The organism is uncultured Maribacter sp. (assembly GCF_947500405.1).
In the GTDB taxonomy this organism is placed as follows: Bacteria; Bacteroidota; Bacteroidia; order Flavobacteriales; family Flavobacteriaceae; genus Maribacter_B.
In genome coordinates, this window is the sequence record NZ_CANMRY010000001.1 from 461370 (window position 1) to 510477 (window position 49108).

The 49108-nt window shown below is 30.3% G+C and carries 39 protein-coding genes (1 of these 39 running past the window's edge); 15 read left to right on the plus strand and 24 right to left on the minus strand.

Annotated features, from left to right (window positions below):
- Positions 1 to 2988, minus strand: partial view of a TonB-dependent receptor gene (locus Q0945_RS01945; protein WP_299430229.1) — the 5' portion only. Its footprint begins 123 nt before the window's first position; only the first 2988 of its 3111 coding nucleotides appear in the window; its start codon is at positions 2986 to 2988; the stop codon falls past the left edge of the window.
- A 221-nt stretch (positions 2989 to 3209) separates the two neighbouring features.
- Here Q0945_RS01945 and Q0945_RS01950 point away from each other — a divergent pair, with 221 nt between their 5' ends.
- Positions 3210 to 3344, plus strand: coding sequence for a hypothetical protein (locus Q0945_RS01950; protein WP_299430231.1), 135 nt, complete (start codon positions 3210 to 3212; stop codon positions 3342 to 3344).
- Positions 3345 to 3373: 29 nt separating this feature from the next.
- Here Q0945_RS01950 and Q0945_RS01955 read toward each other — a convergent pair whose 3' ends face one another.
- The 4 genes from Q0945_RS01955 to Q0945_RS01970 all read right to left on the minus strand — a co-directional run bounded on the left by Q0945_RS01955 (position 3374) and on the right by Q0945_RS01970 (position 11713).
- Positions 3374 to 7429: a two-component regulator propeller domain-containing protein gene (locus Q0945_RS01955; protein WP_299430233.1), complete on the minus strand. Its 4056-nt coding sequence runs from the start codon at positions 7427 to 7429 to the stop codon at positions 3374 to 3376.
- A gap of 106 nt (positions 7430 to 7535) precedes the next feature.
- Positions 7536 to 8582, minus strand: a complete 1047-nt coding sequence (locus tag Q0945_RS01960) for a GntR family transcriptional regulator (RefSeq protein ID WP_299430235.1) — start codon at positions 8580 to 8582, stop codon at positions 7536 to 7538.
- 703 nt (positions 8583 to 9285) lie between these two features.
- Complete coding sequence (gene xylE, locus Q0945_RS01965; RefSeq protein WP_299430237.1) at positions 9286 to 10704, minus strand: D-xylose transporter XylE; 1419 nt, start codon at positions 10702 to 10704, stop codon at positions 9286 to 9288.
- Between the two features lie 493 nt (positions 10705 to 11197).
- Positions 11198 to 11713: an NUDIX hydrolase gene (locus Q0945_RS01970; protein WP_299430239.1), complete on the minus strand. Its 516-nt coding sequence runs from the start codon at positions 11711 to 11713 to the stop codon at positions 11198 to 11200.
- A 651-nt stretch (positions 11714 to 12364) separates the two neighbouring features.
- Here Q0945_RS01970 and Q0945_RS01975 point away from each other — a divergent pair.
- Together Q0945_RS01975 and Q0945_RS01980 are read left to right on the plus strand one after the other, a co-directional pair.
- Positions 12365 to 13105, plus strand: a complete 741-nt coding sequence (locus tag Q0945_RS01975; protein ID WP_299430241.1) for a LuxR C-terminal-related transcriptional regulator — start codon at positions 12365 to 12367, stop codon at positions 13103 to 13105.
- Between the two features lie 69 nt (positions 13106 to 13174).
- Positions 13175 to 14560, plus strand: coding sequence for an exonuclease domain-containing protein (locus Q0945_RS01980; RefSeq protein ID WP_299430243.1), 1386 nt, complete (start codon positions 13175 to 13177; stop codon positions 14558 to 14560).
- A gap of 365 nt (positions 14561 to 14925) precedes the next feature.
- Here the strand turns inward: Q0945_RS01980 and Q0945_RS01985 are convergent, their stop codons facing one another.
- The 7 genes from Q0945_RS01985 to Q0945_RS02010 all read right to left on the minus strand — a co-directional run bounded on the left by Q0945_RS01985 (position 14926) and on the right by Q0945_RS02010 (position 21795).
- On the minus strand, positions 14926 to 15048 hold the full coding sequence (locus Q0945_RS01985) for a hypothetical protein (RefSeq protein WP_299430245.1): 123 nt from the start codon (positions 15046 to 15048) through the stop codon (positions 14926 to 14928).
- Between the two features lie 96 nt (positions 15049 to 15144).
- Complete coding sequence (locus tag Q0945_RS01990; protein ID WP_299430247.1) at positions 15145 to 15351, minus strand: hypothetical protein; 207 nt, start codon at positions 15349 to 15351, stop codon at positions 15145 to 15147.
- 45 nt (positions 15352 to 15396) lie between these two features.
- Positions 15397 to 16806 carry an MBL fold metallo-hydrolase gene (locus Q0945_RS01995; protein ID WP_299430249.1) on the minus strand — a complete coding sequence of 470 codons (1410 nt, stop codon included), beginning with the start codon at positions 16804 to 16806 and terminating at the stop codon, positions 15397 to 15399.
- A 53-nt stretch (positions 16807 to 16859) separates the two neighbouring features.
- The gene (sulP, locus tag Q0945_RS02000; protein ID WP_299430251.1) at positions 16860 to 18590 is read right to left on the minus strand and encodes a sulfate permease; all 1731 of its coding nucleotides are present in this window, start codon (positions 18588 to 18590) and stop codon (positions 16860 to 16862) included.
- A 413-nt stretch (positions 18591 to 19003) separates the two neighbouring features.
- Positions 19004 to 19192 carry a cytochrome c peroxidase gene (locus Q0945_RS16105; RefSeq protein ID WP_366135648.1) on the minus strand — a complete coding sequence of 63 codons (189 nt, stop codon included), beginning with the start codon at positions 19190 to 19192 and terminating at the stop codon, positions 19004 to 19006.
- A gap of 122 nt (positions 19193 to 19314) precedes the next feature.
- Positions 19315 to 20091 carry an aldose 1-epimerase gene (locus Q0945_RS02005; protein ID WP_299430253.1) on the minus strand — a complete coding sequence of 259 codons (777 nt, stop codon included), beginning with the start codon at positions 20089 to 20091 and terminating at the stop codon, positions 19315 to 19317.
- Positions 20092 to 20553: 462 nt separating this feature from the next.
- Positions 20554 to 21795 (minus strand): FtsX-like permease family protein, encoded by a 1242-nt coding sequence (locus tag Q0945_RS02010; RefSeq protein ID WP_299430255.1) that lies wholly within the window; start codon positions 21793 to 21795, stop codon positions 20554 to 20556.
- Positions 21796 to 21798: 3 nt separating this feature from the next.
- Between Q0945_RS02010 and Q0945_RS02015 the strand changes: the two genes are divergently transcribed.
- Positions 21799 to 23037: a DUF1343 domain-containing protein gene (locus Q0945_RS02015; RefSeq protein ID WP_299430257.1), complete on the plus strand. Its 1239-nt coding sequence runs from the start codon at positions 21799 to 21801 to the stop codon at positions 23035 to 23037.
- Between the two features lie 2 nt (positions 23038 to 23039).
- Here the strand turns inward: Q0945_RS02015 and Q0945_RS02020 are convergent, their stop codons facing one another.
- Together Q0945_RS02020 and Q0945_RS02025 are read right to left on the minus strand one after the other, a co-directional pair.
- Positions 23040 to 23531 carry a YkgJ family cysteine cluster protein gene (locus Q0945_RS02020; RefSeq protein WP_299430259.1) on the minus strand — a complete coding sequence of 164 codons (492 nt, stop codon included), beginning with the start codon at positions 23529 to 23531 and terminating at the stop codon, positions 23040 to 23042.
- A complete protein-coding gene (locus tag Q0945_RS02025) occupies positions 23531 to 24046 on the minus strand; it encodes a DUF2059 domain-containing protein (RefSeq protein ID WP_299430261.1) in 516 nt (171 codons plus the stop codon). The genes Q0945_RS02020 and Q0945_RS02025 overlap by 1 nt, the downstream gene beginning before the upstream one ends.
- Before the next feature lie 56 nt (positions 24047 to 24102).
- Here Q0945_RS02025 and Q0945_RS02030 point away from each other — a divergent pair, with 56 nt between their 5' ends.
- Entirely contained in the window at positions 24103 to 24822 is a 720-nt protein-coding gene (locus tag Q0945_RS02030; RefSeq protein ID WP_299430310.1) for a methyltransferase domain-containing protein, read from the plus strand.
- Positions 24823 to 24872: 50 nt separating this feature from the next.
- Positions 24873 to 25766 carry a hypothetical protein gene (locus Q0945_RS02035; protein ID WP_299430263.1) on the plus strand — a complete coding sequence of 298 codons (894 nt, stop codon included), beginning with the start codon at positions 24873 to 24875 and terminating at the stop codon, positions 25764 to 25766.
- A 185-nt stretch (positions 25767 to 25951) separates the two neighbouring features.
- Here Q0945_RS02035 and Q0945_RS02040 read toward each other — a convergent pair whose 3' ends face one another.
- A complete protein-coding gene (locus Q0945_RS02040) occupies positions 25952 to 26584 on the minus strand; it encodes a 7-carboxy-7-deazaguanine synthase QueE (RefSeq protein WP_299430265.1) in 633 nt (210 codons plus the stop codon).
- Between the two features lie 196 nt (positions 26585 to 26780).
- On the opposite strand from Q0945_RS02040, the gene Q0945_RS02045 reads away from it, so the two are divergent.
- Together Q0945_RS02045 and Q0945_RS02050 are read left to right on the plus strand one after the other, a co-directional pair.
- A complete protein-coding gene (locus tag Q0945_RS02045) occupies positions 26781 to 28280 on the plus strand; it encodes a helicase HerA-like domain-containing protein (RefSeq protein ID WP_299430267.1) in 1500 nt (499 codons plus the stop codon).
- Positions 28281 to 28285: 5 nt separating this feature from the next.
- Positions 28286 to 28840, plus strand: coding sequence for a hypothetical protein (locus Q0945_RS02050; protein ID WP_299430269.1), 555 nt, complete (start codon positions 28286 to 28288; stop codon positions 28838 to 28840).
- Positions 28841 to 28843: 3 nt separating this feature from the next.
- Here the strand turns inward: Q0945_RS02050 and Q0945_RS02055 are convergent, their stop codons facing one another.
- Positions 28844 to 29272 carry a helix-turn-helix domain-containing protein gene (locus tag Q0945_RS02055; protein ID WP_299430271.1) on the minus strand — a complete coding sequence of 143 codons (429 nt, stop codon included), beginning with the start codon at positions 29270 to 29272 and terminating at the stop codon, positions 28844 to 28846.
- Positions 29273 to 29363: 91 nt separating this feature from the next.
- Here Q0945_RS02055 and Q0945_RS02060 point away from each other — a divergent pair, with 91 nt between their 5' ends.
- On the plus strand, positions 29364 to 30203 hold the full coding sequence (locus Q0945_RS02060) for an alpha/beta hydrolase (protein ID WP_299430273.1): 840 nt from the start codon (positions 29364 to 29366) through the stop codon (positions 30201 to 30203).
- Positions 30204 to 30373: 170 nt separating this feature from the next.
- Here the strand turns inward: Q0945_RS02060 and Q0945_RS02065 are convergent, their stop codons facing one another.
- The 5 genes from Q0945_RS02065 to Q0945_RS02085 all read right to left on the minus strand — a co-directional run bounded on the left by Q0945_RS02065 (position 30374) and on the right by Q0945_RS02085 (position 36498).
- A complete protein-coding gene (locus Q0945_RS02065; RefSeq protein ID WP_299430275.1) occupies positions 30374 to 31231 on the minus strand; it encodes an alpha/beta hydrolase-fold protein in 858 nt (285 codons plus the stop codon).
- A gap of 266 nt (positions 31232 to 31497) precedes the next feature.
- Positions 31498 to 32340 carry a hypothetical protein gene (locus tag Q0945_RS02070; RefSeq protein WP_299430277.1) on the minus strand — a complete coding sequence of 281 codons (843 nt, stop codon included), beginning with the start codon at positions 32338 to 32340 and terminating at the stop codon, positions 31498 to 31500.
- On the minus strand, positions 32306 to 33193 hold the full coding sequence (locus Q0945_RS02075; RefSeq protein ID WP_298487912.1) for a bifunctional 5,10-methylenetetrahydrofolate dehydrogenase/5,10-methenyltetrahydrofolate cyclohydrolase: 888 nt from the start codon (positions 33191 to 33193) through the stop codon (positions 32306 to 32308). Before Q0945_RS02075 ends, Q0945_RS02070 begins: the two co-directional genes overlap by 35 nt.
- A 67-nt stretch (positions 33194 to 33260) precedes the next feature.
- A complete protein-coding gene (ffh, locus tag Q0945_RS02080) occupies positions 33261 to 34601 on the minus strand; it encodes a signal recognition particle protein (protein WP_299430279.1) in 1341 nt (446 codons plus the stop codon).
- Between the two features lie 139 nt (positions 34602 to 34740).
- Complete coding sequence (locus Q0945_RS02085) at positions 34741 to 36498, minus strand: hypothetical protein (RefSeq protein ID WP_299430281.1); 1758 nt, start codon at positions 36496 to 36498, stop codon at positions 34741 to 34743.
- Positions 36499 to 36607: 109 nt separating this feature from the next.
- On the opposite strand from Q0945_RS02085, the gene Q0945_RS02090 reads away from it, so the two are divergent.
- The 3 genes from Q0945_RS02090 (at position 36608) to Q0945_RS02100 (ending at position 40884) form a co-directional block, all read left to right on the plus strand.
- Complete coding sequence (locus Q0945_RS02090) at positions 36608 to 37120, plus strand: sigma-70 family RNA polymerase sigma factor (protein WP_299430283.1); 513 nt, start codon at positions 36608 to 36610, stop codon at positions 37118 to 37120.
- 313 nt (positions 37121 to 37433) lie between these two features.
- Complete coding sequence (locus Q0945_RS02095) at positions 37434 to 38348, plus strand: FecR family protein (protein WP_366135655.1); 915 nt, start codon at positions 37434 to 37436, stop codon at positions 38346 to 38348.
- On the plus strand, positions 38329 to 40884 hold the full coding sequence (locus tag Q0945_RS02100; RefSeq protein ID WP_299430285.1) for a TonB-dependent receptor: 2556 nt from the start codon (positions 38329 to 38331) through the stop codon (positions 40882 to 40884). Before Q0945_RS02095 ends, Q0945_RS02100 begins: the two co-directional genes overlap by 20 nt.
- Here Q0945_RS02100 and Q0945_RS02105 read toward each other — a convergent pair.
- From Q0945_RS02105 to argS, 3 genes are all read right to left on the minus strand, one after another.
- Complete coding sequence (locus tag Q0945_RS02105) at positions 40881 to 43349, minus strand: TonB-dependent receptor (RefSeq protein WP_299430288.1); 2469 nt, start codon at positions 43347 to 43349, stop codon at positions 40881 to 40883. The genes Q0945_RS02100 and Q0945_RS02105 overlap by 4 nt on opposite strands.
- Before the next feature lie 553 nt (positions 43350 to 43902).
- Positions 43903 to 44679 (minus strand): zinc-dependent peptidase, encoded by a 777-nt coding sequence (locus Q0945_RS02110; protein WP_299430290.1) that lies wholly within the window; start codon positions 44677 to 44679, stop codon positions 43903 to 43905.
- Between the two features lie 32 nt (positions 44680 to 44711).
- Positions 44712 to 46499 carry an arginine--tRNA ligase gene (gene argS, locus Q0945_RS02115; protein ID WP_299430292.1) on the minus strand — a complete coding sequence of 596 codons (1788 nt, stop codon included), beginning with the start codon at positions 46497 to 46499 and terminating at the stop codon, positions 44712 to 44714.
- Between the two features lie 839 nt (positions 46500 to 47338).
- On the opposite strand from argS, the gene Q0945_RS02120 reads away from it, so the two are divergent.
- Genes Q0945_RS02120 through Q0945_RS02130 form a run of 3 tightly spaced genes read left to right on the plus strand, consistent with a single transcriptional unit; the run spans position 47339 to position 48688 of the window.
- Positions 47339 to 47548, plus strand: coding sequence for a helix-turn-helix transcriptional regulator (locus Q0945_RS02120; RefSeq protein WP_299430294.1), 210 nt, complete (start codon positions 47339 to 47341; stop codon positions 47546 to 47548).
- Positions 47538 to 48230 (plus strand): DUF3800 domain-containing protein, encoded by a 693-nt coding sequence (locus Q0945_RS02125; RefSeq protein WP_299430296.1) that lies wholly within the window; start codon positions 47538 to 47540, stop codon positions 48228 to 48230. Before Q0945_RS02120 ends, Q0945_RS02125 begins: the two co-directional genes overlap by 11 nt.
- Positions 48230 to 48688: a hypothetical protein gene (locus tag Q0945_RS02130; protein ID WP_299430298.1), complete on the plus strand. Its 459-nt coding sequence runs from the start codon at positions 48230 to 48232 to the stop codon at positions 48686 to 48688. Before Q0945_RS02125 ends, Q0945_RS02130 begins: the two co-directional genes overlap by 1 nt.
- The last annotated feature ends 420 nt before the right edge of the window (positions 48689 to 49108 follow it).

The following is a 49108-nucleotide window of genomic DNA, read 5'->3' on the forward strand; positions in this document are numbered from 1 at the left end:
CCAAGTCATCAAATTATTTACTGCTAAATTCATAGAAGCTCCCTTTATAACAGGTATTTTTTTAATAAGTTTTTCATTAAAAATGTAATTAAGACGAACATATCTCCATTTAATAAAGCTACCATCTGACACAAAATAGCTGTTAGGTTTTAAACGATTTTGCGGTACTCTGTCAAGCCTTGGATAAATGGTTTGATCACCTTCTTCAAACCAGGCTCCATAAACACGTTGCGGCCCTGGGCTTTCTGCTCCAGCTGCAAGATCATTTCTATCTTCGTCCCACCTACTATATATATCTTGATTTAAAGTAAAATCAAACAAAGTACTTAAACTTAAGTTCTTATATCTAAAATCATGAGAAAAACCACCATAAGTAGTTGCCAAACCATTACCTAATATTTGCCTATCATCAGCGGTTATATTAAAGTTACCATCTAAATCTTCCCAAATAATATCCCCGCCTTGCGGTGTTCTACCATTTACTCTTAATCTATTAACTGCATCTGTATATTCAGCTCCATTTAATGTGTAATTTGTAAAATTACCATCTCCATCAAAGTTTGGTGTTAAACGCGTACCATCGTCCGTATAAGCATTAGACTCTGCATATTGATATACTCCTAAGTTTTTGTAACCAAAAATATTACCAATTGGCTCTCCTTCTCGAATCAAATATCTACCCGCAGGATAAAATTCTGTTCCACCATCTAACTTAGTAACTTCATTTTCAAGATAACTAATATTAAAGCTACTATTCCAAGTGAAGTTCTTAGAATCTACTATTGTACCAGATATATTAAAATCAACACCTCTATTATCAACTGCTCCAACATTTCTAATAATGCCAGTAAACCCAGACTCTTCCGGTAATGGCGTGGTTGCCAAAAGACCAGTAGTTTTCTTTTCCCAAAAATCTACATTTATGTCTATTCTGTTTTTTAATAAAGATAAATCAAAACCTAAGTTAATAGATTCTGTTTCTTCCCAAGAAAGTTCAGGATTTCCTATACGAGTGGCTGCAATACCAGAGATACCATCATAAGAGAAACCTGGCTCTAATGCACCAGTAAATAAATAGTTACCTATACGTTCGTTACCTATAATACCCCAACTAGCTTTTATTAAAAAGTTATTTATAAAATCACTTCCTTTTAAGAAATTTTCATTACTAACTCTCCAACCTAAGGTTGCTGAAGGAAACAAACCATATTCATTTTCATCACCAAATCTTGAAGAACCATCACGACGAATGGTACCTCCTAATAAGTATTTATCAGCAAAATCATAATTAAATCCAGCAAATAAAGAAAATAAATTATGTCTTTCATTGGAATTATTATCACCCGTTATTGAACCTGGTGATGCATTATTCAAGGTCTGTACATACGAGTTATTTAGTATTCTTGATCTAAAATCGGTATTTTCTATAAAGTATTTTTGTATTTGCATACCTCCAAATGCTCCTAAATCATGATTTCCCCATTTATTTTTATAATTAAGAAAGTTTTCTTGCTGAATATCATAGGTCATATCTTGAAGTACCCTTGCTTGATCATTACCTGTTTGGATTCTATTAGCAATAAGTCTCGTATCAAACTGATCACGTTTTCTATACCTCCAATTTAATCCCAATGTAGACTTAACTGTTAGTTTTGGTAAAATTTGCAATTCCGCATAGTTAAAAAGTTGAATTCGATAATCACGATCGTCCCTTACCTGCAAATTAGCAAAAGCTAATGGGTTTTTACGCCCTCCAATTGTTGGTGTAAACGAACCATCTGGCTGAAACAAAGGTAAATAAGGTAATCTTTCTACTAAATGAGTAAAAACACCCCCCTCTGTTAATCCTGATTTATCTTGATGAGTTAAAGTCATCCTTGTTCCCAATTTTAAATTCTTAGACAAATTGGCATCAATCTTTAATTGCGTATTTATTCTTTTGTAATCACTATTAATAACTACACCTTCTTCAAATAAATAACCGGTGTTCCATAAAAATCTAACTTTTTCACTACCGCCACTCATCGAAAAATTTGTTTGTGTTCTTACTGCTGGTCTTGTAAGTAATGATTGTAAATCGTAGTCATTTCTTCTAAGTAAACTTAAAGAATCTCTTTCAAAACGTGGCAAACTTTCTAAATTACCAGATCTCTTTTTTTCAAGTAAAAATCGTTCTTCAGTATTTACCACAGGTAAATCCCCAACTAAAGAATTCATACCTGTAGTTTGAGTTAATTCTATCTTTAAATCTCCTGCTTTACCTGATTTGGTTGTAATAATTACAACACCATTGGCTGCCTTAGAACCATAAATAGCCGCAGTAGCACCATCCTTTAACACTTCTAATGATTCTATATCATTTGGGTCAATGTTATCAATATTATCTAATTGCTGACCATCTACAACATATAAAGGAGATGTTCCACTACCAAAAGTAGAAACACCACGTATACGTATATCAAAGCCCTGACCTGGACCATTATTACTTAAAATCTGCACCCCTGCCAACTTCCCTTGAACGGCATCAAATGCTTGAACAGGCGTAGCCTTTACAATTGATTCTGCTTTAACGGAAGCAATTGACCCAAGTACTTTTTTACGCTCTATAGCCGCATAACCTATAACAACAACTTCTTCTAAGTTTTCAACATCTTCTTCTAGGGTCACATTAAGACTAGTCTTATTGTCTATAGAAACTTCCTTTGTTTTATAGCCTATGTATGAGAAAACTAAAGTTTTACTTTTTTCGGATACATTAATTGCAAAAATTCCATCAAAATCTGCGACTGCACCGTTCGTTGTTCCTTTTTCCAGAACAGTAACCCCTGGCAACGGACCACCGTCTTCATCAGTCACTACACCAGAAATACTTTGTTGGGCATATAAACCCCCATCTAAAAAGCTGGAAAATAACACCACCAGCATTAGCGTCATTAGAGAAATAGTTCTCCGTCTTTTAATTTTTTGTTTTGGTTTGAGTTTAAACATATAATTGATTTTAAATTAGTTATTAAATTAGCTACACTATATAGTTTAAGAATTCATTTAACTTTAAGGACAATCATACTGCTCCGATACATTTTGATTTGTCCTATTTATTATACTTCTTACTTTCCTTGAAAACTTATAAAAAATAAATAATCATTAAGAGTATTATAACAACAGCAAAAATTAAGATTAACTCCAAATAATTTACTTTTTTGTTATTCATGAATTCTAAAACGTTTTTAGCGCTACCAAATTTAGCTATAGAAAAACCAATAAATAGTACGCAGAAGTACTCAATTAGGTATTTAAAAATACCAAATACCCGTATTACAGATGTTAGAAAAGGAGGTTTTTAAGTGCTTAACGTGTTATAATGCTTTGATAATTAGTTATCTGTAAACATTTTAGCATAGTCTCTTGGAGTTTTCCCAAATTTTTCGCGAAAGCATTTGCTAAAATACTTAGGATTCTTAAAGCCAACCTCATAGCTTATTTGAGAAATATTCATTTTTCCTTGTTCCAAGAATTGCGCTGCCCTTTGTAATCGTATATATTGTACAAATTCATTTGGAGTAAAATCAGTCCAAGCTTTAACTTTTTTAAATAATACTGTTCTACTAACACCCAATTGATCACAGAAAGTAAGAACATCAAACTGTTCATTACCTATATTTTCATCAACAACATCTAATGCTTTTCTATAAAGAACCTCATCTAAAGATGATAATACAACACTCTCTGGTGGCATTACATCTATAGAATTCATTTTTTGCTTTAAACGAGATACCGACTCTAATATATTTCTTACCCTAAGCTGAAACTCACTTACATTAAATGGTTTACTAATATAATCATCTGCTCCGCTCTCTAGGCCATCTAATTTGTATATTAAAGCAGAACGAGAGGTTAATAGTATAACAGGTATATGACTGGTTCTTATATCCTGTTTTATCAAAGCACATAATTCCGTGCCAGTCATTACAGGCATAACCACATCACTAATAATAACATCTACCTGCTCATGTTGTGCCTTTTTATATGCCACTTTACCATTTTCAGCTTCTAAAATATTATACTTATCAACTAATAAATCGTACATGAATTTGCGCAGTTGTTTATTATCTTCAACCAGCAGTACAGTTTGTTTCTCTTTTAATAAATTGTCATCAACGACAACTGTTTCCAAAACGCCGGGAATATTTTCTAATTGATTTACATATTGAGACAAATCTTCACTAAACTTAAAATCCTTTATAATTTGATCATTAGAAAGATGTGCTCTTCCTAAAAGGAGTTCTACAGAAAAAACAGAGCCTTTTCCTTCCTCATTATCTCTAACATGAATTTTCCCATTATGTAAATCAACAATATTTTTTACTATCGACAACCCTATACCGGTACCTTTGTTATAATCGGTATCTGGTTTATTATTTGAAGACAACTCAAAGAAACGTTCAAAAATTTTATCTTGAAACTCTTTTGCTACCCCAACACCCGAATCCTCTACTTGAATACGTATTTTATCCTCTTCTTTAAGAATTCTTAAAACTATTTTCCCATTTTTAGGGGTATAGCGAAAGGCATTAGAGATTAGGTTATAAAAAACCCTTTCTAGTTTATGTCTATCATAATACACAAGTATTTCGTCTGATGGTGTATTAAAACTATAATCGTAATTCCCATTTTTAGCGTATTCTGAAAAAGATAAATAAATTTCTCGTAAAAATTTAACAATATTTCCTTCCGCAGATTCTAGTTTAATAAGATTGTTCTCTAGTTTTCTAAAATCCATTAACCTATTTATTAGTTGTAATAAATAGTTAGCGCTACTTTCTACAACTTTTAACTTTTTATACATGGTACTACTGCCCCTGTAGTTTTCTAAAATTTGATGTAACGGACCAAGAATTAATGTTAGTGGTGTTCTAAATTCATGAGAAACATTAGTAAAAAATTCTAACTTAGCTTTATTTGTCTTTTTAATTTGCTCTGCTTCCATTTGCTCTAAATCTAACTGATGCTTAAGTTTAGATTTAGATTTTAATACAAATAACAAATAATACAATGCGGCAAAGATAGATAAACCATATAACAAGAAAGCCCACCAAGTTCTCCAAGGAGCAGGATTTACAGTTATTTTTAATGTTGTAGCAATATTGTTTGAAACTCCATCACTGTTTACCCCTTTAACTTCAAAAGTATAGTCACCAGGATTCTGAATTGTATAAGATGCTGTGTTTTTCCTAGTTTCGACCCAGTCTTCATCTAATCCTTTCAAACGATATTTATATCTATTACTACTAGAGTTTATAAAATTTGGAATAGAAAAAGAAATACTAAAATTACCTTGTTCATAGGATAGGTTTATATCCTCTGTAAACATTAAGGTATTAGAAAGCACTTTATTACCCTCATTTACAGAAACCGACTTATTTCTTATTTTTAAATCTGTTAAGATTACTTGAGGAACATAGGCGTTTTTTACTAAATTACTAGCATCAAAATAAGTGGCCCCAGCTGGTCCTCCAAAAAATATTTGCGATTTTTTTAAACACAAGCTTGTGTTATTAAACTGGTTACTAGCCAAGCCTTCCTTAAGTGTATAATGTGCTAGTATACTACCTTTTGAAGGGTTATAATTTATTATTCCTTGATTAACACTACTTATCCAGAAATTACTATCAGGACCTTCAACAATACTACTTATACCAGTTATTATGGCATTGTCAATGCTTAAATCAACAAAAACAAAATTATTATTAACAAATTTAAAAAGTCCATTTGTCTTTGTACCTACCCATACATTTCCTTTAGAATCTTCAAAAATAGAAGTTATTTCATAGCCAGTTTTTACACCATCTTTACCTAAATAATTTTTAATTACCCCAGCATCATTAATAACACTTAATCCTTTAAGAGTACCTACCCAAATATTATTTTTAGAGTCTACTTTTATAGCTTTTACAATATTATGTAATAGACCATTAGGTTTGGTTTTTCTTTCTATAATTGTAAATGATTTATCGGCAAGATTGTATTTAATTAAGCCATTTCCAAAAGTTCCGAAAAGCATATTTCCATGCGCATCCTTCTGTATATCATAAACCCCAACTTCTTTAATATAAGATAATAAATTATCTGGTATAGGTTTTTTTATGATTCTTTTAGTATTAAGGTTATAGACAACAAGGCCATTATTAAATAAACCTATCCAAAGATTATTGTCTTCAGATAAGTATAGAGATTTAATATTATTATTCTTAAGTTCTGGGGTATTTTCAAGATTAATATATTCTATATCTTTAGTTCTATTATTTAAAACTGAAATCCCACCACCCTCGGTACCAAAAAAAATAAAATCCTTATAATGCACGATAGAGCTTACCACTTTAAAACCCAAACCAATGTTACCTGGTTTTTGAGTTATATTGATAAAATTAACATTAGATTCATCCCAAACATTAATACCTCCATGGTAAGTTCCTACCCAGATGGTACCTTTTTTATCTTTAAAAAGGGCTTTAATAAAATTATCACTAAGCGATTCACTATCATTAATATTGCTCCTTAAAACTTTTATTTTCCTATTTTTATTGGCTATTTGAATACCGTTATAGGTACCAATCCATAGTTGATTTTCATCATCAAAAAGTAATTGCCTTGCATTTCTATTTTTATCTATTAACTCCTTCTCGTCAAAATATGAGTTTAGTACTCCTTCACTAATATCATACTCTAAAACACTATTCTTTCTAGAGCCAATAAGTAAATTGCCATATTCATGTACATCTTCTATTATATCTTGAATAATATAATCTTTAGTTTCTTCAATTGTATTAAACTCAAAAGTGTTACCTTCATGTTTAGTTATACGTTTTACACCTTCATGAGTCCCAACAAAAACAGAACCATCCTTAGATTCAAAAATAGATGTTACCCTACATCCTTTAAAATAACGTTTAAATGAATCGGTAGACTTATTATATACCCATAATCCAGCGGGCGTTCCCATCCATATTTCTTTGTTAGACATTTCTTTAATTTCCCAAACCGCAACATTCATTCTTGGGCCTCTTTCTTTATTTCCAAAGTAGGTTTTAAAAGTATCTTTTTTAGGATTGTATTTATTTAAACCAATAGATGTACCAATCCACATAAAGCCATCACTATCTTTTTCTATAGCAAGTACATCATTATTACTTAAGGAAGAATTATTATCTTTTTCTGGTTTGTATATTTTAAAATCTGCTCCATTATAACGATTTAAACCATCACTAGTACCAATCCAAATTTGGCCAAAATCATCTTGATTTATAGCTATTACGGAACTTTGTGACAAACCATCATTGGTGGCTATATGAAAAAATTCGTAGGTCTTAGTTTGAGAAAACACACCTAACGAACAAAATAAAACAAAGTATATGACTATTAATCTTAGCATTAAGCTTGCAAGGATTTAGTAAGTAAAGATACTGAAAGAATATAAACAAAATGCACTACTCGTTGTAGGAGTATAATTACATCTTTAAATTTTTCAAAAAAAATAACTAAATAGATTCCCTATTGATGAAATTAAAGGGTACCTTAAAACGTCTATTTTCATTATTTAAAATCATTTCGGCTGCAGTTTCTCCCATGACTCTAAAATCTGTTGATACTACCGAAATACCTAGCAGTTCTTTAAGAGGAGTATCATTATATGAAATAACCCCTACATCCTCCCCTAATTTTAATTCATCCTCTCTCACTTGATTAATTAAATTAACTAAATGAGACTCTTCTATTGTAATGAATAAATCCCCTTTTTTTAGTATCATATCATTATAAACTTCGTTTAGAATTTCAAAATCAATTTCATATTCCAAACAAAACTTTTTAAACCCAAACAAAATTCTTTTTGGGTATGGATAAATTCCTTTTTCAGGATATATTAATATTATTTTTTTATAGTTAGATACTTTAGTAAATCCCATTTTTAAAGCTTCGTAAATATCATTATCAAATTCTTGATAAACGCAAGCAACATCTTCTGCTAAAGGCTGTATTAAATTATCTAGGATCACCAATTTATTCTTAGGTATATTATTTATTTTTTTTAATACCTCTTCCGTATAACTAACATGCTTAAGGTTTTCTGTTTTAAAATGAGGCATGATTACAAAATAGTCATAAATTTTGTGCTTATTTTGTAACGCGTTTAAAAACAAAAGTTCGTCGCAATGATAAATTTGCAAATCTATATTTGAATTAAGTCCAATTTTATCTAAGAAAGAGTTATATATTCTCATTTTATATGAACTCAACTTATTAATTAAAAATAAAATATTAAATTTATTACCTTCTTCAGTTTTTGCAACGTAGTTTCCTCTTCTTGGAATTGAAATAATAATATTCTTTTCCTTTAGAATATTATATGCCTTCTCTACAGTATCTCTAGATAAATAAAAATCTTCACTTACTGTATTTATAGATGGTAATTTTTGATCTAATTTAATATTTCCATTTGCAATATTATTAATAATGCAATCAACAACTTGCTGATACTTTGGTACTCTTGAATTTTCATCAATACTTAAGTAATCTATTACCTTCATAAGGTTTTCCTTATTTATATAATTAGCTAAAGACATTATAAACTAGGCAAAGTATTTAAATTTACCCTACTTAAAACTCCAAAATACTATTTTATTTTTTTAAACAACTTGAATTTAACTAATTAAAGATAACTTTTAGCAAAAAATAGTATCGTTATTTTTTAGAAGAGAAAAACAAAATGTTAATCCCTCTCTATAAACAGGAATTTAATTATATTGTTTTCTTGCTAAAAATTGCAATGTCTAACAAATAACACAAGGACAAAGATATGAAATTGAAGAATTCTATAGCCTTATAAATACAAGAGAATGTATAACTGAAGTAATAGGCAAGCATTAGTCTGGCATAAGAAGACAACTAATAACAGATTAGGCGCGGCAAGAAAAAAAACTCCTTAAGGAGTTTAGATGCACTTAAAATAATAAAAACCACATGGAATCTATTTTAATACTAAACAACAGGGAACCTAATATTTTTAAAAAAGGGTACCACTCTTGAAACTATCAAATTAGAGAACACAACTAATGAAATTAGCAACTTACTATTGTAGCATTTTTCAAAGAAAGCAGACATTTTAATCATTATAAGACAAAAATCTGTATAAACTTTATACAACCATGAAGTTGCAATTATAACCTATAGTCTAGCTTCTTAAAATTATACTAGATAAATATCCCTAAGAAAAAGATAAGTTATTATATTCTATTTTTTCCAAAGGGTCTCCATTTCTTCTAAAGCTTTTCCTTTTGTTTCTGGAACAAATTTCCATACAAAATACATTGCAAGCAATGACATTGCTCCATAAATCCAGTACGCAAAACCATGATTAAATTGCTCAGTTAAATAGGTATTATCATCCATCATAGGAAATGTTAAAGATACCAAGTAATTAGAAATCCACTGTGCAGCTACCGCAATTGCCATAGCGCGTCCTCGTATTTTATTTGGGAAAATCTCCGACAAAAGTACCCATGTAACTGGACCCCAACTTAAAGCAAAACTAGCAACATAAACTATCATACACACTAAAGCCAAATAACTTGTTACTCCTCCAAAAAAAACAAACCCTAATGAAAACATTGCTATTGCCATTCCTAAGGCTCCAATTATCATTAGTGGTTTTCTACCATATTTATCTACTGTTCTAATAGCGATAATGGTAAAAAGGAAATTTACAATACCAACAATGATTGTTAGTAATAAAGCTCCGTCTGTATTGGGGTCTATTTTTTTAAATATTTCTGGTGCATAATATAACACAACATTTATCCCTACAAACTGCTGAAAAACTGAAAGTAAAATACCCACCGTAATAACCAATGACCCAAAAGATAATAATTTTCCAGAGTGCTCAACTAAAGTCCCTTTTATTTCTTCTAAAATTCTATTTCCTTCTTTTTCTCCGTTTACTTTAATAAGTACATCTAAAGCCTCTGTTGGTTTATTTTTTAGCATTAATGAACGAGGGGTATCTGGAACAAAAAATAATAATATTAAAAATAAACCTGCTGGTATAACTTCTGATGCAAACATCCACCTCCAACCAACATCGTTTAACCATGCGTCTGACCCTCCACTTCTAGAAATAAAATAATTTACAAAATAAACTACCATAAAGCCCCCAACAATAGCTAGTTGATTAAACGAAACCAACTTACCTCTACTACCCGCAGGTGCAATCTCCGCAATATACAATGGAGACAACATAGATGCCAAACCAACTCCTATACCGCCAATAATCCTATAAATAATAAAAATTGTTGAAAACGTATGATCTAGATTACCAATGGGGTTTATAAACATTTCTGGCATTGATGATCCTAATGCAGAAATTAAAAATAATATAGCTGCTAAAATTAAACCTTTTTTTCTACCCAACTTTTTACTAACAAACCCTCCCAAGATACCTCCAATTACACAACCAATTAATGCACTAGAAACTAAAAATCCTTTAAAAGAATTTGCAGCAGTTTCTGATAGATTCTTAGGAGCTACAAAAAAGCTATCTAAAGAACCTACTGTCCCTGAAATAACGCCCGTATCATAGCCAAATAACAAACCTCCCAAAGTTGCTACTAATGTTAATTTAATTAAGTAAGATGATTTTTCTGATGCTTCCATATATAACATTAGTGTTTATAATTATTTTATTTATTTTTGTTGATACATTCTTTACTTATCTCTATTTCAGTATACTATCTTCTATTTTTAAATAAAAAACACTATGTTACTATAGCAATAAAAAAGTGTTCTATTATAAATTATCAAGTAATCGTATTTATATATCAATAAATTCTTAGTGAATTGAAAAATTAGTTGCTTAGCTGAAATACAAAATCAAGAGTTAACTTAATAAAACAATAATAACAAGTCTTTTAAAAAAAAGTGTCCTGTTCTATACTGTACTTGTGAAAAATCAATTCTTTTTTTAACCTTCGTTGGGATATAATTTAACTTGAATTCCTAATAAAAAGTGACCGTATTATTTCTAATACTAAAAAGCCTTATATAAAGGTAGTTTGAATAATAAATTTGAATCCCTCCAGCTCCACATAAAACACTAAACTTGGAGGTTTTATATTTTTAAGGCATCTCTAGAAATAAGCAATCAACTTTAAATATACTCTGCAATACGTTTTAATAAAAAAGTTTCGCGCTCTATAGACATCCCTTTTTTTTCACTTGCGGCTATAGTTTTTTCATTATGCCTTATGGCTTCATGAATATTAACCCACACAGCTCTCATTCCATTTTTTGTTTCGTATTCTTCCATTTTTGATGCTCCAAGCTTCTTATTAATAGTACAGGTATAGCAATAAGAAATCATATGTTGCACATCATAATCTGGTTTATACCATGGCCTGTATTCTTCGTAAATTCCAAAAGGTTTTATATTCTTAATATTTTTTGCGCCAGTTTCTTCAATAAGTTCCCGCACCATGCCATCTACTTTATCCTCGCTTGCATTTAACCCTCCACCTGGAAGGCTATAATCTTCATATCTTTCCGTATAAAGTAGTAAAATAGTATTCCCCTCTATTGCTATACTACGAGTGGCTAATCTTGTAAAAACCGATTTATTATCTAACGTTTTTACTTCAGGGTGGTAATGGATTTTTAAAATTCGCATTGCGGATATGAATCTTTTTTCGCAAATATATAGTAACTATATTATTAGATTGCATATAATAACTTTATTTATACTTCTCTCCCCTATCTCATAAAAAAAGCTTTGTTTCTTTTAACTTTTATTATAGTTTTTAAAAAAATTACAAACTAATTAAGTAATCTATTACATAGGTTTTTCTTTATTAAAATATACATAAAAACTGTACCTTAATAAATACCCTCCAATAGGTATTGTGATATTTAATTAACTATTATAGTTTTGTTATTAATTTTTCTTGAATATTACACAATTTTATATATAGTATTATTAATTATAAAGTATATAAACTAACAACCCTTTGCAAAAACTTAGTTAATACTCGGGGGAACTATTGCTAGGAAAGTATGCGAAGGGTTTATTTACATTCTCTTATTCCAAAAGAGTAATACCTACATTAAAACTCACTTAGACAATCATTTATATACTTATTAAACCAAATAAAAACAGTACTTTTACAATAACGTTTTAGAATATGGCTGTTTTTTGAAGAATATACAAATGTTAATTTTTCATAACCAAAACTAAATTACATTATCCTTACGTTCCCCAAATTTCTAATAAACAAAGCATTTAACCTATAAATGTATTACCCATAATAACAGTTTATAACGAATGAGAGAAAATGAGGAAATAAAAAACTTGCGTAAAAATATACAAGAAAACTTAGGGACATCTCACAAAAAATCTGAAGACTACGATTATTTTAATAATTTCCCTTTAAATAGTAAACAATGTTTATACGTTGCAAATTGGAGATCTAGAGGTATTGTTTATGAAAAAGGTCTTGAAAATTTAACTGGATACAAACTAGAAGAATTTAATACCGAGGATATTATTTCTTACACCCACCCAGAAGATAGGGAACTTGTAAAAAACATTACAAAAGGGGTTGTAACGCATGTTGTTAATACTCCAATACAAGATGGAGAAGCTAATTTGTTACTTTCTTTTAGGTTTTTAAAAAAAGATAGTACATATTGCAAACTTTTAGTACAATCTTCTGTACTAGAAAGAGATGAAGAAGGTAAAATGATAAGTAATTTTTCTTTACTTACAGATATTTCTTTTCTAGAAACTCATGATCGAGTAGAGTGGAATTTTCAAGCAAATGAATTAGACTTAATTGAGTTTAAGAAAGTAATTTATAATTTGTATTCTAACTTTTATACTAAAAGAGAAAAAGAGATTATACATTTAATTGAACAAAAAAAAACATCAAGAGAAATTGCAGACCAATTATCTCTTAGTAAATTAACGGTACAAACACACCGAAAAAACATTCTAAGAAAAGCTAAATCACATTCTATAGATGATGTTTTGTCTTTTTGTAAAAAGAATGGGATTATAGATTAAGTCTAGTTTTTTTATAGAGTTTTGCTAGAAAACACATATATTTCTTAACTTTCCAATTAAGAATATTAGATGTATACCATAATTGATATAGAAACTACGGGAAATGGAATTAAAGGAAATAAAATTACCGAAATTTCTATTTTTAAGTATGATGGTAATGATCTTGTTGAAGAGTATACAAGTTTAGTTAATCCTGAGTGTGAAATTTCTTATTTTATTACTAGCCTAACTGGTATAGATAATACTATGGTTCGTAATGCCCCTACCATAAAAGAAATTGCTTCAAAAATAATAGAGATTACAAAGGACACCATATTTGTAGCACATAGTGTTGGATTTGACTACAATGTAATTAAAAATGAATTAGAGAATATTGGAATACCCTTTAGCAGAAAAAAATTGTGTACCGTTAGGTTATCCAGAAAACTAATTCCTGGCTTAAAATCTTATAGTTTAGGAAAATTATGCACTGCTTTAGAAATACCTCTAAATAATAGACACAGAGCTAGAGGAGATGCCCAAGCTACTTTACTCCTTTTTAAAAAGCTTTTAAATGCTAAAAATGCAACGCACGTTTTTAACTCTTTTTTAAACTCTAGGTCTCAAGAAAACACATTACCACCTGCCCTACCTAAAGAAGAGTTTAATAAACTACCCAATAAAGCGGGGATTTATTATTTTAAAAATGAAAAAAACATAAGTATATACATTGGAAAAGCTATTAATATAAAAAAAAGAGTTCTAAGTCATTTTTATAATAAAACAACAAAAGAAATTGAAATGTGTTCCAAAACTGCACATTTAGATTTTAAGCCTTCTGGTAATGAACTTATAGCATTATTAATGGAATCTGCTGCTATAAAAAAAGAAATGCCAAACTATAATAGAGCGCAAAAAAGAACTGCATTACAATATGGTATTTTTAGTTATGAAGACCGTAACGGTATTTTACATATTGCTTATAATAAAATAAAATCTGCTCCAAATGCCGTGCAACATTTTTTTAGTGTTACAGACTGTAGGCTAGCATTAGAGAAAATATGTGAAGGGTATAATTTATGTCCTAAATATTGTCATTTACAAGAGAATATTACACACTGCTCCCATTATAAAATTAAAAAATGTAACGGTATTTGTAAACAACAAGAAACAACAGTACAATATAATGAAAGAGTAAAATTAGCTCTAAGGGATTTAAAAACATCTAATGATAGTTATTTTATAAAAGAACAAGGAAGAACTAAAGACGAAATAGGAATAGTAGCTGTTTTGGAAGGCCAGTATAAAGGTTATGCTTTTATTCCAATAGAAGAACAAATAAATAATATTGAGGAGTTAGAGTCTTTTATTATTCCGCAAAAGAATAATCTAGATGCACTTAAAATTATAGAAAGTTATACGTACAAAAAACCGCATAATGTAATTTATCTATCTCCTAAAGAAGAGCATATTTAATTTCGTTGTCTTTTAAATTTTTTAATCATTTGGTAAGCAAACAAAAGCCATAAAACAAAAATGATAGATATAAGAACTATATATAGTAAAATAAAATTCATATCTATTTTTAATTTAAAAGAGTTGATGCCTATAATTAGCTATATATAAATACAGACATCAACTAACCACTAACCATTAATTTTTCTTCAATACTATAACTTACAAATATACTTTTTAGTATACAATATGTAGTTTTATTCCTACATGAATATAGATAAAATATTTATAACAAACTAAAAAAGGTGATAAATTAATACATGACGCATTAATTTATCACCCTTTTATATTTAAAATATTATATACGATAGCTAAAGAGCTACTCCTTACTTTTTACCACTATTCATAAAAACTACTAACACTCCTATTAAAATTAAGACTACTACTCCAAAAACACCAATCATTACAATACCATTGGACCAATCTACTAAAGGAAAAACATGTGCCATTTTTTAAAGTTTTATTATTTACATAAAATTACACAAGCAAAGCCTTTAAAAATATGATATATGTCAGTTCATATTTTTTATGATTTTAGGATACACTTATTTAAAAAAGTACATTATTAAAAATGTTCCTGCAGAACTAACAAATATAGAACTTTGCCAGAAATAAACTTTATTTCCCCAAATGGTTAACCATTTTTTTCCAAATTCTTTTTTAACATATACTCTAAGAACTTTAGAATACAAAAAATTTATAACTAAAAAAGTTACTAATGCTATTGCTATTACACCACTCATTTTTTCCATAAACTAAATTTTTAAAAGTTGTATTATTTTATAAATCGTTAGTAACTATAAAGTAGTTGGGCAAACAAATTCTGATACTTCGATATTAGATTTTTTAATTGCGGCAAACCCACCAGCAACATCAACCAAATTATGTATACCTCTACTTTTTAAAATAGATGCGGCTATAACAGAACGATAGCCTCCTGCACAATGTACATAAAAAATTTCCTTTTCTGGAAATTCTCTTAAATAATTATTTAAATCGTTCAATGGCGTGTGCTTTGCATTTTTAACATGCTCTGATTGGTATTCTCCAATTTTACGAACATCAAAAACCAGTGTATTAGAGGTGTTTAAAACATCTTCTAAATCTGCTGCTGCAACAGAGGATATAGTATCAAAATCTTTTCCAGAATCTTTCCAGCTTTTTAAACCTCCTTTTAGATACCCAATAGTGCCATCAAAACCAACTCTAGATAAACGTATTACTGCTTCTTCTTCTTTTCCTTCTGGTATAACAAGTAATATTGGCTGTTTTACATCTGCAATTAAAGCGCCAACCCAAGGAGCAAAATCTCCATTTAAACCAATAAATATGGAACGCGGAATATGCTCTTTTACAAACTCTGTCTGGGTTCTTACATCTAAAACAATAGCTCCTGTAGTATTCGCCAAATTTTCGAACGCATCTGGTGATAATGGTGTTTTTCCTCTATCTAAAACAACATCTATATCTTCATAACCTTCTTTATTCATCTTTACATTTAAAGGAAAATATTTTGGTGGAGGCATTAATCCATCAGTCACCTCTTTTACAAATTCTTCTTTAGTCATATCTGCCCTTAATGCATAATTCATTTTTTTCTGATTCCCCAATGTATCCACTGTTTCTTTCATCATGTTTTTACCACACGCAGAACCAGCTCCATGTGCTGGGTATACTATAACATCATCTGCTAAAGGCATAATTTTATTTCGCAAACTATTAAATAGGGTTTCTGCTAATTGTTCTTGTGTTAAATCTGCTGCTTTTTGTGCTAAATCTGGTCTCCCAACATCTCCTAGAAACAAAGTATCTCCAGAGAAAATAGCATAGTCTTTACCATTTTTATCTTTTATTAAATAGGTTGTACTCTCCATAGTATGTCCAGGAGTGTGTAAAACTTTAATAATTAATTCCCCTAATTTAAACTCCTGATTGTCTTCTGCAATTACGGCATCAAAAGAAGGGTTTGCAGTTGGTCCATAAATTATTGGTGCGCCAGTTTCTTTAGATAAGGTTATATGACCGCTAACAAAATCTGCATGAAAATGGGTTTCAAAAATATATTTTATAGTAGCATTAGCTTCTTTTGCCTTTTTTAAATAAGGCGCAACCTCTCTTAGAGGATCTATAATTGCAACTTCTCCTTTACTTTCTATATAATAAGCACCTTGCGCTAAACAACCTGTATAAATTTGCTCTATTCTCATAACTGTGAATTAGTATACAAAACTATAAATTAATTTAATATTCTTTTGTAACATTAGTCACTGTTCATCCTATTCTGATGAGCTATTTTAAAACCCAATCCTGTCTGTCTTTTTGGATTATTGAATTGCATTACTGCTTCATTTGTTTTTACAAATAAATTATCTTTTTTTAAAACTTCTATAATTCCGCTAGAATATAATATATCTCTAGTAGGCCCTATAGCACCTGCTATATAAAAGTTTATATGTTTACTTTTTAATTCTTTTATTAACTTTTTTAGCATACTAGCTGCTGTAGAATCTATATAATTAATTGCTTCTGCATTTAAAACAATACCTCTTAAATTTGTGCCTTTTTTTTCGATACATCTATCTATTTCTTTTTTAAAATAGGATGCATTTGCAAAATATAATTGTGCATCAAAACGAACTATTAATAAATTATCTTGTATAAAAACATCCTCTCCAAATCTATTAATGTTTTTATAGTATTCTGTTCCTTTTATATTTCCTAGAACGGCAAAATGCGGATTAGAGGTACGGTATACCATTAATAAAAGTGAAATTAAGACTCCAACTAATATTCCCTCTTTAATGCCTATAAAGAGTGTTATTAAAAAAGTAATTAACAGAACAAAAAACTCATCTTTTCTATGTTTTAATAACCTTTTAGCATATTCTAAATCTATTAATCCAAAAACCGAAACCATTATTATACTTGCCAAAACCGCTTTGGGTAAATAATAAAATATTGGTGTTAAATAAAGTAACGTTATTACCACCATTATTACAGAAAATAAGGCCGCTAAATTGGTTTTTGCTCCAGCTTCACTATTTATGGCCGACCTAGAAAAACTTGCAGTCACCGGGTATGCCTGAAAAAAAGAACCCATTACATTAGAAGAGCCTATCGCTATTAATTCTTTATTAGCATCTATAGTTTCTTCGCCTGTTTTTTCTTCCATAGCCTTACCTATAGAAATAGCCTCTAAATAACCCACCATTGCTAAAGCTATTGCCATTACCCATAAATCTTTTACCACTACTAAACTAATATTTGGTAGTTTAAAAGAAGGTAAACCACTTGGTACTTTACCAACCAAACTAACTCCAAAATTTTCTAATTCAAAAAAGTAAACGATTGTAATTCCTATAATTACTACGATGAGTATAGATGGTATTTTTTTATTTACTTTTTTAAGCAAAATAATTAATAGTATTCCTATAGCTCCTATTAGCAAATCATATTTATTTGTTTCTGTAATTTTTAAAAAAACATTAACTAACAATTCATGAAAATAGGCTGCTCTTTCTACTTTTATTCCTAGTAAGTGTTTAATTTGACTAAAAATGATAATTAATGCTGCTGCAGAAGTAAAACCACTTATTACAGGTCTTGATAAATAGTTTACTAAAAAACCCATTTTTAAAACACCTAATAGTATTTGTGTTGCTCCTACTAAAAATGCAAGAACAATTACCATGGCAATATAGTTTTCTACACTAGTAATAGCCAAAGTTCCTAAGCTGGCGGCTACCAAAAGGGAATCCATAGCAACAGGCCCTACAGCTACCTGCCTTGATGTTCCTAAAAAAACGTATGTAAGTATTGGTAGTAAAGATGCATACAAACCGTATACAGGTGGTAAACCAGCAATCATAGCATACGCCATTCCTTGCGGAATAAGAATAATACCTACGGTAAGCCCAGCTATTATATCTTTAGATAAGTATGCTTTTTTGTAGGTTCCTAACCATTGTAGAAATGGAAAAAATTTTAACATTTTACAAATTTAAGCTATTCTACGAAAACGACTACTTAATGTCCCCTCCTACTGGTAAACCACTAAGTACTTTTTTCTAGAAAAACATTTTTATTCATTGTTTTCTTACTAGAAATATCTTCATAAAATTCTAAAACTTTCTGAAGGCTTAAAAAAGATCCATTATGCATATAAGGAGCAATAAATATTAAATTACGCTATGTTATGTTATGTTGGCGTTTTAAAAGCATAGCTCCTATTTAATCCGCTATCTATCTCTTTAATTTTTATATTTTCTAGTACTCCCACTTAATGATAGACTAAATCTTGTCCTAGCTCATTAAAAGCAGTATTTAAAACGGTATGGGTATTTCTCTTAGTAATAGTATAATATTAGAAGAATTAAAGGTTCTTTAGTGCCAAATATTTTAGCATTAATTCCTATGGACACATCTAAAAAAATCTGCGTACCCTGTACTAGGATGATAGCAAGTTACACAAGCAATAACTTTACAACTCGATAAAATTGGGTTATACAATAGCAACTTCCCTAAAGCTACTTCGTCTTTGGTATTTTCATTATTTATTGGATTTTTTACCCTTATACTGTGCCGCAAATACAATAATATTGCCTCTTTAGATAAGAAAACTGTTTTCTCCTAAACTTTATCTCTACAGTTCCAAAAAAACAACTATTAAAAAGAAGAAATTAAATGTTTTTTGGTAACGAATAAATTTATATAATTTAGAATACTTTTATTGTAATTTTAAAAGTATCTTCCTTTGCCTCTTGTATTTTAAATCCGTTGTGTAAATCATCTTGCGACACAGCATAAGGGTAAAAAGATATAGGTTCCACACAAAGCATATTAGATACTTCTGTCCAAAGCATGAAATTACTAAACCCCTGTGTCTTTATCTCTACTTTCTTTTCATCAACTAAAGTTATTGTATCGCAATCTAATACAGGCAATGCTCTACTACCAGCTTTTAATACTTCTGGCAACGTAACTTTTGTATTATTTGCATTAATTTCTGGCGTATTAGAATGAAGTTTAAAAGCAGGATGGTATCCTACCATATATGGCATTCCTTTATCGCCTCTAATTTTAAATTTTATTTCCAATCCCGCATCAGACAACTTAAAAACTTTAAAAAAACTAAAGTTATAAGGCCAAGACAAAAATTCTACGTTAGACTTACTAGGGTATTTTGAGTTTTTTACAACTTTACCCGGAAAATATTCTTTTTTGAATGTTGCTATAGTAGAGGTTACCTCCATACGGCCATAAACCATTTCTCGTAATAGACCATGCTGATCCTGGGTTGCAGGTCCTTTTGGTGTTTCTACTTTAAAACAAGCTTCATTTGTTGGCCCTATAATTGGAAACATTTCTGTATCTGAATTTCGCCATCCTGGACTTCCTTTTTGGTGTATTACCTCATAACCATCAACTTGGTAACTAACCAACTCTCCTGCATCAATTTTCACAATCTGATTTCCTAAAATAAGTTCTACCATATTACAAATTTAAAGTCCATATTTGAGTGTTAATTAGATATAATTTATAAGAATTTTCCTTCAAAAATACCTACAGTTTTTTAAACTGAGAAAATAATTACTAATTAATTTTTCCTTTATAATCTTTGAAATCATAAGCCTCTATTTAACAACTATTTAGAATTATAACTCTATGAGGTTTCTAAAAATAAATCAAAATTATTATACGCTAAAAATTACTGTTATTTTCTGAAATTTTTAATACTAAACTTGTAGGGTAGTAATTATTTAATATAGTATTTACAATTCCGCTAAAACACCTATGTTTTTAATTAAGACAACATCTAATTGTAATAAAATTTACGATTATTATTCTATTTTTACAAATCTTCTGTATTTTTAATTATAGAATAGATGAAATTTAATGTATTTCGTAATTTTTTAAATTCTAAAATATATACTTTCAAGAAATTTATAAATGGTCTACTCGTATTTTATTGCTTTTACAGGAGAAATCTTTGTAATAATATAAGAAGGTAGCAACAACATAAGTAAACACAATAAGAGTACTCCTAAGTTTAATAAAAAGACACTAAAAAAATCTAAGTGTACAGGTATATATTCTATATAATATTCCTCAGGATTTGGGAATTTAAAAAGATGGTATTTTTCTTGCGCCCACAAAAAACTTAACGCAATTAAATTTCCCCAAAACAATCCTACTGCAATTAAGTAAGTAGCGTTGTATAAAAATATTTTACGAATACTCCAATTACTAGAACCAAGTGCTTTCAAAACACCTATCATTTGGGTACGTTCTAATATTAAAACTAATAATGCAGTTATCATATTAATACCGCCAACCAGTATCATAATACCAATAATTATAGCAATATTAAAATCGAATAAACCTATCCATTCAAAAATCTTATAGTACTTATCTGTAATGTTTTGGGTATCTAAATTGGAAAGGGTTTGCCCATAAATTTCATTACTTTTTTCTTTTATAGTATCAAAATCATCAAGAAAAACCTCAAAATTACCAATTTCGTTAGCTTCCCATTTATTCATTCGTTGAATATGGCGTATGTCTACAAAAATATACGTGCCATCAAACTCTTCAAAACCACTATCATAAATACCGGCAACTTTAAATTTTCTTTGATTTGGAATTTTAGAAGGATCATCATCTTTTAAAAAAATTGCAGGAAAAGTATCTCCAATTTTTAGTTGCAGTCTATTAGCCATTATTTTAGAAATAAGAGCATCACTATTTAAATTTCCGTTATAATTAGGCATAGCCCCTTCTATAATGTATTCTTTAAATACGTTTCTATTAAAATCTGTTCCTATACCTTTAGCTATAATTCCTTCAAAAGTATCTTCTAAACGAATAATACCTCCTTTAGTTGCTACGGCTTGCACATGAGAAATTCCTGAAATATTTTTAAATTCTGGGTAAAATTCTTGTTCTAAAGAAACAGGAATTACAGAAACTTCGGAAGCATTATTGTCGTAATTATAAATTTGAATATGACCATTAAAAACTGTAATTTTTTCTCTTATTTTATGTTTAAGCCCTACCCCTGTTGCAATAGCAATCAACATCATAATAAGCCCTAAAGCAATTGCTGCAATTGCAATTTTTATTATTGGCGCAGATATACTAATTTTATGCTCTTTACCTTTAATAAGTCGTTTAGCTATAAAGTATTCTAAATTCAAATTATGATGTTTTTACCAAGTATCAAAAGTACATTTTTATTATGGTTTTTTGTATTTACAGCATGCGGAAACCAAGGAAAAACATCCGATTCTAACAAAAAGAATAAAGATATAGCCGTTACAAACACCCAAAAAGACTCTATCTTAGTTGCAGCAAATCGTACAACAGATTACCTTCCTTTGCTAAAAGACAGGAAAGTAGGCGTAGTTGCTAACCAAACTAGCGTTATATTTAAAGAAAACGGTTATACCCATTTAGTAGATTCTCTTATAAAGCATTCTATCACAATTAAAACCGTTTTTTCTCCGGAACATGGTTTTCGTGGTAAGGCCGATGCTGGTGAGAAAGTAAAAAATGGGGTAGATACAAAAACAGGCTTACCAATAATATCTCTCTACGGAAAAAATAGAAAACCCACCAAAGAACAAGTAAAAGGGCTAGATATTATTCTTTTTGACATTCAAGATGTTGGTGTTCGCTTTTTCACATACATTGCCACACTACAATTAGTTATGGAAGCTTGTGCAGAAAATAATATTCCTATTATAGTTTTAGACCGTCCTAATCCAAACGCACATTACATAGATGGTCCTACTATGGAAGCAGAGCATACTAACTTTTTAGGAATGACAGAAATTCCGTTAGTTTATGGGATGACAATTGGTGAATATGCTCAAATGATAAATAAAGAAGGTTGGCTTACCAATGGTGTAAAAGCTAATTTAAAGGTAATTCCACTTAAAAACTGGACACATAAAACTCCTTATAATTTACCTATACGCCCTTCTCCAAATTTACCCAATGCAACATCTATTGCTTTATATCCTAGCCTTGGGTTATTTGAAGGAACAAATATAAATGCAGGAAGAGGAACTGAATTTCAATTTCAACGCTATGGCGCTTCTTTTTTAGATAGTACACAGTATAGCTTTAAATTTTGGCCAAGACCTAATTTTGGTTCTAAAAGCCCAAAAGAAAACGGAACAAAGTGTTACGGAAAAGACCTTTCTGATATTACCACTATGAACGAGGTTACTTTAAAGTGGCTTATTGATGCATATAATAATACACATACCGAAAAAGGAATTTTTATAAAAAGTGGATTTACAAAACACGCCGGAACCAAAAAGTTACAACAGCAAATTGAAGCCAAAAAAACAGAAGAAGAAATTAAAGAAACTTGGAAACCAGCCATTGAAAAATTTAAAAAAATTAGAAAAAAGTATCTTATTTATTCATAAACTTATTTTATTCGTTTCTTCATTTGTTCTACAATATTATATGCCGCTGGGCAAATAACAACATTTTTCATAGTTAAATTGCTTATTTGCTGAAACTTTTTACGATCCGTATGCGGGAACTCCCTGCATGCTTTGGGTCTTACATTATAAATGGAACAATAATTATCTGCTCCTAAAAAAGTACAAGGCACTTTTTGTAAAACATAGTCATTATCCTCATCTACACGTAAATAGTTCTCTATAAATTTTTGTGGTTTTTGCCTAAAATGTTTAGCAATACGTTCTACATCGGTATTTGTGAACAAAGGCCCCGTGGTTTTACAGCAGTTTGCACATTCTAAACAATCTGTTTTTTTAAATTCTTCCTCATGTAATTCTTGCATTACATAATCTAGATTCTTAGGCGGTTTCTTTTTTAGTTTAGTAAAAAACTTTTTATTTTCGTTTTGTTTCTCACTTGCCTTTTTTCCTAATTTTTTAAGAAACTGCTCCATTATTTTAATAAACTTATAGCGGTTTCATACAAATCTCTACTCCAGCTTTCAGAAACTTTAGAAATTTCACTACCTAGAATAGGTTGCTTTTCTATTATTTTTTTTCCAACTTCAGAATTATAAAATGTATTTAGGTTCTCTTTCTGCGTCGAATTCATTTTAGACCTGTCTGCAATTAATTGTTTTCCAGTAGCACTTGTATAAAATGTAAGCATTTTAGAAATATCATCCTTTGTAAAATTGGCTTCATAAATAGGAGTTAACAAAGATTTCATTTTCTTTACGGCTTTTGTTTTATTTTCTTTTAAATATTTCCAACCCTCCGCATTAGTACTATTCTCTGGGTATCTTCCTTTCAACATTTTTAATAACTCATCATAAGCATAATTATATTGCCCCATAGAACCATTTACCTCTAAATAATTAGAAACCAAATCTGCAGTACTCTTCTCTTGAGCAGCAACAAATACAGGAATACTCATCATAAATAATAAAATATACTTTAACTGTTGCATGGGTTTCTTTTTAAAATGCATAAAAAATCTCACTTTTGTTACAAAGTACAAATATAATGGATAATGATATTTACGGGCAGGCACTTTTAGAATATCAAAATGGTAATTATACAGAAGATATAATTACTCATTTATCTTTAGAGGAAGAGGATACTTTACCACTACCCTATTTATTTAGAGATTTTAAAAATATGCCTCCTATAGAAAAACATGCTTTAAATCTTTGCAAAGGCAATGTCTTAGATATTGGTTGCGGTGCAGGAAACCATAGTCTTATTCTTCAAAAAAAAGATATAGATGTAACTGCAATAGATTTTTCTATAGGTGCCATAGAAACCTGCAAACTTAGAGGCGTAAAGAATGCTATTTGTACTAATTTATATGATTTTAAAGGCCAAAAATTTGATACCCTTCTTTTACTAATGAATGGTATTGGTATTGCTGAAAAAGTAAACCAATTGGATCCTTTTTTTTCTCATTTAAAATCTTTATTACACACAGGCGGACAAATTCTTTTAGATTCTAGTGATATTATTTATATGTATGAAAATGATGAGGAAGATGGTGGTTATTGGATTCCTGATGGGATAGAATATTATGGTGAGGTAAGTTTTCAAATGGAATATAAGGGAAAAAAAAGTGAAACATTTCCATGGCTTTACTTAGATTACAACACACTACAAAGAGCAGCTAATTATAATAGCTTAAATTGCGAACTAGTTTTTGAAGGAGAGCATTATGATTTTTTAGCACGTTTAACACTCTTAGAATACTAGTAAGCATACATAGATCGTTACGACTTTATACATACACTTAACATTATTACATGAAAGAGCTTCGTTTTTTAAGTCTTATTTTACTTTTAGGGTTATATATTTCCTGTTCTAAAAAATCTGATAGTGAAAACGAACCTCGAGAAAATCCTGTAAAAAAAGCTGGCAATTTAAAAGGTTCTGGAGAATCTGCAAACGATATTTTATCTAACGCTAATTTTGATAAACTTTTAATAGAAGTTACATACGTTAAAAACTTTAAACCAACAGATGCAACAATGGATAACTTTGTTCTTTTTTTAAAGGAACATTCTTTTAAAAGCAATATAGAAGTTATTTACAAAGAATTAAGTTCTCCGAATGAAGAAACCCTAACCCTAAAAGAAATAAATGAACTAGAGCAGGAAAATAGAACTGCATATAATGATGGAAAAACTCTTGCTTTTTATATCTTTTTTACAGATGCCTCTTCCGATGGAGATGATGAGGAAGAAGATTTAGTAACTCTAGGAGCGGTATACCGAAATACTTCTATGGTTATTTATGAAAAAACCATAAAAAAATTATCTGCAAGGAGTTTTTTTATTACAGATGAAGATTTAGAAACAGCAACTCTTAATCATGAGTTTGGGCACTTATTTGGTCTTGTTAATTTAGGTTTTGAGAATGAACCAGAAAGTCCTTTAAAAACAAAAATGGTAAATCCGCATGAAGATTCAGAATCCCTAAATCATTGTACTACAAATGGTTGTTTAATGCGTGCAGAATTATCTTTTAATCAAACCAATAAAAGTTCTAAAAACAACACCCATAGCTTACAAGCTGGTTGCAGATTAGACGGCGTAAGTCTTTTAAATAGTTTAGAAAAAAGCTTAACAAGTAAGTCTAAAGCGCAAGATTTAGGTATAGAATGTATACGTGATTTACAAGCCAACGGAGGTAGATAATTGAGACTTGTGGTTTACGGCAAAAAAACTATTCAAAATTAAAACGCAAGCCAGAAGTAAATAGCTAATAAGAAGAGAAAAAAGACAATAGAGTTAAAGCTCAAGACTTATTTTTTAGCAACAAACTAAATACTAATAACTTTGCTCTTAATACTTAGAGCTAAAATAAAGTCAATAGCCAAAAACTAAGGTATATTTAAATACTTATGCGTTTGTAAAGAAACTTTCCATTTTGGATTCTTCATTACATAATCTACAATAAGAGGAACAACTTTGTCTTTTACACTCCATTCTGGTTGCAAATATAAAATACAGTCTTTATTAGTTAATTCTGCTTGTTCTTCGGCAAAAATTAAATCGTGCTTATTATACACAATAACTTTTAGCTCATGCGCTTTATCATAAATTTCTCCAAAAGGTAATTTATTTTTCTTTGGCGATAAGCAAATCCAATCCCATTCTCCAGATAATTTATAAGCTCCAGAAGTTTCTATATGGGTTTGTAAATTTTTAGCTTTTAATGCTTTTGTTATTGGTCCCATATCCCATGTTAATGGCTCACCACCAGTAACAACAATAGTATCCGAATATTTTGCAGCCTTCTCCGCAATACCATTAATTTTTGTTGGCGGATGCGTTTCTGCATTCCAACTCTCTTTTACATCACACCAATGGCAACCAACATCACACCCACCAACACGTATAAAATACGCAGCGGTTCCTTTATGAAAACCTTCTCCTTGAATTGTATAAAATTCCTCCATTAAAGGAAGCATTTCTCCTTTGTTTACCAATGCTAATACATCCTCATTTACCATTTGGCAAAGATACATTTAAGTTCTTAGATAAATAATTTATGTAGCACGCATAATATGCAGTTTCTCAGGTTTAACAAAAAATTACAAGCAAATAAGACGCTAAATACCAGAGCTTAAAGGAATAAAGTGTTAATTAGAGTATAAACAGACTTTACAATTGCCTAAAAATCCCCTATTTTTATAAAAAATAATTTTCATGGCAACCAAAGAAGATTTCTTTGCACATATAGAAAAAGGATACACTACCAAAGGAGATTTTATTACCATGGGTGCTGCAATGTTAGAAAACGAAGCAGTAACTAATGCACTAGTAAAAATCCCTTTAAAAACATTAAACAGACACGGTCTTATTGCTGGTGCTACGGGTACTGGTAAAACTAAAACCTTACAAGTTTTGGCAGAGAACCTATCAGAAAAAGGTATTCCTGTTATGCTTATGGATTTAAAAGGAGATTTAAGTGGTTTGGCACAACCAAGTCCTGGGCATACTAAAATTGATGAGCGTCATGAAAAAATTGGAGTTCCTTTTAATGCCAAAGGTTTTCCTGTAGAAATACTTTCTTTATCGGAACAAGATGGTGTAAAACTTAGAGCTACCGTATCTGAATTTGGCCCTACACTACTTTCTAGAATATTAGATTTAACAGAAACACAAACTGGTATTGTAGCTGTTGTTTTTAAATATTGTGATGATAATAAATTACCATTACTAGATCTTAAGGATTTTAAAAAAGTACTACAATACGCAACTGGTTCTGGTAAAGCAGAATTTACTAAAGATTATGGAAGAATTTCTACCAGTTCTACCGGAACTATTTTACGTAAAATTATAGAGTTAGAACAACAGGGAGCGGATTTATTTTTTGGTGAAAAATCTTTTGATGTAGAAGATTTAACTAGAATTGATGAAAATGGAAGAGGATATATAAACATCTTAAGATTAACTGATATACAGGATAAACCAAAACTATTCTCTACGTTTATGTTAAGCCTTTTAGCTGAAATATACGCTACCTTTCCAGAACAAGGAGATAGTGACAGGCCAGAGTTAGTTTTGTTTATAGATGAAGCGCACCTTATTTTCAAAGAAGCGTCTAAAGCACTATTAGACCAAATAGAAAGTATTGTAAAACTAATACGTTCTAAAGGAATTGGACTATATTTTGTTACCCAAAACCCTACCGATGTTCCAAATGAAGTATTATCGCAATTAGGACTTAAAATACAACATGCTTTACGTGCCTTTACAGCTAGAGATAGAAAAGCTATAAAACTTACGGCTGAGAATTACCCAGAATCTAATTTTTACGATACTAAAGAAGTACTTACCTCTTTAGGAATAGGAGAAGCATTAATATCTGCTTTAGACGAGAAAGGAAGACCTACACCACTTGCTGCAACACTTTTAAGAGCTCCAATGAGTAGAATGGATGTGCTAACTGCTAATGAACTAAAAGAGGTAATTAACAAATCTTCTTTAGTTAAAAAATACAATGAAGAAATAGACCGTGAAAGTGCTTATGAAATTTTAAATGAAAAAATAGAAAAAGCAGAGAAAGAAGCTGAAAAAGAAAAGGATAAACCAAAAAAGACAACAAGAAGAGCTAGTACAAGGCAAAATCCTGTAATAAAAGTATTAACCAGTGCTACTTTTATTCGTGGTGTTTTAGGTGTTCTTAAAAAAGTTATCCGTTAATAATTATGAGAAATTTATTAAAATTTATATTTCTATTTTCTATAGTATTTACCATTAAGTGTAAAAAAGAAAAAGACCCAACCTTTTCTATAACAGAGAAGCAAGTTGGTAAACTAAAAAAAGAAAGCCTTGTAAGAGATTTAGAATTAATATATACTGAAGACTCTATAGTAACCGATACGGTAAGAGGTAATTTTGGAAGAGGATCTAGTAAAATAAATATTTTTGAAAAAGGAGGAAAACATTTACTTATTTTAACTCCTAGTACAGACAGTATTGCCACTATTGAAAATGTACAAATAAAAGACCCTCGCTATACTACTGTTAATGGTATTGGCATTAATAGCACATTTAAAGATATAAAAGAAAAATACACTATACGTAAGGTAATTACCTCTTTAAATAACGTGTTAATTTTAATAAAAGATAGCGATGTATATTTTACAATAGACAAAAAAGAATTACCAGAAAATTTACGCTACAATAATACTAATATAGAAGCAGTACAAATACCCGATATTGCTAAAATAAAATATATGATGATTGGTTGGGATTATTAATTCTTATTTTATTTGAAACTTATCTTTATTTGCTAAAATCATAGGATTATTTTTTTGCATCCATTCTGTTAATTCTAATAGTTTTTCTACATATTTTTGTCCAAATTCTGTTAAACTATACTCTACACGAATAGGAACCTCAGCATACACTTTCCTATGTAAATACCCATAAGTTTCCAATGCCTTAAGACGTTCACTTAAAACTTTATTAGATATACCGTACACATATTTCTTTAATTTATTAAAACGAAGAACAGGAAAGTACCCTAAATATAAAATAATAAGAGTACTCCATTTATCAGAAGACAAAGAAAGTACGTCGCGAATAGTACATAACTCTGGCGGATTACGATAATCTATATGCCCAAACATTTTTTTTAGTTTTTTTTCGGTCTTAAAACGCTGATTATCAACAATAGTTTCTTTTTCCATACCTAATATGTTATTTGTAACATTGAAAAATGATAAAATGAATTTGTACTTTTAACTCTCCTTACAAGAGTAAGTTACTAATTGTAACCATATGAAAAAACTTTTTTACAAAATTATACCTTTAGCGTACGGGAAGTATTTTAATATATATTTCATTTTCTCTAAAAAGAAAGCTACAAAAAAAATTTTTAATTTCTTTTGTACAGCTCGTAAAGGTCAAGTATTGCCACAACAGCAAGAATATTTAAAAAATGCTAAAAAAGAACAACTTTCTATCGCTAATCATAACATACAAACGTATAATTGGCCTGGGGAAGGCGAAACAATACTACTTGTGCATGGTTGGGAGAGCAACACCTTTAGATGGCGAAATCTCATAAAAAAATTACAAGAAAAAAAATATAATATTATTTCCTTTGATGCTCCAGGGCATGGGCATTCTTCTGGTAAATATTTACACGTGCCCTTATACGCAGAAGTATTACAAGAAATGATATGCTTACATACTCCTAGACATTTAATAGGACACTCTTTAGGCGGAATGACAATTTTATATAATGAATATATAAACCAAAGTACTTTTATAGAAAAAATAGTAACTATTGGTTCTCCATCAGAGTTTTATAAACTTATGGATAACTACCGCTCTATATTACAATTTAACAACAGAGTTCTAAAATCATTAGAAGCCCATATAAAGGATACGTTTGGTTTTACTGTACCTGAATTTTCTACAACTAAGTATGTACAGACAAATACCAAAAAAGGGCTTTTATTTCATGATAAATTAGATAAAATTGCTCCGTATGTAGATTCTAAAAATGTGCATGAAAATTGGAAGAATAGTAAATTTATTACCACAGAAGGTTTTGGACATTCTATGCACCAAGAACAAGTTAATACCCAAATAATAGACTTTTTAGAAGAATAAGTACGCACAACTTAAACTCCGTAACGCTATCATTTACATCAAAAATAAATGGCAAATGCTCTTCTGCTATTTTTTTTACTCCTTTTTTATATTCCGATAGCAACTACTTAATTTCAGGGCTATTAAAATCAAAATAATAGGATTCTTTTAAAAAACGCATTTCTATAAAATTAGTTTTGATGAAAAGTATTGGAAACAAACTCTAACACACTTGGTAAAGCAGATCGCCAATATACCCAACTATGTTTACCTTCTCTAACTCTGTACTCATGTGGAATATCCTTCTTTTTCATGGCAATATGTACTAAGCTATTCCCTTCGTACAAAAAATCATCATCGCCACAATCTATATACCACTTTACAGATTTTATTTGTTCAACAGGCTTGGATTCTAATAAATTCAAAGCATTATAATTTTCAAAATAACTTTGTATTTCTTCTTCTGTATAGGATTTACCCATCCTTGTTATTTGCGTTTTTAAATCTTCTATAGTCAAAGGCCCCACATAAGCACTTAACGGACAAGAAGAAGAAAATAATTCTGGATGGCGAAGTGCATACATAAAACTACCTCCACCTCCCATAGACAATCCTGCAACAGCTCTATATCTTTTTTCTTTTTTAATTCGATATTTTTTCTCTACATAAGGCATAAATTCTTCAAAAAAGAAATCCTCATATTTCCAATCGCCTACATTAAAATATCCTCTTTCTCCTGTATTAGCATCTGGCATTATAATAATCATAGAAGTTGCAATCCCTTCATTAATACTTTCATCAGTAATACGCAATACCTCTCCAAACTGTATCCACCCTGTTTGGTCATCCCCTGCTCCATGCAATAAATAAAGTACTGGATAGCTACGCTCTGAAGTGTCATAATCTGGAGGTAAATAAACCGCGTACTTACGTTCTCCTTTTAATATTTTACTTGACATTTTTAGTTCATCATAAACTTTTCCTGTTTGGCTATAACAAGATATAGTCATTGCAAAACAAAAAATTACTATGGCTGTAAGAGTTCTCATTTTAATATATTTTTATCATAAAAAGATACTCCTTTTTGCAACAAAAAAATTTTAAAACACTATTCTTTACTATACTTTAACATGTAATTGCTATTTTTTTATAAAACACTCAAAGCAAAGTTAAAATATAGCACCTCTCCTTTTTGATACAATACACCTATAATCTTTAAGGAAAATGCTTAGAAATAACTCTTATACCATAAAAAAATAAAGCCCTAAGAAAATTCTTAGGGCTTTATACTTATACTTTAAAAATAAATCTCTCTTCAATAAGTTTTCTCTAGCTTGTTAATATATTGGTTGCAATTAACACAACTTTTCCATTCATAATCCTTAACACCAAGTTCTTTATTAATAAATTTTATAGTTTCAAACGTTTCACAAAGCGAATTGTTTTTTTCTCTCATTCTCCATTGTTTTAATTCTATAGAAAAAGAAACCAAATTTTTAAACTTAACATCTTCAGATAATTTAGCATAATTATTTGGTATATAATCACCCGTTATTAAATCATAACTAAATCTCTTATATATTTCAGGCAGCATTATATCACTTCTAGACATACTAGTATTAAAAGTACGTTCAATTAATTTAGGATACTCTACTTCATATAAATGGATAATTTTCATCCTCAAACTATCATTATCGATATTACTTAAGCCTAAAGATTTTAGTGCATAATACCCTGAAGTTTCTAACTCTATTTTCTCTAACCATCCTATTCTCTGAAATTTAAGACCAATAGAATCAACACTCTTATCATTCAAAAATTTTAGTATTTTATTTGCCTCATTATTCGAATAACCTTCATTTCTAATATTACAAGAAATATTTAGTCTGTTATTTTCTAAATTACTTCTTAATTCAGTAAGTAAAATTTTATCTATGTCTTTTTTTTTGCTACGGTTGTTAAAATATTTTTCTGCAGCAATACCACCCCAAACGGACATAATAATAAGAATAGCCTCAAAAAAGAAACTCCTAAGAAAAGTTAACAAATTAAATTTTTTCCAACTTTTTCTTAATTCTTTTCTAAAGCCCATCTCAAAAGTTTGTAATACGATTATATGGTATTTATGCTTTAGAAGCTCTATGTCTTTCTCTTGCAAGCAATGTATTCTTAAGTAACATTGCAATAGTCATGGGTCCTACTCCGCCAGGTACGGGAGTTATAAAAGATGCTTTTTTGCTTACATTTTCAAAATCTACATCTCCCGTAATACGGTATCCTCTAGGCTTAGATTCATCTGGTACACGTGTAATACCAACATCTATAACCACAGCATCATCTTTTACCATTTCTGCTTTTAAGAAGTTAGGAACTCCTAAAGCCGATATTACAATATCTGCTTGTGATATAATTTGCGTAATATTCTTTGTTCTACTGTGTGTTAAGGTTACTGTAGAGTTTCCTGGCCAACCTTTTCTACCCATAAGAATACTCATTGGGCGCCCTACAATATGACTTCTACCAATTACTACGGTATGTTTCCCTTGTGTTTCTACTTTATAACGCTCCAGCAATTCTAAAATTCCAAAAGGTGTTGCTGGAATAAACGTACTCATGTCTAATGCCATTTTACCAAAATTGGTTGGATGAAAACCGTCTACATCTTTATCTGGATCAACCGCTAGTAAAACTTTTTGTTCATTTATTTGAGGAGGTAATGGCAATTGAATAATAAAACCATCAATATCTTCATTCTGGTTTAATTCTTCTATTTTATTAAGTAATTCTATTTCCGAAGTTGTACTAGGCAACTGCACCAAAGTAGATTCAAAACCTATACGCTCACAAGAACGAACTTTACTTCCTACATAGGTTAAACTAGCCCCATCATTACCTACTAAAACAGCAGCTAAATGCGGCACTTTTTCACCTCTTTCTTTCATTTTTGCTACCTCAGCAGCAATTTCATCTTTAATTTCGTTTGATACTTTTTTACCGTCTAGTAATTCCATTTTCTTGCAAAATACTGTTTAAAAAAGGTGTGTTAACAACACCTATATAGTTAATGTGTTTTGTTTTTTAAGGGCGCATTCCTTTCATATTGCCCATCATTTGCATCATCTTTTTACCGCCACCACCTTGCATCATTTTCATCATTTTACTCATTTGGTCAAACTGCTTTAATAATTGGTTTACCTCCTGAATATTACGGCCACTACCTTTTGCAATACGTTTTTTACGACTAGCATTTAAGGAGGAAGGTGTAGATCTTTCACTTGGGGTCATAGAATGTATAATAGCTTCTATATGTTTAAAAGCGTCATCATCTATATCTAACCCTTTTAATGCTTTGCCTGCACCAGGTATCATTCCCATTAAATCTTTAATGTTACCCATTTTTTTAATTTGCTGAATCTGCTTCAGGAAATCATCAAAACCAAACTTATTTTTGGCAATTTTCTTTTGAATTTTTCTTGCTTCCTCTTCATCAAACTGCTCTTGTGCACGTTCTACTAAAGAAATAACGTCTCCCATTCCAAGAATACGTTCTGCCATACGAGATGGATGAAAAACATCTATAGCTTCCATCTTTTCTCCTGTACCAATAAATTTAATTGGCTTATCTACAACAGACTTAATAGATATTGCTGCACCACCACGAGTATCCCCATCTAGCTTCGTAAGTATAACTCCATCAAAATTAAGAATATCATTAAAAGCTTTTGCTGTATTTACGGCATCTTGCCCTGTCATAGCATCTACCACAAACAAAGTTTCTTGTGGTTCTATAGCTTTATGAATGTTAGATATTTCGTCCATCATTTTTTCGTCTACCGCTAAACGACCGGCGGTATCTATAATAACCACATCATTACCATTTGCTTTGGCTTGTGCAATACCTGCTTGTGCAATGGCAACTGGATCATTATTTTCTTTATCCGAATAAACATCTACCTCTATTTGCGCCCCAACTACATGCAACTGGTCTATTGCCGCAGGACGATATACATCACATGCTACTAATAAAGGTTTTTTAGACTTTTTGTTTTTTAAGAAATTTGCCAGTTTACCAGAAAAAGTTGTTTTACCAGAACCTTGTAAACCAGACATTAAAACTATTGTTGGTTTTCCTGAAAGATTAATTCCTTCGGTTTCACCTCCCATTAATGCAGTTAACTCATCTTTTACAATCTTAACCATTAATTGGCCAGGTTGTAATGTGGTAAGTACGTCCGAACCTAATGCTTTTTCTTTTACCTTATTGGTAAATTCCTTTGCTATTTTAAAGTTAACATCGGCATCTAACAGTGCTCTACGCACTTCTTTAGTTGTCTCTGCAACGTTTATTTCTGTAATCTGACCATGTCCTTTTAAGACATGGAGTGCTTTATCTAGCTTTTCACTTAAATTATCAAACATCTTCTTACTATATTAACAGGGAAGGCAAATTTAAGAATATCCACTGTAAGTGGGTAGTTTACTGGCAAAAATATGTGATACAAAAAGCGCCTACTGTTAAAATAGGCGCTTTTCTTAAAAAATGTGGGGTAAAAAAGGTTTATTTTTTCTCTAAAACAAGGTGATCATATCCACCATTACTATTTTCATGTTTTAGTTCTAATCTATTTTCTTGTACTTCTAAGACTATATAATCATTAGCTAAAGGATAAAAATTACTATTTGCACCAAAGTTTATAATCATTTCTAACTTATTATCGCTATTTCTATATACGAACCATCTTCCTGCACTTACCTCAACTTGGTTAGGGCTATATACGGTTACTTTCCCATTAGCACTAAAAGAAAATTCATAATTTGCATACGCTTCGCTTGGGTCTTGGTTTTCTGAGAAAAGTGCAACTTCCCAAAGGCTATCCTTAAATAAACCTCTTATCCATACTACGTCTTCATCATCTACATCATTATCACAATTTCTCTCTAAAATAAGCTCATAACCAGTTCCTGGAATTTCAAATTTTAAACGATTATCTCTAAGATCAGACAAAGGCCATTCAAAGCTAACACCAGGCTCATTACCCATTGTTATAGCCATTACTAATCTTGCTTGTGCATTAAGTGTTATTTCCCATGTTCCTTCCGAAGAAACCTCTCCACTACTTAAGGTAACTACACCATCTGCCATAAAATTAAATTCGTATCCTAATAAACGATCTAACTCTTGATTATCTCTTTTTACTTTTTTAATTATCCAGCTACATTCTTTTAATACACCTCGTAATGTATTTGGGTCTTTATCTATAACATTACAGGCTTTCTTCATGATAATTTTATTACCACCTTCTGCAAATAATTTAATTTTTCCGTCCTCTAATTCATATACAAACCAGTCTAAAGTAAAATCCATTAAGGCTGTAAATTCTAATTTTAATAAAACTCTATTATTAGATACTCTTGTTGTCCACTCTCCTTCAATACTATTTCCCTCTCTATCTTTTGCAGTTACCGTACCATTTGCAGCAAAATTCATTGCATATTCAAAATAACGTCCTATTTGATCTTCTTCATTTCTTTGCATATCATGTATTAACCATGGGCAAGCAACTAAATAAGCGTCTAAACGTTCTTTAGAAAAATCATCATCATTATGATCATTATCATCATCTTCATCACAAGCTTCTTTAGCACTTTCTATAGCTACAGCCAATTCTGCATTTGTATTTACTACAACCTCTGTATTATCATACAATTTTAATGTCACAGGAAAATCCATGCTTACTAATTGGTTTCCTTCTAACCCTGCAAAAAATCTTCTTAACTGTCTATCATTTTCTACTGTGGCGTTTCCTGTTTGTTGGTTATTAACATCAAACGTAAAAACTGTTAAAGGGTATACAAAATCTATACATTCAATATCATCATCCTTACCACCTTCAATACAATCTTTAGCTATTTCTCTTAATTCATCTTTACTAGAAATTGTTATTTCGGAATAGTCTGCAAGTGTTATTGTTATTGGGAAAATAATATCTACAATATCACTATCTACATCAACCTTATCTAATAATTCTTCTACAGTTACTAAGTCTTCTTTAGAATCTAAAGTAACTTCTAGCCCATTTACATTAACAGTATAAGGGAATTCTATTGCAAAGCAACTTACTCCATCTACAATATTATCAAAAGAACCATCTTGCGATGATGTATTTGTAATAAGTTTTGCTGCAGCAGAGTTTGCTGTAATTGACTCGTTTTCTTCTCCGTTAGATATTTCTTCAAATTCATCTTGACATGAAGTAAACGATATTGCAACTGCTAGTAAGCTTGCAAATAATGTGGTTTTAAAAAACTTTCTCATAACGATTTGGATTTTTATTTGTTTCTATAATTCTAAAACAACCAACTTTTAAAATACCCTACCTTTCTATTTAATTTTTTTAAAATATCTTTGACACAAAACCAATCCCTTGAGCAATAAAGAACAGGACAACGTGTGTAAAGAAGAGGTATTTAGCTCTTTATTTTCTTCTCATTCTAAAACGGTATTTAATTACATATATTATAAATATGGTAATGAGGAAAAAGCGTATGATGCTGTACAAGAAGCTTTTGTTAAACTATGGGAAAACTGTAGTAAAGTAATACCTTCTAAAGCAAAATCTTATGTATACACTGTTGCTAATAACTTATATTTAAATGTTATTAAAGCAGAGAAAGTTCGTTTAAAACATAGAGACAAAGTAGTAACCACCACCAATGAGTCTCCAGAGTTTTTAATGGAAGAAAACCAATTTAAAGAAAAATTAGAAACCGCCTTAGATAATTTACCTGAAAACCAACGAACTACTTTTTTATTAAATAGAATTGATGGTAAAAAATATAAAGAAATTGCCGAAATGGAAGGTGTAAGCGTAAAAGCCATTGAAAAAAGAATGCATTTGGCTTTAAAATCACTACGTAAAAATATTGATGGAATATAATTTTTGGTTGAGGCTTGTGGTTGATGGTAAGAAAAATTATTCCAACGCAAAAACCTAAACAAACAAGAATTACTTTACATTAAAGAAGAGAAAATATACTTAGGAGTTAGGAGTTAGGAGTTAGGAGTTAGGAGTTAGGAGTTAGGAGTTAGGAGTTAGGAGTTAGGAGTTAGGAAATTAATAACTTAATACTAAATAAAACAAAGAGTAAAGTTTAAAAAAATAAATAAGATCTAGAACAAAAACTTTAGACTTTAGACAAAAAAAGTAGGGTATTTACCTTTAAAGGTGTTATAAATATATAAAGCTAAAAATGATGCAAGAAAATTACTTAGCAAAATGGCTCAATAATGAGTTAACTGAAGAAGAACTCGCTGCCTTTAAGCAGACCGAGGAATATGCTTCCTATGAAAAAATTAAAAGAGCATCCTCTAATTTAGAAGCTCCTGCTTTTAATATTGATGCCGCTTGGAATGAACATAAAAATAGACGTGTAGTAGAAGAATCTAAAACCATACAGTTAAAACCATACAAACGCTTTTTACAACTTGCTGCTGCTGTAGCCGTTTTACTAGTTGCCTCCTATTTTTATTTAGGAACCTTAGACCAATCTATAAGTACCCAGTACGCAGAAAATAAAGAGGTAATTTTACCAGACACCTCAGAGGTTCTTTTAAATGCAGAATCTACCATTTCTTACAACGAAGAAAAATGGAACAAAGAGCGTAACATTTCCTTAAAAGGAGAAGCTTATTTTAAAGTTGCTAAAGGAAAACGCTTTACTGTAGCTACAGATAATGGTACTGTGACTGTTTTAGGCACGCAATTTAATGTTGAAAATAGAGACGGTTTTTTTGAAGTTAGCTGTTTTGAAGGTTTAGTAAGTGTTACATACAATAGTAAAGAAACAAAATTACCAGCAGGCACTTCTTTTCTTGTTATAGACGGTAAAGAGATTGCCGTAAATGGGCCAGATAATACTGCTCCTTCTTGGATACATAAAGAAAGTTCTTTTAAAAGTATTCCTTTATCCTATGTTTTTAATGAATTACAAAGACAACATAATGTAACTGTAGAGACTAAAAACATAAACACTAAACAGCTATTTACAGGTACTTTTAGCAATACCAATATTAATTTAGCGTTGCAAAGTATAAGTGTTCCTACTCAAATACAGTATAATTTAGAGGGGAATAAAGTAATTTTTTATGCTAAAAGCGCAGAATAACAAATTAGCTTATTTCTTTTTTTTTGCATTTCTTTTCTTATGTTTTTATATAGGAAGAGCGCAAGAAACATCTGCGAACATCCTAACTTTAAAAGAACAATTAAAAAAAATAGAAAGTACTTATTCAATAAAATTTTCTTTTGTAGATTCTGCTATATCAGACATAAAGATTAACCTTAATCCTGGCAGTTCTTTAGAGGAACAGTTACAAGAAATAACAGAACAAACCAACCTTTATATTCAGAAAATTAATTCTCGTTATTACGCTATAACAGCAAATACTACAATAACTATTTGCGGGAAAGTTTTAGATAATTTTGAAAAAAATCCGCTTGCAAGTGCTACCATACAGGTAATTAATAGTAAAAAATCTACTATTACAAATACCACAGGAGAATTTAGTTTTACTAATATTCCTATAGATGCTCTACTCCAAATAAAATATTTAGGATATAAGACTAAGTTTATAGTCGCAAAAGAGTTATTAAAAAAAGACATTTGCCCCAAAATTGTGATGTCTCAAAAATATCAGGAATTAAATGAAGTTATTGTTTATAAATTCCTGACTACAGGATTAAGTAAAAACACTAACGGAAGTATTAGTATAAACACAGCAGATTTTGGAATTTTACCTGGGCAAATAGAACCCGACATTCTAAAAACTATACAAGCACTACCAGGTATTAAAAGCATAGATGAAACTGTTTCAGATATTAATATTAGAGGTGGTACTAATGACCAAAATTTAATTCTATGGGATGGTATAAAAATGTATCAATCTGGACACTTTTTTGGGTTAATATCTTCATTTAACCCATATTTAACTCATAAAATTACTAGTATAAAAAATGGAAGTAGCGCACAATATGGCGACGGTGTAAGTGGTGTTTTAGATATTACTACAAAAGATTACATTACAAATACTTTTAAAGGTGGAGCCGGAATAAATTTAATTACGGCAGATGCTTTTGGAAGAATTCCTATAAATAAAAAACTAGGCTTTCAGTTTTCTACAAGGCGTTCCTTAACCGATTTTTTAGATACCCCAACATATACTCGTTTTTTTGATAAAGCTTTTCAAGACAGTAATGTATCCAAGGAAAATAGTTCTGAAGAAAACCAAAGAGATGCTACTTTTTATTTTTATGATTTTACAGGGAAAATACTTTATGATATAAATGCTAAACATAAAATTCGTTTTAATGTAATGCGCAGTAGCAATACACTAGATTATAAAGAGACAAGAAATGACACCTTACAATCTGCTAGCAATCTAGACCAAACAAATTTTTCATTTGGTGCAAATTTAAATAGCAATTGGAGTCCTTATTTTTCTTCAGATTTAATAGCGTATTACACCAAATACAATCTTAATGCTAATAATTTAAATTCTAATAATTCTCAACAATTAGAACAACGTAATGAGGTTTTAGAAACTGCTTTAAAATGGAATACACGTTATAAACCTAATGCTAATTTTACTTGGAAAAACGGGTATCATTTAAACGAAGTAGGTATTACCAATTACACTTTTGTAACCCAACCTCCTTTTAATAGTAATATAAAAGGCGTTATTAGAACTCATGCTTTGTATTCTGAAGTTACGTATTCTTCAGAAGAGGAAAATTTTTATATACAAGCTGGCGGAAGGTTAAATTTTATAGAAAACTTAAATACTTTTAAAGAAACCATTTTAGAACCAAGGTTAACCGCTAATTATAAATTGTCTGATGCTTTTAAATTAGAAACTAAAGGAGAATTTAAAAGCCAGAGTACCAACCAAATAATAGATTTAGAACAAAACTTTTTAGGTATAGAAAAAAAAAGATGGATTTTATCTGATGGAGAACAACTACCCATAACAAAAAGTAAACAAGCATCTTTAGGAATAACCTATGATCGCAATAATCTTTACATAGGATTAGAAGGTTTTTTTAAAGAAGTTAAAGGTATAAGCACTGCTACTCAAGGGTTTCAAAACCAATATCAATTTAATGGTGAAATAGGGCAATATGCAATTAAAGGTTTAGAATTTTTAATTAATAAAAAAAGTACCTATTATAGTTTGTGGTTAAGTTATGCTTACAATACCAATACTTATACTTTTAAAACATTAACCCCACAAAACTTTCCAAACAATTTAGACATAAAGCATACCGCTACACTTGCAGGAACATACAACTACAAAAAAATAAAAATAGGCTTAGGCATAAACTACAGAAGCGGAAAACCCTACACCCAGCCACAAGAGGGAGACAATGCTTTAAACACTACTTTTTTTCCTGCAAGAATAAACTACCAAGAACCTAATAGTAGCCGCCTCCCCGAGTACATAAGAGCTGACGGTTCTATTACTTATAGTTTTAAACTATCTTCAAAAATTAGTGCAATTGCTGGTGCAGCTATTCTTAATTTTACAGGAAGAAAAAACATATTAAACACCTATTATAGAGTAAATGAAACTAACGAAATAGAAACTATACAAAGCCTATCTATTGGTGCTACTCCTAATGCTAGTTTTAGAGTTAGTTTTTAAAATTCTCTCTTACCAAATTCACTCTCTATGAATTTAGAACGGTTTTTGTTTTTGTTAAATGAGTACGATAAGTTTAAGATAATCCTATCTACCTCTAAAACATAATTGGTAGTAGTAAAAAACTCTTCCTCTCTGCTAGTTGTTATTCTTTGTTCATTGGTGTTTAATAATCCCATGTCCATATTTTGCCATTGTAAAGTGGCTACCAATTTGTTATCTAAAAAGGTTTTTCTAAAGGTTAAATTTGGTAAATAAAATTCTGAATCTTCTCCTTGTGCTGTTTTTCGTTTAGATAAATAATTTACTGTAAATTGTAAAGAAGCCGTATCATTAAAAGTATAGGTACTATTAGCGTTTACAGAAAAAACAGTGGCATCACTATCTACACTACGCCCATCATATTCCCCATCTATAGTATAATTATAAATGTTACCTCCAATAAAATTAGACCAATTTTCTGTTGCTTTAAATTGACTTCCTAACTCTACCCCTGTTACATGTGCCTTACCTACGTTAGAATATATTCTATCTAAAATAGTATCATTATAAATTTGGTTTACTCTGTTTACCAAATTCTTTACGTCTCTATAATACGCAGTTGCATAAACAGAATTTCCGTTCTTATATTTTTTGGTAATACCAAGCTCTACTAAATCTATAAATTCTGGACGCAAAGTTGGGTCTCCTTGCTCTAAAGTTTCGGAATGTTCTCTTTCTCTAAACGGGTTTAACTTAAAAGATGTGGTACGCTCTACACGCTTACTATAGGCTAACTTTACCTTAGTTTCTTTGTTTATGCTATACTGTAATGATGCCGAAGGGAATAATTTTTCATATTTATAAGTATATGTAGTATCTACGGTTTGTGTTTTATCTTTTAAATCTAGAGTTCTGTCCATTGCCTCTATACGAACACCTGCAGCATAATCCCATTTACTTTTTTTACCGTTTAATTGTATATATCCAGAGTGTATGGTTCTTGTTAAATCTACCTGACTAGAAAATTCTGGAACCAGCTCAAACTCCTGCGTTGTATTATTACGTCTTTCATAAACAAAATCTCCTTTATGGTCTAAGTTTCTATACTGGTAACCAGTTTCTATATTCCCAAAAGAAAGTGGTACAAAACTATAATCTATCTGCGCTCGTATTCCATGTAAAGGATTATCATTGGTATTAAACTCATCCTGTAAAATTACCTCTGTATTTGGGTATGCTAAATTCCTATTAGTAGTTGGCCCTCCTAAAAGGGTATATTCATATAAAAATGAACTAGATAACTTAGAGGTATTTGTAAAAGTATGGCTGTAATCTAAACTCCCAAGAACAAAATCGCCCTTCCTAATTCTTAAATTTTCATTAAAGTATTGAAAAGTATAGTCTCTTGTAGAACCATTTGCTGGAGTAATAGAATGGTTGTCATAATACAAAATATCAGCCCTTCTATCTTTAGAACGTTTTCCTCCAAAAAAGCCAAGAGAAAATTCATTTTTTGTATCTGGTGTATAGTCTAGTGTAAACCTTCCAGAATAGTTAGTTTCATCATAACTACGTTCCCCGTCTGAAGGAAATCTTGTAAAAGTATCCTCTATAATTGTATACACATCTCCTTCTCTTCTACCCGTAATATCATTACGTTGGTAACTTGCTCCAAGAGAAACATTCCATTTATCGGAACGTACATTATAAGTAACATCTGCCCCATAACGTTGTGCAGCCTCCCCATTATCATAATCTTCTATAGAAGGGAAACCTCCTTTTACATTTATTTGCGTAAACGTACCATTGGTAGCTCCTTTTTTTGTAATTATATTTAAAATACCACCTTTACCTTCTGGGTCATATTTTGCCGATGGTGCCGTAATTAACTCTACTCTTCCTATAGCATTTGCTGGTAATTGGTTTAAAATAGTTGCTGCATTCCCTTGCACTGGTTTCCCATTTAATAAGGCAACAAAACCAGTGGTTCCACGAACACTTATATCTCCTAAACCATTAACACTTACCGATGGTAAATTCTTAATAACATCTGTAGCACTACCACCTTGACTGTTTTGAAAAACTTTAGCATCATAAACCTGGCGGTCTATTTTATTAATTACAGTGGCCCTATTGGCTTTTACTACAACCTCATCTAACTCAGTACCTCCTATAGATAAACCTATGGTACCAACCTCTTTTATACGGTTGTTCGCTAGTACTATATTATTTATTGTTTTAGTTTCATACCCTAAAAAAGAAACCTCTAAATAATAACTCCCCTTTTTAACATTAGGAATTGAAAATACCCCATTAATATCTGTAATAACCCCAGTTACTAATTCTTTGTTCGCTTGCTTAAAAATTGCAGCTGTTGCATATTCTAATGGTTCATTAGTATCTACATCTATTATTTTACCCGTTACTTGAGCAAAGCACGTTGTTATTGCAAGTAAAAAAAGGGCAATAAAATATTGGTATTTCATTCTTCTATTAATTATAGGTTATTTGTAACATTTAAACACCAGCAAATGTAAGTAACTAAAAAAGTACTAGAGGTCTATTTAAAAAAGATATGGTCTTTTTTCTACAACATATCTTTACAAAAAGCATTTGGCGTAACATTTGTTTACCTCTTAAAGTCTTTTGCAAAGTGCGAGTTATTTTTAGGTCCAAAAGAATTTGAAATTTCACTAATTGTTAAGTTTGTATATACTAGTAATCTTTTTACCTCACTAATTATAACATTTGATAAAATTTTGGAAGCAGATTGGTCTCTTTCTTTTTGCAAACTGCATTTAAATTTTGCAGTGAAGTAGTTCTTATATTTTTTTAAAAGTCGCAACCTTACTATTATCTATTGGTTTTGTTTTTTATTTTATTTTAATATTCATATAGCGGTATCCTTTATAAAGAAAAAGCGCTTTAATTGTATGAAGAAAAATAAAATACTCTTGTATACGTATGCGAATGTATATGTTTTATTAAATAATAAATGTTAAAAATACATTTAAATTTAATGCTAGATATAGAAGTTATTTACTTTAACATTCTAGAAATAATAGAATATAGTTTTGGAAATTGAATTTTAAATTCCTGCGGTGTTTCTACAAAACATTCTACTGATACTGCAAAAAACTCATGAATATTTGTTTTACCATATTCTCTAAAATAGTTTGATGCATTTACTCTTGCTATAAAATCTGGGTTTTTAAACAACTTACTTATTTTACGCATACCAAACATAAAAATATAAGACCTAAAGTTTAATTTATTTGCAACGTTAAAACTTATAGCATGCGAAAACTCATGTACCGCCAAATTAATATTGTCATTAGGAATTTTAAACCCTTGTAATAAATTTTCTGCTGAAAACACTAACATTTTTAAAGACGGATTATATTCGCCATAATGCTTTTTCTTGGTATGAACAGAATAATACTCTTTTGGATAAACGTGTATTTTTTCTACAGAGAGGATTAAAAAATCGGCCATACTTAAGGTTAGCATTGCAGCTGTAGCACTTAGTAAAAGTGTAATTTTTTCTTGCTGTTTTACATCTTCATGAAAAAGGATAATTTTTCTTTCTCTAAAACGAACTACTCTTTTTCTAAAAAGCTTCTTTTTCTTTTTAGACAAGTCTTTATAAAAAGGCAAATAATACAGAATAGTTTTTTCTTCCTCCTTAGTTAATGGAGTTATTCTTTTAAACGGATTAAGAAAAAATAAATCTAACGTATAATAAATAATGTATAACAGATATCCTAAAACAAGAATTAAAAGCCCGTAAGCAAAAATATCTACGCCATTTATCATATAGTATATAAGTAGGTTTTATAAAAGAAATGTTACATTCTTTCTGGTACCTCTACCCCTAATAATTTAAAAGAATCTTGTATAACAGCGCTTACTTTTTTAGAAAGCTGAACTCTAAAAATTTTCTTTTGCTCCTCTTGTTCTCCTAAAATAGATACGTTCTGGTAGAAAGAATTAAACTCCTTTACCAAATCATACGTATAGTTTGCAATAATAGCCGGACTATAATTTTCTGCAGCCAATTGTATGGTTTCTGGAAAAATTTGTAACTGCTTTACTAACTCTTTCTCCTTGTCATGTAAAGAAAAAGATGCATTTATAGTATTTTCTATTGCCACACCCGTACTTTCTGCTTTTCGCAAAATAGATTGTATTCTGGCATAGGTATACTGTATAAAAGGCCCTGTGTTACCCTGAAAATCTACCGACTCTTCTGGGTTAAATAAAATACGTTTTTTAGGGTCTACCTTTAAGATGTAGTACTTTAAAGCCCCCAAACCTATCATTTTATAAAGTGCCTCTTTTTCCTGTTTTGAGTACTCTTCTAACTTTCCTAACTCTTCGGATATTTGAGCGGCAGTTTGTGCCATATCTTCCATTAAGTCATCGGCATCAACAACAGTACCTTCTCTACTCTTCATTTTTCCGCTAGGTAAATCTACCATACCATAACTTAAGTGAAATAAATTTTTGGCCCACGAGAATCCTAATTTCTTCAAGATTAAAAACAACACTTTAAAATGATAATCTTGCTCATTCCCCACGGTATAGACCATACCGTTAACATCTTTATAATCTTTTACACGTTGTATGGCAGTACCAATATCTTGGGTCATGTACACGGCTGTACCATCGGAACGTAAAACAATTTTTTCATCCAAACCTTCGTCTGTAAGGTCTATCCAAACACTACCATCTTCTTTTTTATAAAAAACTCCTTTTTGGAGTCCGTCAGCAACCACATCTTTCCCTAACAAATAGGTATTACTCTCGTAGTACAATTGGTCAAAATTTACCCCAAGGTTTTTATAGGTAACATCAAAACCTGTATATACCCATTGGTTCATGGTTTTCCAAAGTTCTACAACTTCTTTATCACCAGCCTCCCACTTACGTAACATTTCTTGCGCAGCTACTAAAATAGGAGCTTCTTTTTCTGCCACTTCCTTAGTAGAACCGTTAGCAACTAAATCTGCAACTTCTGCTTTGTATGCCTTATCAAAAGCAACATAGTAATTCCCCACAAGTTTATCGCCTTTTAAGCCTGTACTTTCTGGAGTTTCATTATTTCCAAAACGTTGCCATGCTAACATACTTTTACAAATATGAATGCCACGGTCGTTTATTATTTGTGTTTTATATACTTTTTTACCTGCTGCCTTTAAAATCTCGGCTATCGAATAGCCTAATAAGTTATTACGAATATGCCCTAAATGCAAAGGTTTGTTTGTATTTGGCGAAGAATATTCTACCATTACTGCTTCTTTACTATTTGCTCTAGCGTATCCAAATTGGGATTCATTTTTAATAGTATTAAAGAAGTTTACATAAAAAGCATCTGCAATTACTAAATTTAAAAAACCTTTTACTACATTAAAATCTGTTACCTCGGCAACTTCTTTGCTAAGGTACTCTCCAATTTCCTGACCTATTTGTGCAGGGTTCCCTTTTACCACACGTAACATAGGAAAAACAACTACAGTAATATCTCCGCTAAAGTCTTTACGAGTAGGCTGAAACTCTACCACTGGTAGCTCCGCATTAAAAATTGCCTGTACAGCTTCTTTAACTTTTGTAGTAAGTACTTCTTGTATGTTCATTGGTAACCTGTATTTAAGGCTGCAAAATTACGGAAAATTCTAATCTTTTTAGCATTAAAGGTTTTCCCCTCATTATTACAAAAACGTTTTTTATTCTTATAAATTAAAATGATAATTTACTTACAAATATTATATTTGATGTAAACGAGAACAAAATGTCCTGTTATCCGGAAATTTTTAGGGGATATACTGGAATATTGTTCTCGATATAACAAGTTAGCTTTAATGCTAAAGGTCATTGCAGAACCTCAAATTTCGGGTTTAAATCAAAAGTCCTTTAAAGCGGAAAATGAAATGTGGAATATTGAGCTGAATTATAACTCAAACTCTGAATCTAACTGCGTCTGACTTTTTAGCTCGTTTGCAGAATCGAAATCTGAATTGAAAAGCGGAATTTCACTCAATCGGAATATAGCAAATTGCGGAATTGTCAACTCAAAATCTGAATTATATATTACGGAATTTGAGCAAGTTTGCGGAATGAAAATCGAGCTGTATAAAACATAAAAACGGAATTAAAAAGCCGACTGTAATAAAATATTAACGAAAAAAATAAACGGACAAAAAGCACTAAAAGCTAACAATGTATAAAAATAATTGCGGTTTAGTGCTTAATCAAAGGTCGTTGCTTGTTTGCTACGTCTGAATTTCCTTCGGAAATTCCTCGCACACAAACCCGCAACTATTCTTATACGCAAACGTTAGGTGCAAGCAGTGCATAAAAACCACATTATTACTTCCACATATTAAACACCACATAGTGATTATTATTTATATCACAAAATGATATGTTTTTATTTTATTTTTCTATATTTGTGTAAATATTAATTCTTTTATGAATGAATAGGATTAAAGAAGTTTTAGAAGAAAAAGGAATCAAACAAACTTGGTTGGCTGAAAAATTAAATAAAAGTTATAATATGATTAACGCTTATTGTCAAAACCGAAGACAACCTAGTTTGGAAGATTTGTTTAAAATTGCTGAAATATTAAATACCGATGTAAGACAGCTTATTATTTCAACTAAAAATAAACAAAATGAAATTTGAAGTTTACTGTGATGAAAGTAGTCCAGAAGTTTTATGGGATAGGAATGCAAATAGATATTTAGTACTTGGTAGTATATGGATACCATCAGATTTCAGAGAAGAATTAAAAAATTCTATCAAACAAATCAAATTAAATCATAATTATAGAAATGAAATTAAATGGAATAAGGTTTCCCCTTCATCTTTTGAGTTTTATAAATCTTTAGTACATTACTTTTTTAATACTGAACGCATTAGATTTAGAGGAATAATCGTTGAAGCTGATAAGATTGATATGGTTAAGTTTCATAATGATGATAGTGAGCTTAGTTTTTATAAATTCTATTACCAATTATTACATCATTGGATTTTAGATTTTAACGAATATTCCATTTTTATTGACCATAAAGTAAATAAAGATTTAAATAGAGTACAACAATTAAAAGATGTATTAAATAAAGCCAATTTGTTTTCCAATATAGAGAATTTGCAAGCCTTACCTTCTCACGAATTATTAGGTATCCAACTTGCCGATTTTTTAATGGGTGCACTAAATGGGAAAGTTAATGGAAAGGTTACTAGCATAGGCAAACTAGGGATTATAAATGAAATTGAAACCTTCTTAAATCGTGAAATAGCACCTACTCCTAAAGCAGAAGAAAAATTTAACGTCTTTAAAATTAATCTAGAAGGTGGTTGGTGATGGCGTATAAAAAATTAAAACCACATAAAATGGATGAAGCAACTAGAGAAATCCAGTTGCGACAAATATGGAAAGAAGAGTATTGTGACAAAACGAAACCAATTTCTACGCACGACGGTATTGTAGTTAGTTTTTATGAAGATATGTTTGACCATTGTTTTTTTGAGAGCTTTAATAAAAAAGAAGCAGATAAATCAATTTTATCATTAAACAGATTAGAGAAAATGATGTGGGTAAAAGACACCTTAGAAGATGCTACCGCTTTAATGAAACAAGGTTGGGATAAACAAAAAAAGAGATATGATAATAATAAAAGAGTTAATTTTGTTAAGGATGGATACATTGTTGTTATTTCACCAAATAGAGCTAGAACAAAAGCTAGATTTATTACAGCTTATGAATTTCAAGATGATGAAAACAAAGAAAAAGTTAAAAATAGCCCTGATTGGATTCGTTAAAAATTGGACATAAAAAAACGCTGATTACTGGTTCAGCGTTGACCTTTTTAAATTCCAGACCTTAGGTAAAGAACAATGCAAATTTACAAAATATATTACAAAATTAAAAGAATTTTGAATTAAAACTTATTCTTAGATATAATCAATAATAATGCCAGCACCTAACAATGTATATAAAAAATAGGGCGAAAAGTGCTAAACCAAAGGCTTGTGCTTATTTACGAAGTCCACCATATTTTTAATTTGTATTTTAGTAAAAAGGTAAAAATAAAACAAAAAATATGGCTAAGTATAAGTCTGAAAGTAAGTTCTTATTACCCGCCCTACTTTTCATATACTGAATCGTTACTTTTAATGGTGCGACATCAAAATTTCGGCAGTTTTAAAATTCTCGTGGCTGACTTTTTAAATGAAAAATTA

What these genes read in the sequence shown, in the direction of transcription:
- Q0945_RS01950 (WP_299430231.1), top strand. Translation starts at nt 3,210, where the DNA reads ATGAATTCTAAAACGTTTTTAGCGCTACCAAATTTAGCTATAGAAAAA.
- Q0945_RS01955 (WP_299430233.1), bottom strand. Translation starts at nt 7,429, where the DNA reads ATGCTAAGATTAATAGTCATATACTTTGTTTTATTTTGTTCGTTAGGT.
- Q0945_RS01960 (WP_299430235.1), bottom strand. Translation starts at nt 8,582, where the DNA reads ATGAAGGTAATAGATTACTTAAGTATTGATGAAAATTCAAGAGTACCA.
- xylE (WP_299430237.1), bottom strand. Translation starts at nt 10,704, where the DNA reads ATGGAAGCATCAGAAAAATCATCTTACTTAATTAAATTAACATTAGTA.
- Q0945_RS01970 (WP_299430239.1), bottom strand. Translation starts at nt 11,713, where the DNA reads ATGCGAATTTTAAAAATCCATTACCACCCTGAAGTAAAAACGTTAGAT.
- Q0945_RS01975 (WP_299430241.1), top strand. Translation starts at nt 12,365, where the DNA reads ATGAGAGAAAATGAGGAAATAAAAAACTTGCGTAAAAATATACAAGAA.
- Q0945_RS01980 (WP_299430243.1), top strand. Translation starts at nt 13,175, where the DNA reads ATGTATACCATAATTGATATAGAAACTACGGGAAATGGAATTAAAGGA.
- Q0945_RS01985 (WP_299430245.1), bottom strand. Translation starts at nt 15,048, where the DNA reads ATGGCACATGTTTTTCCTTTAGTAGATTGGTCCAATGGTATTGTAATG.
- Q0945_RS01990 (WP_299430247.1), bottom strand. Translation starts at nt 15,351, where the DNA reads ATGGAAAAAATGAGTGGTGTAATAGCAATAGCATTAGTAACTTTTTTA.
- Q0945_RS01995 (WP_299430249.1), bottom strand. Translation starts at nt 16,806, where the DNA reads ATGAGAATAGAGCAAATTTATACAGGTTGTTTAGCGCAAGGTGCTTAT.
- sulP (WP_299430251.1), bottom strand. Translation starts at nt 18,590, where the DNA reads ATGTTAAAATTTTTTCCATTTCTACAATGGTTAGGAACCTACAAAAAA.
- Q0945_RS02005 (WP_299430253.1), bottom strand. Translation starts at nt 20,091, where the DNA reads ATGGTAGAACTTATTTTAGGAAATCAGATTGTGAAAATTGATGCAGGA.
- Q0945_RS02015 (WP_299430257.1), top strand. Translation starts at nt 21,799, where the DNA reads ATGATGTTTTTACCAAGTATCAAAAGTACATTTTTATTATGGTTTTTT.
- Q0945_RS02020 (WP_299430259.1), bottom strand. Translation starts at nt 23,531, where the DNA reads ATGGAGCAGTTTCTTAAAAAATTAGGAAAAAAGGCAAGTGAGAAACAA.
- Q0945_RS02025 (WP_299430261.1), bottom strand. Translation starts at nt 24,046, where the DNA reads ATGCAACAGTTAAAGTATATTTTATTATTTATGATGAGTATTCCTGTA.
- Q0945_RS02030 (WP_299430310.1), top strand. Translation starts at nt 24,103, where the DNA reads ATGGATAATGATATTTACGGGCAGGCACTTTTAGAATATCAAAATGGT.
- Q0945_RS02035 (WP_299430263.1), top strand. Translation starts at nt 24,873, where the DNA reads ATGAAAGAGCTTCGTTTTTTAAGTCTTATTTTACTTTTAGGGTTATAT.
- Q0945_RS02040 (WP_299430265.1), bottom strand. Translation starts at nt 26,584, where the DNA reads ATGGTAAATGAGGATGTATTAGCATTGGTAAACAAAGGAGAAATGCTT.
- Q0945_RS02045 (WP_299430267.1), top strand. Translation starts at nt 26,781, where the DNA reads ATGGCAACCAAAGAAGATTTCTTTGCACATATAGAAAAAGGATACACT.
- Q0945_RS02050 (WP_299430269.1), top strand. Translation starts at nt 28,286, where the DNA reads ATGAGAAATTTATTAAAATTTATATTTCTATTTTCTATAGTATTTACC.
- Q0945_RS02055 (WP_299430271.1), bottom strand. Translation starts at nt 29,272, where the DNA reads ATGGAAAAAGAAACTATTGTTGATAATCAGCGTTTTAAGACCGAAAAA.
- Q0945_RS02060 (WP_299430273.1), top strand. Translation starts at nt 29,364, where the DNA reads ATGAAAAAACTTTTTTACAAAATTATACCTTTAGCGTACGGGAAGTAT.
- Q0945_RS02065 (WP_299430275.1), bottom strand. Translation starts at nt 31,231, where the DNA reads ATGAGAACTCTTACAGCCATAGTAATTTTTTGTTTTGCAATGACTATA.
- Q0945_RS02075 (WP_298487912.1), bottom strand. Translation starts at nt 33,193, where the DNA reads ATGGAATTACTAGACGGTAAAAAAGTATCAAACGAAATTAAAGATGAA.
- ffh (WP_299430279.1), bottom strand. Translation starts at nt 34,601, where the DNA reads ATGTTTGATAATTTAAGTGAAAAGCTAGATAAAGCACTCCATGTCTTA.
- Q0945_RS02085 (WP_299430281.1), bottom strand. Translation starts at nt 36,498, where the DNA reads ATGAGAAAGTTTTTTAAAACCACATTATTTGCAAGCTTACTAGCAGTT.
- Q0945_RS02095 (WP_366135655.1), top strand. Translation starts at nt 37,434, where the DNA reads ATGATGCAAGAAAATTACTTAGCAAAATGGCTCAATAATGAGTTAACT.
- Q0945_RS02100 (WP_299430285.1), top strand. Translation starts at nt 38,329, where the DNA reads ATGCTAAAAGCGCAGAATAACAAATTAGCTTATTTCTTTTTTTTTGCA.
- Q0945_RS02105 (WP_299430288.1), bottom strand. Translation starts at nt 43,349, where the DNA reads ATGAAATACCAATATTTTATTGCCCTTTTTTTACTTGCAATAACAACG.
- Q0945_RS02110 (WP_299430290.1), bottom strand. Translation starts at nt 44,679, where the DNA reads ATGATAAATGGCGTAGATATTTTTGCTTACGGGCTTTTAATTCTTGTT.
- argS (WP_299430292.1), bottom strand. Translation starts at nt 46,499, where the DNA reads ATGAACATACAAGAAGTACTTACTACAAAAGTTAAAGAAGCTGTACAG.
- Q0945_RS02120 (WP_299430294.1), top strand. Translation starts at nt 47,339, where the DNA reads ATGAATAGGATTAAAGAAGTTTTAGAAGAAAAAGGAATCAAACAAACT.
- Q0945_RS02125 (WP_299430296.1), top strand. Translation starts at nt 47,538, where the DNA reads ATGAAATTTGAAGTTTACTGTGATGAAAGTAGTCCAGAAGTTTTATGG.
- Q0945_RS02130 (WP_299430298.1), top strand. Translation starts at nt 48,230, where the DNA reads ATGGCGTATAAAAAATTAAAACCACATAAAATGGATGAAGCAACTAGA.